We start from the raw sequence: 57,671 nt of genomic DNA on the forward strand, positions 1-57,671 counted from the left end.
GGATTCCTAGACCTAAACGGCTCGCAATCGTACTGGGATCCGAATTATTAGGGTCATAAGTGCCAGATGCAATAGCGATACTAATAGTCGCTACTAAACCGATAAAGGCAAACCAAATCACACCTATCAATGCTCCGGTGAACGGCATAACAGTTGCAGACGTTTTTTTACGCGTGAAACGTGTAAAATCAGCACCGGCAGTTACCCATGCTAAGTTAAAAGCCGCGACAGTATCAATGGCAGTACCTGTGTTCATTTTGAATTTAGCTGGAACGTGCCAAGTCATTATTTCATGCAACGAAACTGTCTGAAAAACAACAATTGATTCCCACAACACAAAAATGAAAACTAGGACAATCCCTATTCGTTCTATCAATTGTACAGACCTTGAGCCACTTGCAATGCTGATAATGTGTAGGACACTCATTACCAGAATTCCACAAATCAACCCCTTATTTCCACCGGGCTGTCCGTAAAGAGGCCATCCCGCAATGTCGTGCATCAGATAACTGACAGATGTCGCAGCAATGTATGTGTTAACCGCTGTCCATCCGATAAACTGTGTGACATTGATTATGGAAGGCAGATAACTTCCACGCAACCCGAATGATGCGCGGCTGATTCCCATCGTTGAAACACCAGTCTTAAACCCAATAAAACCGATTAATGATAAAAATAGATATGAAAGCGCAGACGAGAATAATAAAACACCTAGTGCTGCAGCAAAACCACAAGCCGCTAAGACTCCTCCGATATACCATGTTCCATTATTCGCATTTGCACCGACCCAGGTAGCGAACATATCCCACGAAGAGGTTCTTCGTTGTGCAGGTTTGATGCTTAAATCTTGTTCGTTATCGTGATTCATAAAAAGTTTCCCCCTATGTAATGTATGTAGTATTTCAACAAGTAACATTGGAACACTATAGACTATCATTCTTTCAAATAACTGCACGACACAAAATAAGCTAACAATCATTTACTTTTTAAGTACCGCATTTCTAAAAGAACAATAATCAAGTTTTATATTACCTTATTCACTTCTTAGAATACTAGTTCATCTTGCATATTCTTTATTTAAATAACAAAATTCGAGGATTTAATTTTAAAATCCTCGAATTTCACAAAAATATAGCACTATGTCTATTGCTCACTGTCGCTATTGTTTCTTTCTAAGCATTAAGCTTTGAATGTTTTCTAGCATAAAAGAAATAGATTAACATTCCTACAGCGAACCATAAAATAAAGCGGACCCATGTCTCCCAGTTTAGGCCGGCGATCAAGGTTAAGCAAAAAATAATTGCGATGATTGGTGTAAAAGGAACTCCAGGTGCTTTGAAACCACGGTGAACTTCAGGATTTGTTTTCCGCATCCAAAGAATACCAGCTGAAACCAAAATAAATGCTGTCAAAGTCCCGATATTGACCAGTTCCGATAAAATATTTAAATTGATAAATCCACCTGCAAAGGCTGTTATGATTCCAAAAAACCAAGTTCCCTTGAACGGTGTCTGATACTTCGGATTAACATCACCAAAAAATTTAGGAAACAAACCATCACGCGACATAGAATAGCAGATTCGCGACTGCCCATAAAGTTGAACAAGAATGACAGTTGTCATACCTAGAATAGCTCCAATGCTAACAATAATTGACAACCAAGTCTGTCCCGTTGAATGCAAAACGGCTAAAATCGGAGCATTAAGGTATTTTGTAAAAATAGTATACTTAACAACCCCAGTCATAATTAATGTCATGATGATGTACAAGACTGTAGAAATCAATAGCGATAAAAGTATGCCACGTGGCAAAGTTTTACTAGGGTTAACAGTTTCTTCAGCACTTGATGCGACAGAATCAAAACCAATAAAAGAAAAGAAAACAATCGAAGCGGCAGGTATAATTCCAGCTGCAGTTCCGTGATTGAATGAGTACAAGCCATATGGAGAAAAAGGTGTCCAATTGTGCGGCTTGATAAACCAGACAGTACAAATGATAAACAGGACAATAACAGCCAATTTAATCAAAACCATTGTGTCATTAACACGCTTTGTTTGGTTGATACCGATAGAAATAATCCATGTGATCACTAAAACAATCAAGAATGCCGGTAAATTAAAAATGGTTGTCACACCGGGTGTCGTTCCTGCAGCAGCTGTCAGGACAGTGGGAATATGGATACCGACATTATCTAACAGATTAACAAAATAGCCTGACCATCCAACCGAAACTGTTGCAGCACCTAAGGCATATTCAAGAATAAGATCCCATCCGATTATGAATGCAATTACTTCGCCAAAAGCCACATAAGAATAGGTATAAGCCGAACCTGCAACTGGTGCCATTGATGCAAATTCTGCATAACACAGGCCAGCAAAACCACAACAGATAGCTGCAAGCAAGAAAGATAGTGACAAGGCGGGACCCGCTGTCAAAGCACCTTTCCCTGTGAGAACAAAAATTCCTGTTCCAATAATAGCTCCTATCCCAAGAAACGTCAGATCCAATGTATGCAGTGTTCGTTTCAAAGGTGTGGTTTCCATAAGTAAGTCAGCCACTTGTTTTTTACGAAAGATATTATTCATGTAAACATCCCTTTCATTAAATACGCTCACAATTCTATAATCGTTTTCTAATTTAGTCAAACGGTATTGCACAACATTTGTTATTTTTTGTCACATCAAAGTCTAAATAAAACGTACAAAACTTGTTTTCCTAAGCCAATAGGGACATTAAAAAATTTTTTTTAAGAAAAAGACTTCTGTTTTGCTAAAAAACAAGATAATAGAGTTTTTTAAACTTCTCAAAAAGAAAGGGCTTTATTTACTGTTATACATGAATTAGACGCATGTTATAATGAGTAAATTTCTTCAATGTTTAATTTCTTTGCAGCGTTGTTCGAAAAGCCAAAAAATAAAAGAGCTCATTTAGACGATACTCTGCATTATAAATGTCTCAAACACAAACAAGCGGCACCTCGCCGATCTAGCATCGACTCCGTGTCGCCATGAGAGAAAATATAGGATGCAGTACACCACATTTCATTTTGGTACATCCTTTGTTTTAAGTTTGGCATTTTAGAAATTGTTCTTGTTTCAACAGCCAGTTACTTTACTTAAATATGAATTACTCATATCATATTCCAACTCTGAATGGCATAATCTGTGCTTAACACTCAAAGACTACCTATTGGTAAACTTTATCTTGCCAAACTAATCGAAATTATCTAGGTATTATCTTTTCAGAAAAAGAAAAAATGCTTCTTTTTCTTCTCTATCCTTGAGTAGCCACGAGCCATGACCGGAAGTCCATTCAATAGATCCTCGGCATTTTGTTCAAATTCGTCTACTTTATCTTGCCCCATATTCGTTTGAAGTTCCTTAAAAGCTTCATACAGCGCAAATTTTCGACCTTTTAGCGCATGAGCATCTGAAGCGAATAGTTGAACCAAACCATGCTCAACTAGCTGATCTGAAATTTCTTTCACTTTATCTCCGAAGCCCCCAACATAACTTGTAGCTGTCAGCTGCGACAATGCTCCATCTGAGATAAAATCATATAGGATATTCAAGTCATTTTGAATCTCATGATTACGTTCAGGGTGAACAATAACAGGTGTTGTTCCAGCTTTGCGCAGTTCAAAGAACAAACGTTTAGCATAAGCTGGAACGCTCCCATGTGGAAATTCAATTAACATATACTTTTTTTCCTCGTCTATCCCAAGTAGGTCATCATAACGCTCAACTAAATCACCGTTGATGTGCACTTCTTGCCCAGGAAAAATTGTCAATGGCATTTTTCGAATATCTAATTCATGCTGAAATTCAGTGACATGTTTAATAACATCTGACCTATGATTAACGTAGTCACCATCAAGATGATGAGGAGTTGCTAAAATATGTGTAATTCCTTCCTTAATAGCATCGTTAGCTAGTCCTAATGAATGCTCTAAATCCGGTGAGCCATCATCAATACTGGGTAGCAGATGGCAATGCAGATCAACAATCTTTCCACTTTTAGTTATTTTCCCCATATGTAGATTCCTCCCTATTAACAATAACTATAATAGTTTTTTTACTTAATTGTAGCATACTCAATCATTCTATCATGATCATTTTTTTGATTAAAACAGAACAATACCACTGAATTTCAGTATAGGCTATAATTTTTATTATAGCAATTATGCTTGTTTTAGAAGGAATCATTTAACAAAAAGTGTTTTCTTATCTGCTTAAAATTATTGGAAAGATCAGTTTTTATTGTTTTAAAATCTAACGCTTGATTATTATTTGCTATCTCTTTTTCTTTTAATCCTGAGGAACAGTCCTATACTACTTAAGCTCGTCAGTATTATTCCTAAAATATTCAAAGCTAAAATGTTGCTTTCACCAGTCTGTGGCAAGTGTTTCTGATTTTTTTTGCTTTCACCAGTTTGTATATCAAGCCTTGGTAAAGTGCTTACTTTTTTTGCTACTTTAAAACCTTTAGAATCAGCATTGACCATTGAATAGTCAACTTTTTTATTACTAATCTGCTGCTTACTCAAACCATTTTTCGTTGTTTGATTATTGCGGCTGTTATTCCTTTTATTAGCCTCAATAACAAGCTTTTGTTCCGATCTACTTTTTTTCGTTCTTGTCTCCTTGTTCTTGATTGGGTCAACTACTGTTACCTTAATAGTTTTTAAAATAGTATTTCCTTGAACATCTGTATAGCTATATTTTACTGTGTAAATACCTGGCTTGCTCGGATTCACTGTACCAAGTACTGCAACATCTTTTATTGTCAGTTCTTTTCCTGCAGCATCATTCCCACCAATAAAGTTGTTTTCTGCTTTCCAGCCATTCTGCGTACCTGCAGTAAGAGTAGAATCTTTAACCCATAAATTTGTTTGTACTTTTCGATAAATGTAATTTATAACTTGATTCTGTGCGGTATACAAGTTATCAGCATTCTTATTTTTCATGTTTGTACTGCTCAAAAAATAATTATCGATTTTGACAGGAGCTAACATTGAATAAGAATCACCTATCTTACCTATTTTTTGCTTTGAAGAGACAATTTCGTTACCTTTATCATCAAGATAATTAAAAGTCACTTTTGACTCATTTTTCCAAATGCTAGTAAGCGGATTGATCTTTAAACCAGTTACATGTACTTCTCCATTCTGTGCATAGAGGTAGAGTTGGTTTGTTGGTTGTACCCCCACATATTCAGGACGCATGAAAAAGTTCTGTGTAATTGCTCTTTCCCCATCATTTGCAAAAGCCTCAATACTTGTTTCATCTACATAGATAGTGAGCGTTATTTTCCCTTCCCCTGAATCCACAAATGCATTCATTTTATCCCTTGGATTACCCATTCCAGGCTCTCCCGTATTTAAACGCTGTACAAAAAACTCTTTTGTTTGCAAATCATATCCGACGCGCAGATAGTACCGTCCATCATGCGAAACACGTAGTTTAAAACCAACTGACTCAGGCGGATTTTTTGTATCCCACGAGAAATCCGCTGTTACTTTATATTGGGTTCCAGTATAATTGAGCAAATGCTCACTATTTTTAAGCGTCGTATTGAATTCAGCAGAAGAAAGCACATTTTCCTGTTCATTGTGTGCAATCTCCGAAACGACTGTGTTTCTCAACAAATACCCGTCCGTTGCACGTGTGTCTTTAACTAACTTTAGTTCTCTTGGAAGCGTCATGTGACCATACCAAGGTGATGTCTTGGCCTCACCAGTATAGGACCAATTTGATTGCCATGCTATAAGTACATTACGCTTATCTTTCATGTTGGCGAAGGGAATTCCCGCATAAAAATCTTCACCATAGTCAAATGTCAACGGTTCCTTCATCGTATGTGTGCTTTCCGGCACCCACTGTCCAGCAGCGGTGATATCGCCGACATAATACTCCATCCCTGACCCAGTCGCATGCGCCCCTTGTTGTACACTGACAGCAAATATCCATTTTGTTGTTTTCGTTCCTGCCACCGTCATCGGGATTAACGTCGGACATTCCCAAACACCAAGTCCTACATTTTTTTCTCGTTGGATACTTGAAGCATACTTCCAATGCAGCAAATCTTTAGAACTGTAAATCAACGCCTGCTGATTGGAAACAACTGTCAGCAAAAATTGTTTATTTAAATCATCATAAACAACATTCGGATCTCTAAAATTAGCTGCATCGCCGCCTTTTGAGTCTGTGACTGGAATCAGTGGTTTAGGAACTGCGGCATTTTTATCTGGAGAATATTGAATAAATGTTTTTCCGCCATCCTGGCTATATGCTAAATGCTGTTCTTGAATTTCATTCAAGCCTAGCCATGTACCCCAACCATCCTCTTTACCATCATTAATTCTCGTGGCAATCTGATAATCAGCAGTATAAAATGCTAAAACTGTGCCCACTCCCAATCCACTGACGTTATTTTTATCTACGTAAACTGATCCGCTAAAAATAGCTTTTTTCCCATTTGAATCGCCCCAATTGGTTGTAGGAACACCTACATAGCGAACTTCTCCAGCTTCCACCAAATTGCCTGTTGTATTGGTATACGTGAAATCCTCCCATCCTTGATCGGTTAGCATTGGAATCGCAAGCTGTTCTTGCTTCCAGTTGATCATGTCCTTACTTGTTGCATGTCCCCATGACATATTGCCCCATTCATTGCCTTCTGGATTATATTGATAATACAGATGATATATGCCTGTTTTATCATCATAAAACAATCCATTGGGATCATTCATCCAATTCTTATCAGGTGAGTAGTGAATTTGATTACGATATTGCTCACTATAAGATTTTTTCTCCAAATCCCTTGAACTCACCTTCTGTATGTTATTTGTTTCTGTTGCAGTGTCAGCAACAACGTTGTTACTTTTGTCATCTGTAAAAGAAGAATTATTAGTATCCTGTTTAATTTCATTTGAACTGCTAAGAGTCGCTGTCTTCTCTTTCTCACTTGAAGCCGTAGAAATATCTTCTGACTGTGTGACAGCACTTGAAGTTGCCTTACTCTCTTCACTAGAAGATGCAGCCTTAACTACCGAGATTTCTTCTTCAGAACCAGTGCTTTTTTGTCCTTGATTTAACTCATCTGTTTCGCTTCTACTAGCATTATCCGAAACTTCACTTGAAACTTGCGCAGCAGAACTTTTTGATGCGCTTTGATTTTCTGACTCACTACTTTTCGAAGTTGCATCTTCATTATTCTTAAGTGAAGAATTATTAGCTGTTGCCTTCTTTTCGCTTGCTTCCTGATTACTTGAATCAATTTTACTTACCACGGTTGAAGATTGCGTCTCTTTCTGCAATATCATTGAGCTGTTGTTTATTTCAGACTGTGTTGCAGCCTGAATAGTATCCATTTGTGACATTAATAGCGTCCCACTACCTAATGAAACCATAGCTACTATCCACACTTTGCCTTTCTTGTACATTTTGTGATGTTCCTTCACTTCACTCATTCGTTGACAACACATACAAAAACCTCCTTGAATATGCTTACTTGTTATTTCATAAGAACATTAGCAAGTTATGTGCCAACGATAAATCTTTTTTGAAAACAGCTATTAAAGGCAAAAAAAGAGACCCCTTTGCAAATAAAACAAAACAGGTCTCTCTTTTATTTGAAACATTTTACAACTTAGTTAAAACACTTGAAAAATTTTTAAAACACCTAGTCTTGCACACCATAGATATCATTGTTTAAGAAAACAGGTTAACATTTTAATTCATTATTTCCAGTAAACATAGCGATAAAGAACATCGCGCAACATGGAAGGCTGGACACCACCAACCTTACTGCTGATCAAGTTTGCTTGTGTATTCTGGTAAAGCGGAGTTATACCTTGTTTAGCCGCAAGCACCCTAGCCGCTTTTTGCATAGTTGAATAACGGGCAGTTTCACTCTGATCGGTATTTTCAATATCTTTAATAAGTTTCTCGTACTCTGCATCGTTAAATCTGCCGAAATTTATGCTATTAGTAATCGCTGCTTTGTTTAGGAAATCAATGGGATCCTTGAAATCACTTGTCCATCCTAGAACGCCGAAATCAAAATCACCCTTTGTGAACGTCGCCACTTCGTTGTTGAGCGGCACTGATTTCAGCGAAACTTTAAGTCCCTTCAGGTTTTCTTCAACTGTACTTTGAATATACTCTCCAACGGTTCGACTTGTATCTACATCTGTTGTCAACAATTCAAGAGTTATATTTTTTTGCCCCAATTCTCTTTGAGCTTGTTTCCAGTATTTTTTTGCTTTAGCAATATCGTGTGGATAAAGATCACCAGTATCATCTGTAAAATCTTTTCCTGTTTTAGGGTTGCTGAAGTTTCCTTCTGTTACAGCTGCTTTAGCCGGCAATGATTCATCTCTTAAAATATTTCTTACAAGAGACTTCCGATCAATTGCGTAACTTATCGCTTTCCTTAGACTTGTGTTTTCTGTATTTTTCCGTCTCGAATTCCAGACAATAAAAGTTAGATGATTAGATTTTGTAATTTTTAAATTTTTTGCCAATGCACCTTTGGCATTACTTTGTACTTTATTCCCAGTTATTGTTGTCACCTGAACAGCATTTGATGCGAATAAATTTTCTGCAGTATTAGCATCTTTAACAGTTTGAACGTTAATCGTTCTCAAACGAACTGATTTTGCCGCATAATACTTATTGTTTTTACGATAAGTCCATGAATCATTACTACCGGACCATTTTTGCAAAATATATGGTCCGTTGCCCAGCATCTTGTCTGAACTAGTTCCGTACTTATCCCCGTACTTCTTAACAATTTCCTGCTTTAACGGATAAATTTCAGTTGCAAGACGATAATTAAACCAAGGCGTCTTTTTTTGCAACGTAATCTGCAATTTATGCTTATTTAAAGCTTTTACGCCTAGTGCTGAAAGAGGTTTCTTTCCTTCATTGACTTCCTTTGCATTCTTTATTTCCTCTATGTGACCAACCTCTTGCGATTTGGTCTTAGGATCTGCCTGACGCCGTATTGCATACACAAAGTCATGTGCTGTAACATGTGATCCATCTGCCCATTTAGCATTCGAACGTAACGTAAATGTATAGATTTTACCATTTTCAGTTGGAGTGACGATTTTTGTTGCAACTCCGGGAATAACTTGCCCTTTTTTGTCAGTTGTATACAATCCTTCATATACTTGTGCGATAGCGGCCTGACTGCCAATGTCAGCAGCAATTGTTGGGTCTGTACTTGCAATTGCCTGAGTCGCTGTAACTTTCAAAGGTTTTGTCTCCGTACCATTCTTATCGGTTGCGGCGATCGAATTTGCCTGTCCACAAGCAGTCAATATCAAACTCAAGCCCAAGAAACTAAGACTTAATACGCTTTTCAAACCAAACTTCATTCAATACTCCTCCTTTTAAAGTGTGTTTCCAAGTTTCTTATGCTTTATGTATAACTTAAATAAAAATGCGTGCCCTTTAAATTATCTCAAATTAGTAGATAATCAAGAAGCCAACGCATTATTTATTGTTTTATTAATAAAAATGTTTCCAAATTAAGGTTACACACTCTATTGCTTTTAAATTAGAAAGCACTCATAATGCTATTATTCTAGAACCAAGCCGCTGCAGTGTCAACAAACTTTTTTAAGTAGGCGCCTCTCCTATTCAAAAAGTTCTGTCGACAGATATCGTTCGCCATTATCCGGTGCAATGGTGACAACAGATTTACCACGACCTAATTCCTTTGCAATCTGTAATGCCCCATATATATTAGCTCCTGTTGAAATACCAGGCAAGAATCCCTCTGTGCGACCTACCTCGCGTGCGGTTTTAATAGCATCATCACTAGGAACTTCAATTAGACCATCGAAAATATCATTGTCCAAAACGGAGGGAACAAATCCCGCACCTATCCCTTGAATTTTATGTTTACCGCCAACTCCTGTTTTTAAAATCGGAGATTCTGCTGGCTCTAAAGCGTATATTTTAATGTCCTGCGCTGCTGCTTTCAATACGTGCCCAGTTCCCGTTAAAGTACCACCAGTTCCGACGCCTGCAACAAAAGCTGCAGGTAATTTGTCTTTAAATGCAGCTATGATCTCTTTTCCGGTCGTTTCTTCATGGATTCTGGGATTGGCAGGGTTATCAAACTGCATTGGTAAAAAATAATTATTTTTAAGAGCTAATTCTTTAGCTTTTTGTATGGCACCCTTCATCCCATCGGCACCCGGAGTTAAAACTAATTCAGCTCCATATGCCTGCATTAACTTGCGCCGCTCTACGCTCATCGTTTCAGGCATAGTAATAATTAAGTGATATCCCTTAATTGCCGCTACAGAAGCCAATCCAATCCCAGTATTACCAGAAGTAGGTTCAACAATTGTTCCACCGGCAGTAAGTTCGCCGTTACTTTCTGCTGCTTCAATCATTGCCAGTGCAATTCTGTCTTTAACAGAGCCAGCAGGATTAAAGAATTCAAGTTTAACGTACACATCAGCCGAGTCAGCAGGAACCACACGTCTTAATTTGACAATTGGGGTATTACCGATGAGATCAGCAACGGAGTTAAATAATTTGTTCATGATGTTAGCTCCCCTTTTTTAAAAGAATTTTTGATGAGAAAATCCAACTTATGCTTAGTATAGCTTAACAAATTAAAATATCCAATTAAAAAAGTTTTCAAGCGCATACAAAAAGCAGTGTGACATAAGTGAAGTGCCTTACAAAACTTGATTTACATGTCCAAGTTCTGTAAGGCACTTCATAAAATTTGAATGCTAATAACTAAAAACGTCAAATAATTCATAACGAAGACTTTTACTTATGTGAACACGTCCACATGAAGTAAAAAGAAGAGCTAGGTTAAAATTTAATTTTTGCCCAGGCCCAGCTTCCTTTTGATTACAACTTAATGCCGTTTCTAAAAAAGGTCACTTTAAATAAGTTTTCATTAACCTCGACTGTAACAAATAGTGAACATCATACTTTAGCGCCAGTTTTGCCAAAAAAGGCCCTAGTCTATCACTTTCAGGCGCTAAGACCGCCAGTTCATGCATATAGAAATTCTTTTCATCCGTTGTTGCTATTTTTTTAAAATAACCCCAAACATGTTGATAAGCGGTTGTCAGAGTTTGAACAGTTGGCACCAATCTATCGGCCTCAAGGAGCAACTTTTGATAGGTCGTCTCCTTCTCCTTTGTCCAGTCATTTCCAGATGCTAATTTTCGAATTTCATTATAAATCCGCTGTGAACGAGCCATCACCCAGTATTTATTGACCGCCCAAGAATGCTGCCATTTTATCAAATTAAATCTCTCCCACACTGCCGTCAAAGCTTAATTATTACTCTTCTCAAGCTGAACGACTGCTTTTTGCGCAGCAACATTAATAATATTCCAAGGTCTGTCAAACCCTGGTTGGAAGAAGAAGTCAGCATAAGCAAGATCCGAAACTTTTAATTTTTGCTGAATGGCCAGCGAGATAACGTTGATATTAGCAGTAACATCGCGTTTAGATAATATCTGCGCCCCAAGTATTCGTCCATCAGAAGGTGCATAAGTCAACTTAAACCAAACCTTAGCATTTCCGTTCTCCATTGCGACAAACTTCGGTTGAACAGTGTCCTGGACCAAAACTGATTTTGTTTCGATCCCTAGCTTATCACTTGTCCCAGCTTTAACTCCTGTCGATGCAAAATGATATTGGAATACTGACAATGCTGATGAACCCGAGACAGGAGGCATCGGCTTCTCAGCTCCAAAAATATTTTTAGCAGCTACTCGCCCTTGTCGACGCGCATTAGTGGCCAAAGCAACACGATTATTTTGACCAGTCGGTGCAAAAGGAACTAAGGTCGCATCTCCCACCGCGTAAATATCCTTATCACTTGTTTGCAGGTAATCATCAACTTTAATCAATCCATGGTCGTCTAACTCAATTGCATTTTTAAGAAAGGCTGTATTTGCACTTATCCCAGCAGCTTGAATTACTAGGTCAGCAGGATACTCACCTTGATCAGTGACAACACTCTTCACCTTGCCAGACTGACCTTCAAAACGTTTAACGGTTTGTCCAGTAGCTGGATAAATGTCATGGCTCAACATTTCATCTGTTATAATCTCGGTAAATTCTTCGTCTAAGTACAGATTAAGCAGCCGTGGCAAAACATCAATTATTGTGACATGTTTACCTGCCTTGGCAAACACCTCAGCAGCTTCAATGCCGATGTATCCTGCGCCGATAACGACAACATTCTTAATATCGGGATCAACTGTCCTTGCTTTAAGCTTTATCGCCCAGTCGCGCCCTCTCATACCGTAGATATTTTTCAAGCTGTGCCCCTCTACCGGTAAAACTGTAGGAACTGCTCCGACACTCAAGACAAGTTTGTCGTAGTCCTCGTCGCGTTCTGCGCCAGTCGCATGATTTACGACATGGACTTTATGGGTCGACGGATCTACTTTTGTAATTTCCTGTTCAACAAAAACGTGAACTCCAGCAGCTCGCATACCTTTCTGTGTCGCATAACTTACTGAATTAACATCTTTCACGACACCCTCAAGATAAAGCTGCATACCACAGGAAAGAAAAGATAGAAAATCTCCCTTTTCGTACCACTGAATTTCAGTTTCTGGGTGCTCAGTCAAAATACCACGCACAGTTTCAAAGCCGCCATGAGAAGATCCAACTACAATTACTTTCATAACAAATAACCTCCTGCCCTTCAAATTCATCGTTCCAAGTTGATATTACCATTTTAGAATATATGTTAAAAGCATTTAGAACTGGAGGCATATTGAATAAAAAAGAACACATTTTATACTTATCAACCATTATTTCTTAACTTAATAACCCTAATGACTTTCTTGAAGCCTTAATCTTTAATAGAAAAATGGAGGAATACTTGACAGATTACCGCGATGCATTTGTGGGGCTTTTCTTTGTTTTTAACTGACATTCCCTGCAGATTCCATAAATTACAATATCATGTGCTAAAGGTTCAAATTCTGTTTTTCCTATTGCTATTGGAATTATTTCCTCAATAACATGGTTAATGGGCAGCATTTTAAAGCAACTAGTACATATCATAAAATGCTGATGCTTTTCTTTCTTAGCGTAGTAATATGCTGTACTTTCCATCAAATTTTTAGCCAGTACTCCTAATTCCGTTAGACGATCGACATTGCGATAAACTGTCGATAAATTCATTTTGCCATTGCCAATCCTGTTGTAGATCATCTCGACACTGAATGCACGACCGGGATTGCTCTTAAACAGATCAATAATTGCTTTTCGCTGTTTAGTTAGACGCATTTTCAACCTCTTTTTTCGTTCATTATAATTTAAATGCAAATTATTTGCAATTAACGATTGACAAGTGATGCCTATTAAATTATACTGATCCCATCTTATTGCAAACCATTTGCATTAATTAGAATATCGTGTATTTTTCATTATGAATAAACAATGATCCGTACTCTTACTCTTAATTTTGAGCGCAGCAGTTTTGTGGCCTATCTAATGACAATATAGAAGTCAATGCACATAAAATATCTGAAATGAGGTTATTAACATGAAGGTTATTTATCCCCCCTTAGTTGAACAAGGTTTTAATTTTTTTAAACAGGAAAACCCCTCCGTTACAAAAGCTGAAGTTTATAAATCACTTGTTGAAAACAACATTTTAGACGAAACTGGAGCACCAACAGATTTCGCACTGGAGCTGGGTTGGGTCAAAGAATTTACCGAAGAACAGAATCTGACCTTTAATGATTTTTTAAATATCTACCCTATTTTTAAGCATTATGGTGAACATCACTTTAAAATAATTGACGGTTTCTGGGAAATAGATCGAAAATTAAGAGAAAAAATCAACCAGCAACTAGCTACAGACTCTTTTGATGATGAAGAAGAAGAGCAGCTCGAAGCCTTTTTTAGCGCCCGCAAAGAGATATACTAATACGCGAACCAAAAAAAGATTACTGTTTTGCCTAATCCAAAGTGAATGCCATGAGGGCGGTTCTCCAATCTTGAGGATTCACTTCAAATCTGGCTAGACAGTGATCTTTTTTGTAGTTAATTACCTACTTATACCGATTTTAATCTTAGGCTAAGTTACCAATTTTTTCAGAGGAATGTTGATGAATAAGGCTTTCCTTTGAAAATAGCTCATTAATTTTACTGTTGTCTAATAATCCCTCTTGTTTGAGAAGCTTTTTGACTGATGTATTTTCAGCAATGGCCCTTTTAACTAAACTAGTCGTTTTTTCATATCCAAGGTACGGCGTGAGGATGGTTGCTGTCACAACTGATTTCTCAACATCAGCAGCGCATTTGTCTTCATTTGCTTTTATCTCGCTAATACAATTTGTACACAAAGTTTTGATAGCCTGTGTCAGATGTTCTTCACTTTCCAAGATTCGTTTAAACATAATTGGTTCAAACGCATTAAGTTCCAACTGCCCTGCCTCAGCTGCCATGGTAACCGTCACATCATTGCCGACCACCTCAAATGCAACTTGATTGACAACTTCTGGAATTACTGGATTGACCTTACCAGGCATAATCGAAGAACCTGCTTGTTTTCGAGGGAGTCTGAGTTCATTAAACCCTGCTTGCGGTCCACTAGCGAGCAGCCGCAAATCATTACTAACCTTAGATAGATCGACTGCAAGACTTTTTAAAGCCCCAGAAAATTCAACAAACACATCACAATTTTGTGTTGCGTCAATCAAGTCACTTGCAAGACTAAGATCTAAATCTGTTTCATGTTTCAAAAATGGTATGACTTCTTGCTGATAAATATCACTTGCATTTATTCCTGTGCCAATTGCTGTCCCACCAAGATTTACCTCTTTCAAGCTTTCCGCCGCATATTCCAGCCGTCTAAGATCACGCTTAAACAATGAATGGTATGCATGGAATGATCTCCCTAGTGTTGTTGGAACTGCATCCTGTAGCTGAGTCCGGGCAACCTTGATAACTGTATTAAATTCAAAAGCTTTTTTGAGCATTGTCTGTATTAGAGTGCGGAGTGCTCCTGTCAATTCAGGCAAGGACTTTAACATAGCCATTTTACCAGCTGTCGGAAAAGTGTCATTGGTTGATTGTGATTGATTAACGTCATCATTAGGATGGACAATATTTCTCTTTGCTTTACGATTAGCGAAATGTGCGATTACTTCGTTAACACTCATGTTAGAAGAGGTGCCTGCACCCCCCTGAATAGCAGGAACAATAAAAGCATTTTCATAGTGTCCTTGTACTAATTCCGCACAAGCATCACTAATCGCTGCAAATTTTACTTCAGTCAAAGTTCCAGCCTCATAATTAGCTTGTGCAGCTGCCTTCTTTATTTGAATTAAACTTTCTATGATCAAAGGGTGCACTCTTTCCTTTGAAATCGGGAAATTTTCTGCAGCTCTTTTACTATGGATACCATATAAAGCATTGTCCTCAATTTTTAATTTACCAATACAGTCTTCTTCAATTCTCATAAACTCATACCTCTCCTTGATTGCTTACTAAATCTTGCCCTTAACAACTTACGTATCAATATAGCTTAAATGCATTATAAGTCAATAGAGGTAGACCATTTACAATTAATCCATAGCTCTGATATTTTAAAACTTGCTATATCCAAAGAATCAGAGCTTGAATTTTTATCAAAAAAAAGAAGCGTTTTTTATTGAATATTGTTTTAATACAACCTGAAACCATTTTTTGCTTGTTGTTCGAAGACCTTGCGCCAATATTTGCATTCATTTATTTAAGCAATGTTAATTAGCAGTCGTTATGATAATGACCTATACCTCTTTGTAATAAATAAAAAATAACTTGCTATAAAAAATGTTATGTTTCAATTTGACTTTCCATATAAATCAAAAAAGCACCTCCAAAACTTGATTTGCATATCCAAGTTTTGTAAAGCACTTCAAAGTCGGAAAAATTTGAGTACTAACTCGAAATCACGAACATAGCGAGTACTTTGCTATGAGTAATTCGAAGATAGACGGATAATTTTGACTTATGGAACACGCTTATACGGAATAAAAAGAAGGGCTGTGCCAAAAGTTAACTTTTGACACAGCTCCAGAACTGATTTCAGATTAATCTCTAAAATTTAGGCATACAACGTAAAGGAAACTAGGTACACAAATCAAAGCCTAAATTACCCCATTTTAATGAACAAATAACACTCAAATTCGCGCCATTATTTTACTCAGAATAGTCCAAGAATTGTTTTGATGCTGGCATAAGCCATAAATAAAACAACGAGCCAGCCTGAATATGTCAGCCACTTGGGATGCTTATAACTGCCAATTATTTTCCTTCTTCCACTCGCTAACAATAAAATAGTCAATGAGATTGGCAGGACAAAGCCGTTAGCTGCACCGACAAACACAAGGACTTTAGCAGGATTACCGACAAAATAAAAAATCAAGGTCGAAATCAAGATAAAACCAATAACTAAGTACTTGCGGTATTTTTCATAAGAACTATTTCCATTACCTTTCACCGCGTAATCAAGAAATGATGTTGAAGTAAAGGTTGAGCCTAATATAGATGTCATTCCTGCTGCAAAAAGCAGAATACCAAAAAATTTGTAACCAAAATTACCTGCTGCAAACTGAAAAATTGAGACCGCTGGATTAGATGGATCTAATTTATAACCCGCTACTACAACTGACAATCCGGCCAAAAATAAAAGAACACGGATCACAGAAGCAATTCCTATGCCTGTCAGAGCACCCTCGTTAACGTATTTAATATTTTTTTCTCCACGTACACCACCCTCAATTAAACGATGACCACCTGAAAATGAAATATAACCGCCAACCGTGCCACCGACGATGGTAACGATCGAATAAAAATCAATTTTTGTTGGGACAAATGTATGCTGAATTGCTGTTTCATAGGGAACAGCCATAACAAAAATGATATAAACCAAAATCGCAACTTTTACAAAAGCTAAAACTTGCACAGTGCGGTCCATAACGACTAATGCATTTTTGACCACAAAGATAATTAAAGCTAAAGCAGCAGCAATAACTGCACCATTCTCGGGCGAAATTCCAAAAAGAACATTTAAACCCAAACCAGCTCCTCCGACATTACCAATATTGAAGAACAGACCGCCGATTGCAACTAAAGCGGATAAAATATATCCTAAACCGGGAAATACTTCATTAGCAATAGTTTGTGCCTTGCGTCCGCTAACGACGATGATCCGCCAAACATTCATTTGGACAACTACATCAAATATAATACAAATCAAGATGGCAAAACCAAAATTTGCACCCATTTGACCTGTGAAAGTTGCTGTTTGGGTTAAAAATCCTGGTCCTACTGCTGCCATTGCCATCAAAAAAGCGGCACCCATCGCAGTGCTTCGAGGAGAACGACTGGGTCTTAAATCTAAAGGAGTGCTATTTTTCTTTGCTTGATTGTCCATATTAAATTCCTTCTTCCGTTAAGATTACCAAGTTTCAGTTTTTATTCCATCTTCTTTCAGAGCTGTTCGTAACGTCTTAACAATTGCTAGTGCAGCTTGGTTATCCCCGTGTACACAGACCGAGTCAGGCTTAAGTGCAACTTTTTGACCGCTGACTGCAGTCACAGTTTGGTCTTCGATCATCTTAACTACACGCTGTGCAATTGTTGTAGGATCAGTAATTACCGCATTGGGTCTAGCACGCGACACCAATGTCCCATCTGCTTCATAATTACGGTCACCAAAAACTTCTTGTACATATGGTATTCCTACTTCTTTTGCAGCATTTATCAATTCGCTATTAGCTAGTCCGTAAAGCGGCAATTCTGAATCAACAGCTTGGATGCCACGGCAGACCGCTAAAGCCAATTCGTGATCCTGTGCAGCTGCGTTATACAAGGCACCGTGAGGCTTAACGTGATGCAGTTTTTTCGTTTTGGTAAATGCCTCTAAAGCCCCCACCTGATAAGTAATCATGTGCTGAACTTCAATTAAAGACATATTCATACGCCGTCTACCGAATCCCTGCAAATCAGAATACCCGGGATGTGCTCCAATACCAATTCCCGCAGTTTCAGCTTTCTTCACAGTCTGTGCCATTACATCAGGATCGCCCGCATGAAAACCGCAGGCAATATTTACTGACGTCACTAAGTTAATAATTTCTGCGTCATTGCCAATGCTATAGTGCCCAAAGCTCTCACCAAGATCACTATTTAAATCAACTTTTAACATTTCTATCCACTCCCACTCTGATTCAATATTTAAGTTCCACATTTTTTATATCTGTGACAAGCATGTGCCCTGGTGAATGTGTAATCACAAAATCTGGTTTGACCTGCATGATTGCGTTTTGCGGAGTAACACCACAAGGCCAAAAAATTGGAACCTCACCGCTTTTAATTTCTACCGCATCACCATAATCTGGTTCCTGAAGATTGCTAATCCCAATTTGTTCTGGATTACCGATTTGAATAGGCGCTCCATGAACCTTTGGCATTGCAGCAGTGACTTTGATTGCTTTAATAACCTGCTCTTCTGGAATTGGTCTCATGCTGACTACCATATTTCCATGAAATTTTCCTGCTTTTTTGAGCGGAATATTTGTATTGAACATAGGAACATTTACATGTTGAGTGATATTGCGAACCTCAATTCCGGCTGCAATCAATTCTGACTCAAATGAAAAACTGCATCCGATAAGAAAACTGACTAAATCTCTACGCCAAAATGATTCAATACTAGTTACCTCTTCTGCCAATTTTCCGTGGCGATAAATACGATATTTAGGAAAATCATTTGCCAAATCAACATCTGTTGCAAAATCGCTAAGAGTTCTGTTCCCAACATCACTAATTTCTAAAATAGGACATGGTGCCGGATTGCGCTGTGCAAACAATAAAAAATCGTACGCAAGTTCTTTCGGTAAAATAACTAAATTAGCCTGTGTATAACCTGCTGCAAGACCGCTTGTTTGTTTAGTGTATTTTCCTTCACGAATTAAATGTCTTAATTCAACTGGACCTAACTCTTTTAATGGTTTCAATCTCATCCAGCTCCTTTACTTTCTTATTTTGCATCAGTCAATTTTTCCAACCAATTAACATCCGTTTCATTGTGAAGATATTCTGGTTCTTCTAAAAGCTGCGCCAGGAAGTCGAGGTTAGTCTGTATTCCACTAATCACAGTCTCGTCCAACGCTGTTTTCATCAAAGCAATTGCATTTTCACGATTGTGCCCGTGCACAATTATTTTCGCTATCATTGCATCATAATTCGGTGGTACACGATACCCTTGATATATGGCTGTATCGACTCGAACTCCATAACCACTTGGAAGATGCAATGCGGTTATCTTTCCAGCACCTCTTGCATTGATTCTACATTCCAGAGCAAAGCCTTGATTTTCCAAGTGCATTTTCGGTGGAATGACTTTTTTACCTAAAGCTACCCTTAACTGCATTTCTACCAAGTCGGTATTGGTTATCAATTCAGTTACTGGATGCTCGACCTGAATTCTTGTATTCATTTCCATGAAATAAAAATTTTTCGGTCCGTCTAAGAGAAACTCCATTGTCCCTGCACCCTCATAATTAAGCTTTTTCGCTGCCCTAATAGAAACCTCCAGCATTTTTTGGAGAGTATTATTACTTACCATCAGTGCAGGCGCTTCTTCCAAAATCTTTTGATGATTAAGTTGCAATGTGCAATCGCGCTCACGCAATCCCAGAACGTTGCCAAATTGATCTGCCATGAGCTGGACTTCAATATGACGTGGATGCGGTAAATATTTTTCAAGGTACATTTCTGAATTACTGAAAGCATGCTGTGCTTCTTGTTGAGCGACAGTAAACTCTTTAGCAAAATCTTCTTTTCTTTGAATAACACGCATACCTTTTCCTCCGCCACCAGCACTTGCCTTCAGCATCACTGGGAATTCAATCATGCTTGCATAGCGTAGCCCTTCAGCTACAGTCAGAAAACCTTGGGGGCTACCTGGGATAACCGGTACACCAGCATTTTTCATTGTTTGCCTAGCAGTAGCTTTTTCGCCCATTAAAGCTATTACTTGGGCACTCGGACCAACAAATTTTAGTTTATTGTCTTCACATTTTTGTGCAAACTCTGCGTTTTCGGATAAGAACCCATAACCAGGGTGAATAAGATCAGCGCCTGTCATTTTAGCTGCTTCAATTATATTATTTTGCTTTAAATAACTTTTAGCCGGTTCTGGTGGCCCGATGCAAACAGCCTCATCTGCTAGTCGGACGTGAAGGGCCTCTTTGTCGGCTGTAGAATAAACAGCGACCGCAGCTAAACCAAGTGTATGGCACGCACGGATAATGCGGACAGCGATTTCACCTCGATTGGCAATCAAAACTTTTTTCACCTTTTTCACCTCAATTTTCTATTTTAAAAAGTACTTGATCATATTCAACGACCGTCGCATTTTCAACTAGAACAGCAGCAATCGTCCCATCAGCAGGGGCCTTGACCTCATTCATCATTTTCATGGCTTCAATAATGGCGATAGTCTGGCCTTTCTTTACACGGTCCTTGACTTTGACGAAAGACGGTTTATCGGGTTCGGGTGAAAGGTACAACGTGCCAACTAATGGCGCTGTTACACGTATTTTTGTTTCGTCAATTTTTTTTGCTGTTTCTTCTTGAGAGGTTACATGTTTTTTTCTTGCACTATGTTCTATTCCAAGTGCTGTTGTACTTTTTTGTCTCTCCAGAACGACCTTTACATCTTTTTCTTCGAGTTCTAATCGATAAAGATCCGAGCCACTAAATAGCTTGATGAGACTTTCAATTTTTTTTATTTCCATTATGCAAACTCCCTTCCACTAGCTCTTTGAAACTAGCAGTTGTTCTATCTTCTGTGCCGTTTTACGCGCTGGACCAATCGGATAACGATATCGTTGCTTATTTAAGAATATTTTGAACTTTTTTAGTTCAGTTCGTTGTGCAAGAAATGCTGCTGTTGCTTCCTTAAAAGACACAACTTTGAAGCGTAACTGATGTTTATTATCCAACTGAACAAGTTTTCTAAGATCAGCCAAGACAACTGTAGCTATAACAGGATAGCCCCCCGTTGTTTGTCTATCTGTCAAAAGAACGATTGGAAGACCATCACGTGTAATCTGAATGTTCCCTAAGATTGTTCCCTCTGAAAGCATATTATTATCTGGAACGGGCAACCTTGTTCCGCTTAAGCGATACCCCATTCTGTCAGCTTGCTGAGAAATAACATATAGGTTTTCTCTAAACCTCTCTTGCGCCACAGCTGTAAAATTATTCCACTGTGGCCCCTTAACAACTCGTATTTCAACATCTTTTTTATTTTTAAGCATTTTTTCAGTCGAGAATTCACGGAATTGATAACTTGGCATTTTGAAACACTCATTTAAAGGAAGCCGATCTCCCCTTTGTAAAACACGACCTTTTAAACCACCCAATCTGAGCCTGACTGTCGTGGAGCGACTGTTCAAAATAGGTTTTGTGAAAAAACCGCCATTTGCAACGGCAACATACCCGTAGCGTCCAGAAGTCAGCGGTTTAAACATAAGAATCGAACCTGTCTCCACTCTATAAACCCTATTTAAAAATATTTGCTGACCATCTAATGTTGGGCATGATTCACCGCCCGTTATGGCAATAAAAGTTGTGCAGTAGAATCTGATTTTAGGCCCTAGCATGCAAAACTCTAATGTCGCTGCATTTTCCTCATTATCAACCAACACATTGGCTAGACGTTGTGCCATATTGTCGACCGCTCCTGAAACTGGGATGCCCTCTGCCTGATAGTTAGGACGTCCAAGATCTTGAATAGTAGTCGCTAAACCCCCATCTAATATTTCAACTGTTTTCAAAAAAATTCCCCCTGATCAAGCTCATTCAACTGATATTCACCGTCTAAATCAAGCTTTTGAATATAGTAAAAGTCTTTTTTGGAGATAGCCTTAAATCTGATATAATCTCCAGCAAAGTAACGAGGTTCAGGATGATTATAATCATACAGTTTAACCGGTGTACGCCCTATAAGTCTCCACCCGCCTGGTGCTTCTACGGGATACATACCTGTCTGTTTGCCTGCAATGGCAACACTACCGGCTGGAACCTTAGCACGTGGATTTCTCAGCCGTGGCATCGCAATTTTGCTTGGAACAGATCCCATATAGGCAAAACCTGGCATAAACCCCATCATGTAAATGAGATATGGCTCTTCTGTGTGAGTCCTAATCAACTCATCAAAAGTTGTTTTCCCATATTTAGATACAGCATCAAGATCCGGGCCAAACTCTTCGTCATAACAAACTGGAATCTCAATTACATGTTTTTTCCCCTCATTTTCTAAAAACGAGTGTTTTTCAATTATTGAAGTTATTTGCTTCGTTAATTCCGCATAATTAGTCTGAAAAATATCAAAGTTAACTGTTAAAGTATGGTAAGCAGGTATAATTCCTGTAATTCCTCCATCTTTTCCAATACTTTTCAATAAAGTGTGTGCTAATGAATGAATCAACCGATTTTCTTCTGCGTTGATTGTTGCTTCAAAAACAACGTTTAGTGCCTGTTCACCTACGGGTACAAATCGATACTCATACACCATACTTATTTCTCCCTTCTCTTAAAATTAAAATAAGGTTAGAAGTCAATGTTCACATTTTACACACACAAATAAATTACTGTCTACACTGTGAAAAAGATAATTTATCCTTTTTAAATAAAAATCAAGCGTTTACAAAGCTGTGATATACAATTATTCTTTGTTTTAATTATTTTAATATCCATATTTGTTTTCTTTCGAATCAAATATCCCTTATTTTTTTATTTTTTGATGATTCAATAAATGTTACAATATCACTAATCTTTTTCTAATAAAAAAAGATTTACGGTACCTACTCAGTGTTCGCTACAAAGGAGGAGATTATTTACCTTGAAAGTTATCTACATTACAGAGCCTATTGATCAAAGTGGTCTTGATTTTCTAAAAAAAGCTGGTTTTTCAACTTATGTTCGCCCACAAAATTTATCGATCTCAGAAAGTCAGACGCAAATAAATTTTCAGCAAGTTGTTGGTATGGTAATTCGTGCGCACAGACTCAGCATATCAGAATTAAAGCTGTTTCCAAATCTTGTGATCGTTGCCCGGCACGGTGTTGGTGTTGATAACCTGCCCTTAAAGTCATTAAAAGAACGCGGTATACGGCTCACCTATATCCCTGGACTGAATGCTAGTTCTGTTGCTGAACTAACATTGCTTCTCATTTTAAATTTGCTTAGAAAAATACCTGTCAACAAGAAATCGAATTCTTTTCCTGCGGGTTCATTGCTCGAGCATAAAAAAATCGGTTTAATCGGATATGGTAAAATTGCGCAAAAACTCAGTTCATATTTAAAACCTTTCGATATTGAATTGCTTGTTTATAACCACCGACCTAAAAGATTGGCTTATGGAACACAGGTCTCTCTTGAACATTTATTAACCGAGTCTGATGTCATCAGCATTCATATACCAGCTGTAAAAAACACAATTGATTTAATCAATGAAACAGCATTTAAAAGAATGAAAAAAAACGCTATTTTAATTAATACCGCACGTGGTTCAATTATTAATAGTGATGCTCTATACAAGGCATTACTTGATAAAAAAATAGCTGGAGCAGCAGTTGATGTATTCGAGCCAGGTCAAATATATACCTTGCAAGACTTTTCAAAATTTGCTAATTTTATTATCACCCCGCATATCGGTGCGGATACAAACGAAACATTACGTGTTTCTTCAATGCGATGCGCGAAAGAAATTCAGCTTTTTTTTGAAGGCCAAAAACCGATTAAGTCTTATTTTTAATACGTGTCTGCAAACCTCTATTTTGAAATTACCAACACATTAATTCGTATATTTTAACTAAAAAGGAGCTGGGGTCAAAAAAACACCTCCAGAGTTAAAGTTGTTACTTTAACTTGGGGGCCTCATTTAACCTAGCTCCTTCATTTTTTGTATAACCGTGACCATATACGTAAGTCAGTCAAAATTCTTCGTCTAACTCGAATTTTACTGGCTTCGCACAGCTTTTTGAATCCTGCATTATGCAGTCCATATGTTCCAACCATTAAGTCTTTTCAAATACTTATCCTGTTACTTATCTTTTCGTCAATTATTAACGATATGAATGTAACATCAGTGCAAGTAACCTATACGTATAAGTTCTTTTTGAATGATACTTTTCTATTATTTTATTAAGTTTAGCACCATTATCTGTGATAATACCGTTGACCCCCATACTTAGATCACCATACATCGAAAGGCTGCGATTAACAGTCCAAGTGTAAACACCCTTATGCTGCCTTTGTGCATCCCTTATGAAATCATCATTTAAGGTGCTGTACTCAACTGAGTAAAAATTTGCGGCTGATTTGGGAACACCAAGGACATTAAAAGGCAGAATGTATCCAACTTTCAGTTGCGGCATCCTTCGTTTGAGCTCATAAACTGTCCTATAATCAAGGGAGTGAACAGCGTCATGATGATGCAGCAATTTTTCCCCATACTTATTTACAAAAACATCCAACATGTTTTTCGAATCATACTTACTTACCTTGATCTCTACAATCAGCGGCTGGTGTATTTTATGCGCTATATCCAGATATTTATCAAAACTAACAAGTTTGGCTGTATGGTTTCCTTCACGTGCAGTCAACCTCGTCGCCTGTTTCAAGGTAAGCTTTTGCGCTACCAGTTTTTTACCGGTTAAGTTTTTTTAAATCTGAATCATGGCTCACTACAAATCTATGATCCTTTGTTTCTTGAATATCCATTTCTGTGTAATAAGGTTTAGCACTTTGATGTGTTTTCTTCAATGCACTTATAGAATTTTGTAATGCATTATCCCCATCTACTCCTCTATGCGCAATAACAAGCGGTTCATTACGATTTGGCTGCCGCATAAGCTTATAGTTAGTTTGTATCCGAATAACTAAGAGAATTATAAAGCCGCTCAAAAGAAGAGTTTCCAGCATTCGATACTTTCTTTGATGTACAGCTTGAACTAGTTTTAAATCTTTCCCTTTTAACTTTAACTGCTGCTCCCTTTTTAGAAATAGTAGAATAATTTGCATCGATCCGCTAATAACAATTGCTGATGTTGTTAATCGTACAAACCATGCAATAGTTGAAAGAAGTGTTGCAGAGTATAGCGCCAATCCGCTCCAAACTTGTTCAATCCCCCATTGAACGGTCAATAGAACCGAATAAAGCAGCACATTAAAAGCTAATGCCGTTAAAAATAACGTTACAAAAGATGCAACTAATCTCCAGAAGTGTTTCTTACTCAAACTAAGTGACTGCTGGATAGCTTGTTTCAGGGGTAACTGCTGTAAGATCATCAAGGGCAATGCAAATAATAATCTCACTCCGAGATAAATTAAAATTGTATATAGCAACACCAGTAGTGTAACAAAAATACGTCGCTCCTTAAAAATATAATCTAAAATAAAAATTGGGATCTTGATTTTGGAAAGTAATTCAGAAGTATAACCCGTTCCGCTAAATGGCAGAATTAGTAAAAAATAAAATAGAAAGAAAAATATTTTTGTTGAAAAAACCGCCGTTGCTTCTTTAAAACTATGGCGCAGCATAGCATAAGTTGAAAAATTCTTTTGCTCAGTATAACTGTAACTGCTGAGCAAAAGAAATGTATATTCAAAATACGCCGCATATAGCAGCAAAACGATAAATAAAGTCCCACCTGCCAGAGTCAAGTACGAGAACTGAGACATAAAATAACTGTACTCATCAGCATCAAATAACCAATTACCGCATACGACCAATGCAGGTATTACGATAAAAAGGATAAACATATTCGCCACTAAAATATTGCTTAAATATGTCTTTCTTCCCTTATTGCCGCCTTTTCGTCCAAGATTCACCTTGTCACATCCCTTTTTCCTCTACGACTCAATTCCATTACATATTCTACTAGAAAAAAAACAGTCTTCAAGTTGAACTTGTATAATGTCAAAGAATTCTGAGGGAAAAGTCAATTTGAACTACTTTTGGTACTAAAAAAGTTTTAGTTTTCAAGGAGTAGTGCCTGGTAAGGCAATAACGTAAGTCCATTTTTACTTATTTGCACATGTTGTTGGTTATTCAATACTATGTTTTGCCCAAAATTTCGCAACGATTGTTTTTCATTACTTAAATTAACTAAAACTGTAATTTTACTATCAGTGAGAACCCGTTCGTAAGCAATTACGGTCGACGGTACATCCTTAACTTCTAGAAGTTCACCATCAGCAAAAACACTTTGGAATTCTTCCTTCTTTCTTAACTGACTCATTTTACGATAGTAGTTTAAAACAGAATCAGAGTTCTGATTTTCTACTTTTACATTGATTCCTTTTCTATCATTTCCCATTTTCAACCATGGTATAGCTTGTGAAAATCCACCGAACTTTTCATCAGTCCATTGCATCGGAGTACGCGCATTATCCCTTGATTTAGAATTTACTATTTTCAAAGCTTCCGCTTGCGAATAACCTTCACTAAGAGCCATTTTGTAATTGTTGATTGAAGAAACATCATTGAACTCATTAATGCTTTTGCGTTCAAAATTTTTCATTCCTAGTTCTTGACCTTGATAAATAAACGGTGTCCCTGGTAGGAAATAATACATTGTTGCTAAAGCCTTAGCAGCTGTAGGAGTTTGGTCAGCAGAATTTTTGATTAATTTCGATAATACCCTAGGCTGATCATGGTTTTCCAAAACATTGGCAGACCATCCATTAACTCTTTTAACTGCACGCTGACTATTAAAAAGTGTAGTTTTCAAGGTTTTAATATTCCAATCTGTCTTTCCGCGATACCATTCATCAGCGCTTTTAACTTCGATATTCATATAGCTAAAATCAAAAATCATTGAGAAGTAACCATCTGGACCAATGTACTTTTCTAAATCCTTCTCTGGAACACCATATGCTTCTCCAACAGTTAGTGCATTATACTTATCAAAAGTCTCACGTTTTAATTCATCCAAAAACAAATCTAGCCCTGGACGATTTTGGCCCTTTTTAACTACAGCTGCTAGTCCATCATTCCCATCTGCTGGTATACTTGCCCAATCAAGATCTTTCTTAAGGTGCGTGATTGCATCAATTCTGAAACCAGCTATCCCTTTTTCAAGCCACCAGTTAATCATCTTATAAATTTGTTTCCGCAAAATCGGGTTTTCCCAATTCAAATCTGGTTGTTGAGGTGCAAAAGTATGGAAGTAATACGTTCCCGGTTCGTTTTTGACTTCGGTCCACGTTGATCCTCCGAAAATTGAGCGCCAATTATTCGGCTTTTTTCCATCTTTTGTAGTTTTAAAAATATAGTAATCGCGGTAAGGACTGGTTGGGGATTCAAGTGCTTTTTTAAACCACTCATGCTGATCTGAAGTGTGATTTACCACAAGATCCATAATAATCTTGAGGTTTCTCTTTTTAGCTTCTCGCAAAAGTTTATCAAAATCTTCCATTGTCCCGAATTGCGGATCAATGTCCTGATAATCTGAAATATCATACCCCATATCGACCATTGGCGACTTGTAAACAGGTGAGATCCAGATCGTGGTTGCACCCAGAGTTTTGATATAATCAAGGTGTGCAATAATTCCCTGTAGATCACCAATGCCGTCATTGTTCGTATCCTGAAAAGACCTTGGATATATTTGATAGATTACGTCTTTGTTCCACCAGTGTTTATTATTCGTGTTTTCCATATTAAAAAGCCTCCATTACTATTCTTAGCAGTATCTATGTGTTAAGATACGCTTTCCACAATCGTTTACAGTTACAGTGTAACTTTTTTTAGCTCTTTTGTAAACGATTGCAAAAAAATGTTAGTTAGTCATAACTGAGTCCGATTAAAAACATCTCCAAAGTCAACACAGCAGTTAACTTTAGAGATGTTTTTATGATTAGAATATTTGCTGCCTCGCGTAGTAACTAAAAATATTTTACACAGTCATAAATTCGCAAGAACTGTACATTGCCTGTTTACTTGATAAAGTACGCAAGAAAAATGCATAGAGTTCCAGCGAAATATCATTCTAAATTAAATAAACTTTTTTAAATGGATGCCACCATTATTTCAACTGGTTTCAAATAAAAACTAAGGTAGAGAACCAAATGCTATGTGTCCAGGTGAGAATTCTTGGTTGTTTCTGTCATTTTGAAGTAAACAAGTAAGCTAACTAAGATTGCCGCCGAAACGTAGTAGAAAAACCATGATTCGTGCTGAATACTCTTTAACCATAGCGCAATATATTCGACAGTTCCACCAAAAATAGCAACCGTCAATCCATAAGGGAATCCAACACCTAGGGCTCGTATCTCAGTTGGAAACAGTTCTGCTTTTACGATTGCATTAATCGATGTATACCCACTAACAATCAATAATCCTGCCAACATTAATAAAAAAGCAGCTATAGGATTATCAAAAGCTTTCAAACCCTTAAAAATTGGTACCGTCAATAATGTTCCCATAACACCAAACCAATACAACAACGGTTTGCGGCCAACTTTGTCAGAAATATATCCAAATAGAGGCTGCAAAAGCATGAAAATAAACAGTGCCCCAAAATTTATCAAGGCAACTGTATGCGGTGATAAATCTAGTGTGTTGACCATGTACTTTTGCATATAAGTTGTATAAGTGTAAAAAGCGATTGTTCCACCAAAAGTCAAACCGATAACTGTCAATACCTGTTTAGGGTATTTGGCTAACAAGCTTAAAGTTCCTTTAGGACTTGATTTCCTCGCTGTTTTTCTATATTGAATTGTTTCATCCATTGATAAGCGCAAATACAAAACGATTATTGCACCTATTGCACCCAAAATAAATGGAATACGCCATCCCCATGACCTTAGCTGCGCATCTGCTAAGTAAGTTTGCAAAATTATTTGAATTAAAAGTGCCAGCAACTGTCCGCTGATTAAAGTAACATATTGAAAAGATGCATAGAATCCACGCCTTTTTGGCCCAGCCATCTCTGACAGATAAGTCGCAGAAATACCGTACTCCCCTCCCAGTGAAAGACCTTGGATCATTCTGATTAAAACTAGAATAACAGGAGACATGATGCCAATTGTCTGATAAGTTGGAACAAGCGCGATCAGTAATGAACCAACTGCCATAATACTGACAGAAAGTGTCAAAGCTGAGCGACGTCCATGCTGATCGGCATATTTTCCCATTACAAAACTACCGAAAGGTCTCATTAAGAAACCAATAGCAAAAACTGCTGCTGTACTTAAAAGTTCGGCGGTCTGATTATTGCTAGGAAAAAATGCTCCTGCAAAGTAAATTGAAAAAGATGCATATATGTACCAATCAAACCACTCCACCATGTTTCCAAGAGAACCCTTTACGATATTACTAGTTATACGGTGTTTATTATTCAATCTATCGCCTTCAATTACCATTTTTTAATCATTATCTAATTTATATTTAATAATACATCAGATATGTCTCTCTGTAAACAGATTACTGGTAACAACATAAAAATAGCGTGATTTCGTTAGCTACTGTCCTAATTTTTTTAAGATACTAAACTCTCCAACGAGTACTTTCCTTGTTTATTGTTATTGTCTTTCCGAAATATTCATTTTTTGCCATGTTGTCCTTTCCTCACATGTCAGCATTTCATCTTTAAAAGTTAATTTTTTAGCTATTTTCTGCAATTGCTCTCCTTCGTTTTCTTTTCCATTTTCTAGATACAGATTGCCTAACTCTGCTAACGCATCAATATCAGTATTCTCCCTTACTGCATTAGTAAACCACTGTACAGCTACTTCAAAGTTCATTAATTCATGGTACAGACACCCCATATAATAAGCAGCCTTTTGGTTTCCGGACCTATAAGCTTGTATAAAAAACTTTTCCGCTTTTTCATATTCGCATATATTTTTGTGCAGCAAACCCATGCCGTTGAATCCGCTTGTAATCCCTTGATCGATTTGAAATTGATAAATACTCTCCGCCATCTCATAGTCTGAACAATAAAGGCAAATATTTCCAAACTCTTGTAAATACAAAGAACCATTTTCCCTGTTCGAAATAAACATCTTTTTTAATTTTTCCATTGTCCTCAAATTATCATTTCTGACATTATTTACGACTTTGGCTAAATACATAAACTCCTTAGTTTCGTTTTTTAGTGAACTATTCAGATAAACTTTGACAGCTTCTTCAAAGTTAAACATTTCAAAATAATACTCTGGACAAAGATCAGCAATTATTTCACGTATGTTATCGAAACCTACATGCTTGATTTTTTCTTTTTCTTTGAATGCATATTTAATATTCATTTGTTGCTGAAATTGACAATTTAGTTTTTTAAAAATCTTTCTTCTATTCATTTTTTTCATCCTTTCACAAATCAGCCTTCTTTTAGTAAATACGCATTTTAAAATATTTTTTTCTTGAACTATAAAATTATTTTTCAGTTTGGCAGACAAGTTCAATTCTTAAGCTATTTTTTACTTTTATATGTTGAATTTCATGTATAATCAAAGCACAACCTAAAATTGAGAGGTGATTATGTGAAACCCTTTAGGTTTGTAAAACTAATATTTTTAGGTGTGTTTATTTTTTATTGTTTCCAAAGTCCCCCAGATATTGAGTATGGGAAAAAATGGCTGGGCAATAAAGTTGAACAAGTTACATCGCTTTTAGAAGCACCACAAAAGGTCCCTCTGCAGGAACCATCCTCATCTGGAGAAGATCCTCATTCTACGGACAGTTCCGGCGATTCGACCAGCCCAGCAGATGGGCAAACCGATTCATATGGTTCCTCTTCCTCCACATCCTCGAGCACCACTTCTGATTCAGCAACCGTACATGGAGCCGTTTGGGCTAAAAATAACGCTAGTGTTTATTTTGATATTCTTGAAAACGTATCTTCTGAATATCGTCATGTATGGGAAAAAGCCCTTAATAACTGGAATAGTTTCAAAATATTCACGTTGACCCCAACTAATGATAAAACTCAAGCAGATATTATTTTGACCACCGAAAATCAAAATAATACTGCCCAGGCTGGTGTGGCTGAGACAAAAATGCTGATCAATCCTTTAACTGGCAAAAAGGTGATAACACATGCGTTGCTAAACTGAATCTCTATTACCTTGATCATTACTCAACCGAACGTAAAATCAATACCGCTGAACATGAATTAGGCCATGCGATGGGATTGGATCACGTTACTGATCATGCCTCAGTAATGCAACCCCAAGGCTCCGAATACGGTATTCAACAGTTTGATGTTGATCGTCTTAAACAGTTGTACAAGTAAACTCAAGACTTGTATTTCAACAAAAACTATCAATAATTGCAGCAATGCTGTTTTGTTGATAGTTTTTTTGTGTCATTTATTCACAAATACCCTAAGAATTCAACAATTCATTACTGAAAACGCTATCTATCATTCTAGAGCTTAGTAATATGTTTAAGAGAAAGACAGCTTTCTAGGAATTTAAAGGGGAATATTTTTATGATAAAAGCAATTTATATGCCAAAGTTAAATTCCAAATCAGATCAGTATTTCTTTGGAAACTGCTCCAAAAACTCTGGAGATGATGTGAAAAAAGGTCGTATTTTGCTTGAAGTGGAAACCGATAAAGTAGTTAGGTAAGTTGCGAGTCAGGAAAATGGCATCTTAAAAGAACAAAGAGTTAAGACTGGTCAAACTGTTACTGTTGGAGAGCTTGTTGCAACAATTGAAGTTACACAAAGTTGAAGTAGCGGCTCCTATAAAGCAAAAGAAGAACTCATGACGGTTACAGAAAATGATTACACTATCTGTAACATCACTTGATGCGCGCTAAATTTTTGCCTTAGAATACTACCTAATGACTGAAAAAAAGTTTGTTGCTCCAATTTTATCCTCTATTCAACTAACCGGTAACAAAACCTCAATAAAAAATTAAACGCTCAACCCAATGATTATTTATGGAAGGATGTGTGGCATAAATGAAGTGCCTTATCTGGAATAATAAAGGCGTTGGATAAAACATTAACTTTTGGGGTATACCATATTTGGACTCAGCTTCTTCTGCGTTTAATTAAGTTCTATGTCCCCAAAACTAATTTTGGGGCATGTTGTCAAATGTCTCACTGAAACTGGTTAGGCTTTTGCCGTGATTAAAATCTTTTCATGTAAACTATCATTGTGACCTTATTTCACTTAGGATAAGACTGAAATACGCAAACTAACGTGCTTCAATAATCAAGGCTTTTTCGCTTAGCTCCAAGACTACTTCCCCGTCAAAGTCAATCAGTTAACTAAATAAGCTCCGTTTAAGCATATTTTATTAATGTTTACAGGTTATTTATTATGTTTTCCCATAATTACTTTAGTGCTTTTTGTCCTTTAAACATGCTATCATTTATATATAATAGAAAAAGATACATATTCTTATTTAAATAAGCGAGGTAAATAGATGAATTTTGATTGGAAATACGGCTTGATTAGTAACATCCCATACTTGTTGCTGCTCATTATCGGTGCAGCAAGTTTTTCTTCTAGCATAATCAATACTTCTCATTCTTACTTTTTACTCATTGGGATTGCAATTGCAATCATCTTACTTTATTACTTTTTTTGGGAGCGCCCTTTCTTTCGTGAGCATCCTGCGTATAAACCCGCCAATCGCCAAATCACACGATTAGGGTGGCTTATCACAGCGATTGGCTGCGGTGCAATCTTACTGTTAATCGGTATTTCAAGTCAAAATAATTTTCTTCTTATTTGGCCAATTTTTACATTGACTATTTTTATCAGAGATTCGCTATCACGTGCCAAATATAAACAATAACATTTTTACCACAATAGAAATTTGACCTCATATACCGTATTAATATTACTAATAAGCCATCTGACTGCAGCAAAATTGACTATTTTGCGCGGTCTTTTTTTGACCGCTCTTTTATAAAGCTCACTGCAAGTTTTTGCGCTAAAACAGAATTATTTGGCTACCCTCATTTTTTTAGGAATGCCTGAAAAAATGTGCTATAATTATAGTGGAATTTATTAACGATGACATTTATTAGAACATCACTGCATGGTAGTACAACTATGAAAGGACTGGTTAAAATCTCAACAAAAACAAAAAGAGTTGTTTCGCTCCTTATTCTAGCCATTGCATTAGTAGGGCTGTTCATTTTTTCAGGCGCGATTCTTGCTAAAATAGTTTTCGTCCTTTCCTTAGCGATTTGCGTTTTGACTATGCCTGAAACTATCTTTCAAAAATCCGCGGGTAAGCGTGCCGCGTTGCGGAAAGTTAGATACCAGAAAAAGTAATCATTGTCATTTGTCTATTATTGCCAACAGTAATAGAAACTCTACTAGCTGGTAGGCTTTGAGCAATTTAAATTAAATAGGAATTTTACCTAAGAGAACTTATTCAGCTACAAAAAATATGGGGACCGGATCAAACTTTGGCTTTGACCCAGTTCCCATATTTTTATTAAGATTTTTTGCTACCCTTTCTTCGACCAGCTTCAGTTACTTAAACTTAGCCATCGCTGACATCATTTCTTCAAGTTTTTCTTCCCAATCTGAAGCCTTAACGATTCCACTGGCACCACCTGTCCCATCTGCTCCCCATGTCAACATCTTTGAAACATCGTCTGCATCATCTACACCCGCAGCTGCAATAACTGCAATCTTAGGGTCAACAGAATGAACGGCTGCAATTGCTTGTTTAACATAACTTTCGTCACTTGTACTACCAGACCCGACCAGATCTGCTGGTTCACAAATCATTATATCTGGATGCATTTCCGCAATCGCACGGCATTGCTCGAAACTATCAGCACACGCAATACTCAACATTCCTAATTTTCGAGCACGCTTTATACTATTATCCAGCTCCGAAACCGTTAAGGGATCTTCAGAATGATTCAGAACTACGGCATCCGTCCCATAATAACTAAGTGCTTCTGGCAAAACTGTTCCCAGCTTGCCTGGAGCAACGTCATCCATGTGTTGAGCCGTAATGATTAAATTGCTAGTGTTCTTCTTAAGGATAGGAATATCAATCTGTTGGCTAGTAAAGAGGCTGTCGAGCCCATACTTATTCGCTATCTTTTCTGTTAATTTGGCTAACTTGAGAACATCATCACCATAAACGTAAGTTTTAGGATTTACCATAAAAAGCGGTTTTCTAAATTTTTTCATCAAGTCACTCCTCATTTTTTCACTTCAAAGCTCTAATAGGTCTTTCTACCTACATCTTCAATTGTAACGGGTTCTCATTGTATTGCAAGCGATCACAATCAAAGGCAACGTGTTAGCTTAAATGACTGCCACAAAAACAAAGTGAACCTCTAAGGTTGGATTGGATGCCAACTTAGCAGGTTCACTTCAGAAACAGCCACTGCTGTATTTTTTAATTGAGCTTGTAGCGATAGTTAGATACTTTCCACAAATCTATCATTTTCACCGTTATAATACTTTTTGCTCTTACTATTACTATCAACTATGGTTTGCTCTTTCAACATCTGCAAATCTGTCACAACGCTACCAGCGTTATCAATATAAATCCAATTACCGGAAGAAAGTTGAACAAATCTATTTGTCAGCATTTCACCACTATCTGCATCATAATAGTGCAGGATGCCGTTTCCATCTCTGACGACTTGACCTTTAACCTGAAAACCATTGTCATCAAAGTAAAGTTGCTGCCCATTGATAGTTTGTACTCCTGTTACGGTAGAACCAGTAGTATCCAAATAGATCCATGTGTTATCAGCTATTCTCTCAAAACGGTTAGTTATCATTTCACCGCTGTCCGCATCATAATAACGTAGATTACCAGCTTGGTCCTTGACAGACTGTCCCTTTACCTGGATACCATTGACGTCAAAATAAAGTTGTTGTCCATTGATGGTTTGTGCTCCTGTCACAGCAGAACCAGTAGTATCCAAATAGATCCATGTGTTATCAGCTATTCTCTCAAAACGGTTAGTTATCATTTCACCGCTGTCTGCATCATAATAATGTAGATTACCAGCTTGATCTTTAACTGACTGTCCCTTTATCTGGTAACCATCGTCATCAAAATACAGCTGCTGACCCTTAATTGTTTGTGCTCCTGTCACAGCGATCCCGCCAGCTCCCAAGTAGACCCACATATTGGGGGCTACTTCTGCAAAAGTGTCTGTCTCCATATCACCAGAATCACTTGCAAAGTATCTCAAATTACCAGCTTGGTCTCTAATCGCTTGGCCTTTAAGCTGATAACCATCGTCATCAAAGAATTGAGTTGCTGTTCTTCCCTTAAAGTTGACTTTTACAAGCCCACGCGCCATGATTCCATTTTGATCGAAATATTGCCATTTTTCATCAGCATTCATGAAATAGTCATTAACATAGGCTTTACCTTGTGTTCCAAAGTAGTACATATTATTTTTTTCATCTTCAAAAAAGGCATTTTGCAATTCAACTCCATTCGGGAGAAAGTAATAGAAACTTCCATCAATATTCTGAAGTCCATATTGCATGTGACCATTTTCGTCAAAATAATACCAATTAGACTTAACATCCTCTATAAAAGTTTTCTTAGCTTGATAACCACTTGTCGAGTAATAGGTCATTCCTATCCCATCCGATGCAAAGCCTGTCTTTGCAGGCAAGTTCAACAACTGCTTTGGCAAAAATGTGTCTTTGCCATTGATCTTGAAGTATTTGTTAGAGCCTGAATCCTTAAGAACGTAGAATGCCCCCCGTCCTTGAATGTTGCTTCCATTAAAATATTTTGCCGACCATTGAGTTATTCTTTTGCTGCCATCGATTGGCACACCTGTGGAAAGCTGCTTGAAAGTAAATAAATCGGGATATCTTTTTTTGATCCTTTTCAAAAAGGCGCCGCCATATCGTGCTTGGTACTTTCCACCACCAACTGTTTTAGCAACATACAAGGTCTTATTAATTACTGAATCTTTATTTTGCTCACCAAAGTTATTAACCCTTGAAGCAGTTACAACTTCGTCTCCAGGAAGATTATAAATCTGATCTGGAACCCAATCAGCTATTACCTTCATATCCTGCATGTGAAGTGCTTTAATTGCAGCTATAAGTTGATCAGCAGTTCCATACTTAGTTGGCGTTTCAAAGCCAAGATCATAACGGTCTGTGAAAGCATACCCGTTCTGAATAATTGAATCCAAAAAAGTATTATCGGTACTTGAACGATATTGCGGTGGCAGTTCGAAATATGTGACACCCCACTCTTTAAACTGTGCTGCATTTTGGGCAATTTTCACGTTCGCATATTCATCTGCAGTAGTTGGAAAAGCTTGAAAGTTTGAAAAACCTTCATACATAACTTGTGAGTCCAAAGCCGCATTTGAATGCAAGGTTTTGCCATCTACAGTTGCACTTGTACTGCTTGGTGTCCGTGCATCCTGTTCATCGCTCGCTCCAACAGGAACCCAAGCTGCCAGAAAACCAGATACTTGCGGATTACTCTGCCCTACTATTTCTGCAGAATCAAAGATAAGTTGCCCTTCACCGTTTGTATATCTAATATAACTCACAGGAGCGGCTGCATCCGTTTGATAGGTTGACAAGCCAGCAGCAGTTGTCAAAACCAATGGGCGGTATGCTTGATTAGCATGAGCTTTCCCCATATTGATAACAATCCGGTCAGAAGCACTAAGGCGCAAGTTAGGTTCATTGCTTTCAATTACAGCTATGCCTTGTGTCCGTGTTTCTGCATCGCCCTTATCATTAGACGTCAACGCTCCTTTACCATAGCGAACAGAAGTCAACACTCCATGGTAAGTATTGGCTGCCATCTCAGGTGCTCCTGTCACGTAAGATATTTTCATGTTCTGACCACCTGCAACATATTTCTTGCGTGCACGTAGCAAAGTTTCGATCGCCGAGTAATATGGTGATTTTTTTGCCATATATTGACCATCATCCGTGTACATATCACCATAATAAACCCGCGGTATCGTATCTTTATTAGTTAAAAGCAATGCATAGGTACTTGGGATGTTATATTGAGTAAACTCTTTATTCGTCTTCAACTGATCAGCGTTATAAATTGTAAAAGCCTGCCGCAACTGATCCATTGTAAAAGTCAAACCATCTGAACTGGGATCAATTCTTTGCTTGATAATTTCCGCAATAACAGTTTGAACCTCACTATCATGCGCGCGAACAAAAGAATAGTTTGGGATAGCTTCGTTTTCTGTTTCATCACTTGCACGATTTACTAAACTGTTGGAGATCAGTGGTTCCAGACCGCTTCGTCTATTTTCATTTGCATCAGTATAAGGCATTGTTAGTGCGTACTTTAATGATAAACGAAATTTGTTGTCCATTGTAGCTTGGTCTGCACCCTGATCTTTGACATACTGCGCATCATTGTCACTCCAATCTTCTAAAATGGAGATATGCTGATTAGCATTTTTGTCATTCTTATTGACCTTATATGCGTCCTTAAAATAACTTGCTGCAATTTGCAATAAGTCTGCATCTACATTATCAACAGCATCTACGCGGATACTGTCAAAATTTCCGTTCGCATCATGGTTTACTATTGAGCCAAAGTTCAATAAATAATACATCCAATTCAACTGTTCAGCTTGAACAACAGGATTTGAATTATCAACATCATTGGCTAAAAGAAATTCATACCCGCCTAAACTAGAATCAATTGTGTAAGATGGATACCCTAATTGGTTAGTTGGAGTGCGATTGAGTAACCGATAATCTGAATTGGCGCTAGGAGTTAAATCGCTACTATTGTAAAGCAGCGCGCCGCCTTGGAGATGATCCTTACTATTACCGCTTGTTTCAGATTCACTTGCAATGCTCCAATTAGGTTGTGTTTTAACAAAATTCGTAATAAGATCTTGAAGCCATTCTGTATTTCCAGTTTGGCTGATTTTTTTCTCAATATTTGCCTGAACTCGTTGAGCTGAGTTATTTAAATTGATTTGTGCGTCATCAACTGTATAGTTTTTGCCATCGCCCAAATTTTGCTGCTGCATAAAATTAAGATAGTTGACCTGCGTTCTTTTATCAGGCCACCAGTTCATTAGAAGCGGCCGATAATCAGTTGCAGACGACTTTTTCCAGTAAACACCATCTTGCAAAATTTTTTTTGGTCGATACCAGCTATTTGCTGTGAGATACCCATCAGTTGTTTTAAAGCTTTTATTTGTAGTATTGTATGCTGCATTATTTCCAGTATAGGCATCATCCAAACTTGACAAGCCTTCCTTGTATAGCTTAGAAGTGTTTGTTAGTTCCCCCGTATCTTTAGCAAAGTACAGAATGTGTCCGTCAAGTTCAATGGCAAAATTTTTCTTGATTTGACCATTATCATCGACATAATAATTTTTAGCGTTAATCATTTTGATATTTTTTGAATTTGCGATAATTTCGTCCAGATTATCAGCTGCGCTACCCTGATTCTTATCAGTCTCGTTTTGGTCGCTGTTTTTGGGAGCATCTGCTAGACCATCTTTTTGAGTATCCTTTGTAAAATTATCTTGCTGAGCACTTTGCTGACCATTATTTTGATCTTCTGGATCCGATTGCTGATTATTAGCAGACCGTGAATTCTTTTGATCGTCAGTTTGCCTATCACTTGAATTGTTTGTGCTAGTTTGATCATCATTTTGATCTGTTGTTTTCGTCTGTTGCTCATTAACAGGCCGTGAAGCCGACCGATCATCATTTGGGGCTACTAAATTTGGCTGTTTTTTACTAGTGGTTTTCGCTCCATTTTTATTTTCTACCAAGTCACCATGTTGATTGCTTTGACCATTACCTTTATCATTGTCTAAATTTGACTGCTGCTCATTCACAACTGTTGTGTTTGCTTGGTCGCTATCCTCTTTCTGCTGCTTTTGTTGCCCACTATCCTTTTCAGCTATTTTTGCTTGTTGCTCATTGACAACTGTCGTAGCAGTTTGACCCTGATTTTTAGCGGAAACGACTTTTTGCTGAGTAGTATCTAAAACCGCATTTGGTGAGGAACTATGTAAATTATTTTTTCCAGCTTGAACGTCCGGGATCGTATCGGCACTTACTGCTGAGGTAATCGTCGCAACCCCTAATGCTAATGAAAAAACTGTTATTGCGGCAAAGACCCATTTTTGGCCTTTCTTATACATCTTGTAGTGTAACTTATTATTCACCATATCAATTCTCTCCAAACTAATAAAAATAAATTTTCAAAATTCTAAATTCAATAACTATCACACGCTTTACTTCTCTTAAAAACAGTATTTATAAAAAGTCATCGCACCCTTCCCGCTAACCATATTTCCGGCTTAATGACCTATTAGCACTTTTTATTTAGCTTTAGAATATTTTATTATTCTTTTTGTTTATTATTGTCTGATATATCTACAAAAAGAATAATAAAAGAAACTCAGCATTAAAAATATTAACATATTTTTTATGAGTTATTTTTTAAATTAAAATTAATTAATTTTAAAAAAATTTAAAAGCGTAAATCATCTTGCAATATATATATAATTCAATCTACTGTGTCTAAAATAATTTTTTTATATTTCTGGTTGACAAAGCTTTTTTTAATCAATATTCTTTCTATAAGAAACATTTTTCTTTTATTGTTTGCATAACATTTTTATTTATCTCGAATTGATATCGGTTGCACTACTGATTTCAAAATAAGAATTACTCAGCAGAGTATTACTCTAAAAAAGACGATATTAGAGAGCTCCCCTTCAAAAAAAGTCTATATATATTGATGTTTATTATTTTCGAATATTAAATTAGACTAATTCTTTTTTAATTATTTTATAATTTATATTTTATTTTTATCATTTAAAATTGCTGAATACTTACTTTTTATAGAAAATCAGTTGGAAATATGGCAAGTATTTTCTTAAAATAGCCAAAAACCCCCTTAAGTTGAGATTAATTTCAACTTAAGGGGGTTTTTGGAAATTTATACCTATTTTTAAAGCAAATCAGTATAGATTGCAGCAACATCATCTTCTGTTAATTCGATAGGTGAATTAACCATCAACGCTGCTGGTTGGCAATAACCGACTTGGCAAATCTTTTGCACATTTTCTCATCCATTCCGATTTGACGCAATCGTTGATTAGGCAGAATAAGGTCAACAATACTCTCCAACCGTGACCACACCTGCTCAGGATGGACGGATAACTCACTTGCTAAAATCGTTTCTAGCTCGCTTAAATCGGCACCCAATTCTTGGTATTTTCTGAAAGTTCCACTGAATACAAGATAATTAGATTGACCATGTGCAATATGAAACTCTGCACCAATGGGGTAAGCAAGTGCATGAACCGGTCCGCATCCAGCATTACCAAAAGCTATTCCTGCCTGAGTACTTGCCTCAAGAAACTCCTGCAAATCTTTTCCTTTTGGTGTTTGACCTGTAGTTTGCTCAAAAATCATCTTGCGGTAACCACGTAAAAAAGTGGTCATCGCGCTTAAAGAAAAGCTTTTACTGAATGATGTTGCTTTCGGAGATATATAGGATTCAATTGAATGAACCAATGCATCTATTGAACTCGTTGCAAAAACCTTATATGGCATTGTCGTCGCTAGTTGGCCGATTAAGTACACCTGATCTGCATACATTTGATCATAGGCCAAACCAATTTTAGTTTTCTTAGAAACAAAATTAAAGACAGCAACATTGGTGACTTCGCTTCCTGTACCTGTTGTTGTCGGAACAATGATTAATTCACGCTTTTTCGGAAGTTCTTTCCCTTTTTCAACGAGTTCTTTAAGCGTTAGGCCTTCACCGTAAACTGAAAGTTTAGCATTATCAATCACAGAGCCGCCACCAATTGCGATAACTCGTTTGTAATGTTTTTCGCCAAGTTTATTTAAAATTTTATCAGCTGCGACATCGGTTGGTTCTCCCTTTAAGTAATCCTCTAAAAAAATAGTATCTATTGGAATTGAATCTACGGATAAATGTGGTTCAATGATATAGCGGTTTGTCAATATTACATCATTGACCCCAACATCAACAGTATTGAATAAATCCTGTAAGTTGGCACTTGAATGAACAACTGGCTTAACTAGAAAAGATGACATTCTAACACCCCATTATTTATTTTGAACAATCTATTTGAAGGACTGTTCTTTAAGATAATACTAGTCAAAAATAATACATTTAGCAATAAAAAATACATACTCTTTCACAAGGCGTTTCTTACCTCAACAAAAAATATGCACTCTTTTTTACTAAATTTTTAAAGAACCGCTCCGACCTCAGTTGCAGCGATTGCCTCTCGAATACTCATAGCCAATCTTGTAATTCCTACCTTAATCTGTGCTTCATTTACACCTGAGAAATTCAAACGCATTCCGTTTTCGTGATCTCTGTGCGCATAAAACACTTTTCCTGGAACAAAACTGATTTTGTCTTTTGGAATACATATTTCACGCAATAATGTTTGTGCATTCACCACCTTAGGCAGAGTCAGCCAAATGAAGAACCCTCCCTCCGGACGTGTGTAATGAACATCAGTCGGCATTGTGTTATCAAGAACATCAAGCATAACATCCAAACGCTTACGATATGTTGGCAGCATACTTGAAATGTGTCTGTCCAAATCACTGTTCTCTAGATATTGATTTAGAGCCGCCAGCATAATTCCTGATGTCTCCAAGTCACTGCTCGTCTTTAGCGTGCGCAAGTGAGCAATTACTTCTTCGTCAGCAGCAACCCAGCCAATGCGTAGTCCCGGCATTAAAATTTTAGAGAAACTGCTCACAAAAAGAACATGTCCATGCTTATCAAAAGACTTGATGGCAGGCAGTTTTTCGCCCTTATATCGCAAATCACGATATGGTGTGTCTTCAAGAATAAAGAAATCATACTTTTCTGCTAATTCAACCAATTTTTTTCGCTTAGTTAATGACATTGTCACACCTGTTGGATTGTGGAAATCAGGAACGGTATATAAGAGTTTGATGTCTGAATGGTTCTGAAGTACTGTCTCTAATTCCTCTAGATTTAAACCATCATCATCCATCGCAACATCATAATAACACGGATCATACTGATCAAAAGCTGATAACGCGCCAACATAAGTCGGAGCTTCAACCACAATTTTATCTCCAGCGTCCAGTAGAAGCTTGCCAATTAAATCTAAAGCTTGCTGACCACCTTGCGTTATTAAGATGTTATTTGCAGCCGCTTTGATTTTAGCTGTTTTAGCAGCCCATTGTGCCAACCGACTTCGTAATTGTGTAAATCCGCTGACTGTTTGATACTCAAAGATTTGACTGCCATACTTGTCGATGGCGTCATTAAGTGCCACCTTGATTTGAGCTGTCGGAAAAAGATCAGCATTAGGATTACCGGCGGAAAACTTGATCCCATCTTTCCCTAAACTGCCGCCAAACATTTCAGCCAAACGATCTTCTGAACCGATCACAACCCGATCTGCAAATACATCGCTCATATCTACCGTCCTCCTTAAAGTTCGTTTTCTATATTTGATATTGTTAGTATATCCCACTTTTAATGATAAATAAAATTCAACTTTTTCATTAAAACATGAATTATGTTCATCTATAATTAAAAAGTGTCTTCAATAATCTCTCATGCTCTAGGATAGTAAGTGCTATAAATCAGTAAAATTTGATCTAGGCAATATTCTCACACGACAAAAAGCAAGAAGGAGCTAGGTTAAAAATTAACTTTTAACCTAGCTCCATCTTGCTTTTAAGTTCTATGCTTGCTGCATTACATATTTCACTAACCTGTTTTTTACAATTAAGCATGCGATTTTTGACTATGTTTTTTCTCCATAGTTAGCATTCAAGCTTAGTAACTATCGGCCCGCCCTGTACTTATTTTTGCTTTTCATTTGCTTCCTGTTTTTCTTCCATTCGATCAGTTAACGGATATGTTAATCTTATCAGACTTGGAATAACTACTGGAATTGCGAAAACTAAAATCATTAGCCCAATAATTACAACTAGCGCCACCTGAATCAGTGTTAATACACCAGAAGGAATCAAAGCAGCAAATGTACCGCTCAAAATTAGTGCGGCTGAGAGAACGACAGAACCGATGACAGCAGAAGCTCGAATAATTCTCGTGCTTGGAGTTGCAGTTGCATTATCAAACTCACGATACTTCATCATTAAGAAGATACTGTAATCGACCCCTAACGCAATCAACATGATAAAACCAAAGAACGGTGTGTTCCACGTAAGCATATCCTGTCCTAAGAAGATATGACTCAATAAGCGCGTAATACTTAGTGACATAATATATGCCAACAGTAATGTTCCTAAAATATAGAATGGTTGCAGAACTGAACGCGTAATAATCATCAAAGCAAGTAATATACCAATCAACATAATTGAAGCAGTCCGCACAAAATCATTTGATGCAATTTTTTGAATATCGTTGATCAATGATGTTTCCCCGCCTGCCGCAACAGTTGCATTAGATAAAGACGTCCCCTTAAGCGACTTTTGAGCCTGTGTTTGGATTTCCGTAATTTTTTTCATTGCTTTTTTAGAACTTGGATTTTCATTCAAAACAATGGTGATTGAGGCTGCATGTTTGTCCTCAGACATATATGCTTTCACTGCCTCATTGTAAGTCTTACCTTTCAAAACCTTATCTGGAACATAATAGGTATTGGCAGCATCAGAATCTTTAAGATCTTTTAAATAGCCATTAGCCGTTCCAACACCCTTGTTGATTGTTTTTGTCCCAGCGCTTGCTGATTTCAAACCATTTTGCAAAGCGTTCATTTGTGGAACAAGCCCTTGCAATGAATTATACATTGCTTGCTGCCCATTATTGACAGTTCCCAGTCCTGAAGTTAACTCGCTCTGTTTGCTTGCTAACTCCTTGTTTCCAGCGGCAACTTGTCCTGCACCATTGGTTAGTTTGGAAGAATTAGCGGCTAGCTTGCCGGTACCAGCGTTTAATGCTCCAATTGCTCCTGTCAACTGCGGTACTTGGCCCTGAAGTGTTGTCATCCCTGTCGCTAATTGACCTGAACCATCATTTAAACGGCTGATTCCATTAACAAGTGCAGGTGTTTTAGAACTCAGCTGGCTAACTCCACTGTTTAAAGTAGATGCACCATTATTTAGCTTATTAGCACCCGTTGCTGCACTGGCAACGCCATTCGTATATTCATTCAACTTGTTCTTCATCTCATCGGTACCAGCACTTAACTGACTGAGACCTGATGAAACTTGCTGCGATCCATTCAGCAAGCCAACTTGACTCGATGTTCCAGCCAATGCTGTTTGAATCTGCTGCATTCCAGAAACAGCCTGATTAAGCTTATCCAAGGCTTGTATTGAGGCATTGTTAGCCTTAATTGAATTAGAAGCTAATGTGCCAAGGCCTGAGAGCTTATTCATTTGCGAGCTCAAGGATTTCAACTGATTTAATTCAGTATTCAAGCTCTCCCCAGTCGCTGAGAGAGAAGCCAAGTCAGTCTGCAATTTTTTCGCACTGTTAGTTGCATTACCGAGATTGTCCTGTGCTGTTTTTTTCTGTTGAGCCATTTTTTGTGAAACTACTGAATTTAGTACTGCTTTCAATGCTGCTGTTTGTTGTTCGTTTAGCGCTTGGCCCCCACTATTTTGTGAGTTTTGGTTGACAGCCTGAACGATTCCTTCGATATCTGCTGCCGTTAGTCCAGCAGATGTTGAAGAAGAATTCAGCAAACCTTGAAGTTCCTGCTGGAGTGCTGCTGCATCATTTTTTACTGTATCGCTCGAAGCAGCTAAAGCTTGGGTTGTTGTTTGAAACTTATTGATATCCGGCTGCTGAGTTGTGCCTGAGCTCCGTTCTAGCTCAGCCATAGCGCTATTTAATTGCTGCAAGCTTGACTTCAATTGCTCAACCTGTCCGGTATTGCCTGAGGCAGCAGCTGAGCTGACTTTATTTTCAAGCTTTTGCAGACCATCTGATACTTGTGACGAACCTTGTTGCAATTTTGCGACACTCGCATTTAACGTACTAGTACCAGCCAATACTTGTTCTTTTTTGCTATCTAATGTGTTGAGCCCGCTAGAAAGCGACTGTGTACCTGCAAATAAAGAACCAGTTCCATTTGCTAATTGACCAACACCGGCACTCAACTGTCCGGTTTGACTATTCAACTGGCCTAAACCGCTGCTTAAAGATGTAGCACCATTAGCTAATTTGTTGACACCATTCGTCAGTGCACCAGTTTTACCATTCAACTGGTTTAAACCATTGTTGACAGTAAATACACCGTTCGCGTAGGTAGCCACTCCTTGTTGAAGTGTTGTCGCCCCATTGGCCAATTGACCGGCTCCGTTTCCTAATTGTTGGCTTCCATTTTGCAATTTACTTGTTCCATCAGCCAATTTTTTAGCTCCATCTACACCTTGTTGGACATTTGCATTGCCCAACTTGCCATCGGCACTATCAAGCCCATTACTGATCTTGCCAAGTCCTTTACGTGCCGATTGCATCCCACCAGTGACCGATTTCAATTGTTTATTCACATATAAATCATTGATTGGTGAACCGCCCGGCTGTGTGACCGAGGCTACTGTTTTAACACCATCAATTTTTTGCAGACGTTTAGTCAGAGCATCTATCTCCTTCAGATCCTTCTCATTATTCAATGGATGATCACTTTTAAGATAAAGAGTTGATGGCTCAGCTGTTCCCTTTGAAAAATGATTTTGCACAACTTTGAAGCCCTTCTTAGCAGGGATCGTATCGTTTAATTCTGCAAGAGTGTCATAGTTCAACTCATTATTGTAGACCAGTAGAAATGGCAAAGATACTCCCAGTACAATTGCCAAGTAAACTAATGGCAATCGGACAGCTCTAGTTGCTAGTCCGTGCCACATCTTACTACTGCTGCCACCGTTAAACGTTTTTACTGGCCAAAATAAACGTGATCCCAGCATTGCCATGAAGAATGGATTCAATGTCAGTAATACTAAGAGTAAAACTGCAACGGCTACCGCGACACCGACTGCCGAGCGATAAACAGAAAATTTTGCTAACCCCAGTGTGGCAAAGCCTATTAGAACTGAGGATCCACTGTAAAGGATCGTCCGGCCAGCCGTTTTTAATGCCTTTTGGGTTGCTTCAATTTTATCGCCACCCCGGCTGAGTTCTTCCTTAAATTGATCGAATAACAAAATATTATAATCTGTTCCAATTCCAAAAAGAACCACAACCATGAAAACTTGTGTGAAATTAGATAGTGGAAAATCAAACTTATCAACTAAGTTCATCACAATGCTCAACGAAATTATAAACGAAACACCCACTGAAAGCAGCGAGACTAAAGGTGTGATTGGTGACTTGAATACAAGCATCAAAACAACGAAAATAAAAATCACTGTAATCAGTTCTGTTTTTTTAATTCCAGTTTCTGTTTCCTGTGTGAAATCATCGTTCAGGATATCACTACCAGTCACATATGTTTTAACGCCGCTCGTTTTGGCAGCATTTGTGATATCTTTGTTCATCTCAGCAACTGTTTGTTTTTTCCCGACCATGAGCTGCAGCAACTGAGTCGACTTATCTTTTGAAACTAATTGCTTTCTTGCTGCTGCACTGTCACTAGCAGCAGTCAGACTTTTAACATGGTACTTTTTCTTGTTGTTTTTAAACTTTTGAATGGTTTGGTCAATATCTGCTTTTTGTTTTGCAGTTAATGGAGCATTGCCATTATTAAAAACAACAATTACTTGCCTTGTTCCTCCTTGATTTCGCCCCCAGTCATCCTGAATAGTCTGAGCTATTTGACTCTTCGCAGTACTTGGTAATTTAGTTTGTCCCTTCTCACGAAGAAGACTGCCAACATTTGGAAGCATTACAACTGCTGCAATCATGACAACTAGCCAAATAATCGCCTGTACAATAAAAACTCTTCTTTTTCCTCTCACGCTCTACCCCTTCTTCACTAAATAATTAAAACTACATAGTGACATTTAATGTATAATGTGTTTAAATAATAACAACATGTTAGTTTAAATTAGTGTAAATTTCAATCATCAATTTTAATCAGATTGTTATTAAATAAACAGTTAAGCTGATATTATCTATTTAATGAGGTGCAAATAATGGTAGGGGTAAAAAATAACCGTCGTGCACAGATGACCAAACGAATAATTCAAGAAAGTCTGATCGAACTGCTGCACAGCAATGATAATTCATTAAATGAAATTACAGTCACAGCAGTCTGTAAAGCGGCTGATGTTAATCGAGGAACTTTTTATGCACATTACAAAGATGTGCAAGACTGCATGCATGCAATGGAAAAAAGTGTAACTGATGAGCTTGCAGGTGCCATCACTTTTAACAAGCGCAAAAACTCATGGGAAATAGTTTTAACAGGAATTTTAGAAGTTGTTAAAGAAAATCATGCAGTCGCTGCATATATCCTAAGTAACGATCATGATTTTCTCACGCACTTTTTGTCTTCAATAAAAAGTAAGGTCCTTGAGCAAGACAAAAAAGCAAATCCCACTATTGGAATTTACGAGAGTCAATATATGTACGAATTTTATCTCAATGGAATCGTTGGTGTTATCCGTTATTGGTTAAAAACTGGAATGCGCGAGTCCCCAGAGGAACTTGGTAAGATCATCAATGATTGTTAAACTTGAAAGCAACACCAAAAAAGCATTAAACGGTAAAGTTTGAGTACTAACGCGAAAGAACATAGCAAGTGCTGTGAGTAATTCAAGTTAAACGAAGAATTTTAACTTATGGAGCACATTCATACAAAATAAATAGAGGAGCTAGGTTAAAATATAATTTTTGACCCTGCTTCTCTGTTTTTAGTCGAAGTATATTAATTTAATTAGTATCTCTCAAGGCAATCTTTTCTGCTTAATCGTAAAATTGCTTATAGTCAGACTAAGACTATCCTCATGATTGGCTTATTGCCGTACGCCACCATTTCTAAAGCTACTAAGCTACTCTAATGAAACCAAAATTTTTTTCATTTTTTCTGCCGATAACTTCATCTTGGCATACTCCGTTGGCACTAACGGTAACTCAATAATCCTTTTGAGACCGCCAGCCCCGATCACAGCCGGTGTTCCTAAATAGATATTATTTTGCTCGTACTCTCCCGTCAATGGTGCTGAAACAGGAAGTATTATTTCTTCATCTGTCAAAATCGCTTTGCAAATTTTCATCAGACAAACAGCTACTCCATAGTGCGTTGCTCCCTTTAAAGAAATTATTCTGCTTCCCCTGTTCTTAACTGACTCTTCCAGCTCATGCAGACTCTCATCGTCCAATGCAGCAATTTTAGAAAGCTTTTTCCCCAGAACAGTGGTTTCGGCGAATGTTGCAAATAAACTATCTCCATGTTCACCTAGAACATATGCGTTCTTTATCTTGTCTACTGGTACGTTCAGCTTTAAGCCAAGTTCAACTGATAAACGCGCACTATCCAATGAAGTTCCTGTACCGATTACTCTTTCTTTTGGAAAACCCGACAATTGCTGCGTAATAGTTGTTAAAACATCAACTGGGTTGCTTGAAACAACAAAACATCCTTTAAAGCCGCTGTTCACAATAGGAATAACAATTGACTTCAAAATACTAGCATTTCGCTTAAATAAATCTAAACGTGTTTCACCTGGTTGCCGAGGAACACCTGCTGTAATCACAGCAATATCCGCATCTACTGCATCATCATAGCTACCCGCGCGAACAATATTAGCGCCGTCGCTTAACGGTATTAGGTCTTGCAGATCCAGCACATCTCCCTGGGTTCTTTCCTTATTTATATCAACCACTATCAGTTCGGTCGAAGTTACGTTTTGCAGCAGTGAAAATGCAAAAGATGAACCAACTGCTCCACTTCCAACCAAAATAATTTTATGCAGTTTTTTCATGGAATCAACCTCCCATCCTATAATTAATCGTGCAAACAAATTTGGGACGTTTTCGGCAACAGAACAACTACTTATACAGTAATTATACTTCATTTTAAAAAAATACTTTATCTTACTGCCTTGTTTAAAACTAATCCTTCAAGGTTGCAAATTTCTTTTCGAATTCTGTTTGGTAGACCACAAGCTTTTTATAAACACGCTCAACATCTGCGGTAGTTCCCCGCAACTCGTAAAGGTCGAGCAAAGGAAAACTAAATTTACTAGCATAGTGTTTTGCTGTCAGTCCATATTGCGCGTTGAAATTCTTATTTCCGCTTCCAACAACGCCATAGCATTTTTTATAGTTATCATCATCTTCTAAAGTTAAACGTAGCTCTTCTGTCATAATTTCAGTGTATCCATTATGAATTCCATTTCCCCCACTGAGGTAAGTCGGAACAAATGTCGCAAATGGTTCCTTCATTTCCAATTCGCCACTTGCATCTGAAACTTCAGTCGCTTCAATAAGCCTAACATTCTTATCTTGTTTGTGTTCTTCTTGCGCATATGCTGCAAGTTTGCGAACGAATGAACGAGTGTTTCCTTCGATGCTAATAAATAAAATTCTGATTGGATCGTTCTGTTTGTTGTCAACCATAAAAAAACCCCTTCTCATGAATCAAAACAATATAAGTCGTTTGCACTTGTCTGCTAGTTGCTGTTCATTACTTATTTTTTAGGTTTAGTAGTCGGATCCTCTGCAGGTACAGCCCCAAATTTTTTTGCGATCTTGAATTTCCCATTATCATCTGAACCTAACACTTTATTTTCACTTTGTTTGAATTTCCGACTCTTATCCGATAAGCTATCATACTTATTATCTAAACCAATTAAGTAATCATCATCTTTCATTGCCTCTACTTTACCCATCAAATAGCCATTACCTACTTGCGAGAAAAAATCATGATTGACAGTGGTCGTTGAGATTCCATTGATTACAATCGGATTTACATCATCGGCTGTTTCTGGGAACAATGGCTCCTCCCCTAGGTTCATCAGAGCTTTATTAGCATTATAACGAACAAAAGTCATTACCTCATCAGTCCACCCGACAGTATCATACAACAGTGCAGCATATTTTTCCTCATTCTCGTATAGTTTGTATAGGAAGTTATAAAGCCAGTCGCGCTGTTTTTGCTGCGCTCCTTCTGAGAGTTCCTTCTTGCCTAACTGAAATTTATAACCAATATATGTTCCGTGCACAGACTCATCACGCAGAATCAATTTTATGATTTCAGCGACATTATTTAGTTTATTGTTACCTGCATAGTATAATGGTGTATAAAAACCTGAATAAAAAAGACAGGTTTCTAAAAAGACATTAGCAACTTTTTTGTGCAATGGATCAGGATCGTTTTGATAAATATCAATAATCCACTGGGCTTTATTTTGCAGTAATTGATTGGTGTCGCTCCAATTAAAAATTTCATCTATTTCTGGTATTGTGTTCAGTGTAGAAAAAATTGTTGAATAACTTTTGGCATGTACAGATTCCATGAATTGAATATTATTTAAAACTGCTCTTTCATGTTGCGTCCGCACATCCTTGCTCAGAGCAGCCATCCCATCTTCAGATTGGACAGTGTCGAGCATTGTCAAACCTCCAAAAATGTGACCAACTAACCATTGCTCATTAGAGCTCAATTCCACCCAGTCATGCAAATCATTTGAGACTGGAATACGAGTATCAAGCCAAAACTGTTCTGTCAATTTCTCCCACGTTGCCTTGTCAATTTGGTCAGCTATGTTATTCCAATTGATAGCTTTTTTGTTCTCCATCATATCCGCTCCTTCTATGTATTTAAACAATCCTTATTTATTTTTATAGTTCTGCACTACATATAGTAATATATTTTCAATAAAGATACAATATATAGTTAGTATTACATTTTTTATCTTAGCGTTAAACAAACTCAAAAAACAATGATTTGGCATAGATACTTACTTAACATACACGAGTACATTAAATAAGATCATTATCGCTTAACACCCTTTTTAATTTAATCAAAGCTTTTTCCAATAATTCGATATTCTGAGTTGCGGATAAAGAAATGCGCAGAAATTCTTTTCCAATCTTAGGCCCAACGAGAAAACGATCTGAATGAAACACTCTTATTCCGTTTGCCAGCAAAAGTTTCTCAATCGATTCAGCACCCAGCTCATTATTTTTCAAGGGTACCCATTTAATAAAGGTTGGGACATTTTTTCTTACTTCACATTTTTGAGGAAAGACTTTATAAAAAATCTCATTAGCCTTCAGTCCCAACTGAATCTTTTTGTGCATAATAGTATATGCTGTCCCTGATAACAACGCTTGTGTAATAATTTCAGCATCTAATGATGATGTTTTAATATTAATACTACACAATGCTTGCAGTAGATCTTGCTGATAAACTTTCGGGAAAACCAAATAGCCAACTCGCAGTCCCGCTGCAATTGATTTAGACATGCTACAAATGTAAATACTTTGTTCAGGCAATAGAGTACTTAATTTGACTGGAATGTGTTCTTTTTCCATGTCAATAAAACCTAGGTAGTCATCCTCAATAACGATTAGTGCATTCTTCGCAATCACCTCTGCAAGCATCCTGCGACGCTTTTCTGACATTCTAATTCCAGTCGGATTAGAATAGTTAGGCATTAAGTATACCCCACGCAACTCATTACTTCTGCAAGCTCTTTCGAGGTTTTCAGGAAGCATTCCATCAGCATCAAAATCAATCGGAATTAATTTGATATTTATCATCTTAGCCAATTCAATAAGATTTGCATATGTAAAGTGATCAACCGCAATCTTATCATTCGAATTAAACAGCCCCAGCAATATAATAGTTAAAGCATTTTGCCCTCCCGAAGTAACTGCAATATTGTCAATGCTAGTTTTAACTCCCAACTTAGCTAAATAATTGACAGCAACCTGTCTTTGAAAAGTAGTCCCAGTTGCATTTTTATAGTCAAGCAAGTTTTCTAAACCATTCTGTACGGCAACATCTGCAATAGTAGTATTTAAAAACCGACTGCACTGTTCAAATGAAGAATTCAAGCCTAACTCAAACAAGGATTCTTCGTGTGGGGATGAGATAACACCAGACTTATTAGCCGTCTGTGCTATATATGTTCCCTTTCCAACTACTCCGTATGTTAAACCCAGACTTTCACTTAATTTATATGAACGCGTAACCGTTGTAAAATTAATATCTAGAAAATCCGCTAGTTCTCTTTGGGAAGGCAGTCTTGTTCCAGGAAGTAGAGTGCCCTTTTTGACATCGCTTTTCATTTTATCGACTAGCGCTTTGTAAATCGGTCGCTTAAGCTCTTCTCTCTTAGGCATCCAGGTTAAAGAATTCTGTTCAAAAATATTGATTGGCATGAGGATACCACCTCTAAAAATTAATTGTATAGCAAGTTGTTTTTTCGTAGAACATTGTAATGCATACATTTATAGTATTGATTGTACCATTTTAAATGCTACAATTTTATTATTGTAAACTTAAGGAGGCATACTGTGAAAACTGTAAAACTTGCTGCTTTTAAAATAGCACTAAAAAGCACTTTACCAATTATGACTGGCTTTTTATTTATTGGTATTACATACGGCATTTACATGCGGCAAGAGGGCTTTAATTTTCTGTATCCGACATTCATGGCTTTCATCATATACGCAGGATCTTTAGAGTTCGTCATTGCTAACTTGTTGATTCACTCTTTTGACCCGTTAGAAGTACTGCTTTTAACGTTAATTGTTAATTCACGCCACTTGTTTTATGGCATTTCAATGCTTGAGAAGTATAATACTGCCGACTGGAGAAAATACTATTTAATTTTTGGAATGTGTGACGAATCGTTTTCCATCAACTATGCCACACATGTTCCTAAAAATATTGATCGTGGTTGGTTCATGTTCTATGTGACTTGTTTAAATCATTTTTATTGGGTTTTTGCTGCGATGCTAGGTGGAATACTCGGGGGCTTCATCAACTTTAAGGTAAATGGTTTATCTTTTGTCATGACTGCCTTATTTATCGTACTTTTTCTCGATCAATTGCTCCGTGAAAAAAATCACTACAGTTCATTTTGCGGTACACTTATTTCTGCAGTTTTTTTATTGCTTTTAGGTAAAGAGTTATTCATGCCCTTCAGCTTACTGGCAATTACTGGCATTTTCTTCATCAAAGAGAATAGGAGGTAAAAATATGAACCTGCTTGAAGAAATTCTGACAATTGGTATTGCTGCCGGCGGGACGATGCTGACTCGTTTTCTCCCCTTTATCTTGTTTCCGAGCAGTAAACCTATCCCAGTTTTTATTCGTCGCCTGGGCAACTTTTTGCCTCCAGCAATCCTAGGGATGCTTGTTATTTATTGTTATAAAGATTTGCCTGCTAATTTCACTTTGGATTCACTTATTGAGATTATTGCTGGTATGATCACCGTGTTTGTTCATCTTTGGAAGAAAAACATGTTCTTATCAATCAGTTTGGGGACACTTAGCTATATTTTGCTCCTAAATTTTTTTTAAATCGAGGAATCTACGTTATATGCGGACAGCAAATACAACAGCTGACTATATACAGGGGCGTGTCGCTAGACTTTAAGGAACCTCGTGGTTAATTGAAAAGTTTGCTTGTTGATGCATATTAAATTCTTATATTTAGCTTAAAACAAATCAGCCAAGTCAAAAGATAACTTTGACCTGGCCTGCTAAAGTTTTACTAACTGGTAGAAACCGTTAACTAAACAAAAGTCTTCTCGCCTTTTTTGACAACCAGCCCGCTAAGCTTGCGACCATGTCGCACACTCCTCCTACAAATACCATAAGAGTAAGCATTCCACTTACTAACCAGCCCAAATTAGTCCACAAGAGACCACTCAATATAACTAATAATATTAAAATAAATAAAGTCGTCATCATAATTCATCGCTACCCTATTAATTTGCTCTAACTATCACTCTAATCGTAACACTTAAACAAGTTTGATGTTAGTTTCGTAAATTACTGCCTGTTATTTTATTAAATTTCACTCGCTACCAAAAGAATAAGAGCTATTATCGCGGGGAGTCCCTGCGTTAAAATGATTTTCTTAGTGGCAGTCAATGCTCCAAAAACTGCTGCTACAACCACAAAACCAATAAAGAGCAATAATCCGGGATAAATAGCTTCCGCTGGAAAGACAAATCTTATCAGTAAGATGCCAACACCAATAAAACCGTTATACAACCCTTGGTTTGCCATACTGACCTGAGCCTCTTTTTGCTTTAAATATGCTGGAGACAATTCAAAAGCCCTTTGAGCTGCTTTTGTTTGAGTCCCCCACATTTCTAAGCACATAATGCCCAAAGCTTCAACAGCCACAATGACTGTTGCGATATCTGCAAGTATCTGTATCATAAATTCTAACTTCCTTTCAACTATTGCTTAAGCGAACATGCTCCAAAATTTATACTTAAAACATGCCACGTTCTTCCGTTCTCCATTGCTGACTGAAATAGAGATAAACAAACCTTCTTATTCTTAGCTCAACTAATTTTAGCACTTTTCCTTTAAGTCACTACCATTCGTCAATTAACTTAGCAATTTGCTGATCAGCTTGTTTTATCATCAACAGTCCGATTTTTTCCCTGTCTGTAGCAACATATAGTTCACCCAGTTCGCGTAGTGAATGAGGATACTTATCTCTTTTGACCGATATTTCAAACCATTTCTCCGCCAAAAGTAAATCTTGTGGCTCCATATATCTATATGTGAACGCCAAATTATATGCCGCCGCTTCGTCACCTTCTTGAAAAGCCAAACGATAGCAGTGTGCTGCTTGCATATGATCTTCTAAAAGTTCATCGTAAACCATGCCAATTTTAACTCTTGCTCCAGCGATCCCATGTTCCAATTCGAAGCGATAAACTTCCAATGCCTTCGCAGCATCCTGTTCGTCCCAGCAGCATTCTCCAAAATATTGGAGAAAATCTTTTCCTAATGGACTTCCTGCACCCACAGCTGTCTCAAGCATTTCTAAGATGCCTCTATTATCGTTCTCTATCTTTTGTACCATTTTAATTAAAAGCTGGTATGCATGTGGTAGCTTCAACTTGCAAGCTTTATACAGTTCTTCCGCTACATCGTACTCACTTAAAATGCCAAAGTCTTTTTCTTTTTTTATGACTGTCATTAGAGTATCCATGTAACTTGTATCCGAATAAGACGTTTCATTCTCAAGGAGTATCACTTTAGTATGAATATTATATCTATACTTAATGTTTAACTGATGGTCTAGGCGAGTACACAATCTCTCAAACTTATCTTCATAACTACGCTTTTTTTTCATTTTTCAACTCCGTTCTTGAAAAATAACTTTGTGTCTAACGTAAAAGTAATTATACCACATCCATCGGTCGAAAAATTATAACTAGAAAAACATCTAAGGCTCCAAACACAAGGTGCAGCTTATTTGAATTGCCCAAGCAGCCAAAAATAAGGTGCAGCACTGAAATTAAAGCCAATTCACTCTAACTCGGCAACACCCTTCATATTCTCTTAAAACTTAGTGTTTCTCAAACAGCAATTATTGGATTTTATAAATTGCCATATTCTTAGTAATTCGAAATCTGATTGACATTATTGACATTTATGGTTGATGCACCAGGTTTCAGGGTACTTAGTAATTGAATCATCATATTAAGAGGAACACGCATCCTGCTGGCCCATTAGTCACACGCAAGAAGAACTCTGATTCCGCGCCCTTGATATGTTGCGCCGTATTATAATTGATGACAGTTGTATACTCTTAAGTATTGTTTTTTACTAATTCATTCTATTTTTAACTTTATCAAGAAAACCAGAGTTTTCCTAAAAATATCATGCAAGTATTCAGTTGTTGCAAACAAAAACCCTCTATTCATAAAGGAAGATAGGGCGAATAGAGGGCGGAGTGCAAACACCGGATGATTAGTTCCTTGTGGAGAAATAATGTTTTGAGTAAGTTTGCGCTCTCTTTCCAACATAGTATGCCTAATGCAAAACTATTTCAATGTGCTAGCACATAAAACTAATTTTCATAAGATGCAAGCGTATTCTTCGTGAAGAATACAATTTACAGAGAAACTTTAACTAACGAAAACATCTTGTTCAGATTCCAGACGTTCTGATGTTACCTGATTTTTTAATGTCTAGCAGTTTTGTATTAGGCATTTATTTTCTCTATCTCTTAGTTCATCAAAGCATCTGGAACCACGTGAGTGTTAAAATGCATCGTTCTACGCTGGATTTTAAGTTACTCACTTGTCTCCTTCTTGAAAGGATTTTCGGTAGCAATGCATTACACATATTGATTGCGCTAAGATTTTTTTGTAGACTTGAGCCAAACGGCTATCTGATCCCTCAATATTCATTTCGACTTCAAAAAGACACACTTCTAAAGCTTTTTCTAGATCACTTTGTTCCAAGCACAGTTCACCAAAAAATTGTAAATTATTCATAGCATCTTCAGACCCAGCAAGAACTTCTTTTTTTAAGTTATTTAGAATGCCTATATTGTCTTGTTCTATTTTTTTAACCATTCTGACTAATGTTAGCGTGGCTGCAGGAATCCTCATCTGACAAGCCGCATATAATTTTTCTACGGCATCAAGCTCTTTCCCATTCCATGCAGCTTTATTTCTAGCTTCCATTTTATTTGTATATCCTCCATAATCGCTATCAGTTCCGGGAAATGATGTCTCCGCCTCAATATATTTTTTATACTTGCAATTAATTACCAACTGAGGTATTAACTGCACATACAGTCTTCTGATTTTTCCTTTGTAGCTAGATATTTGCTCCATTTCTTCTGCTCCATTCACATAAAATTTCATATACCGGCACGGGATATTGCCTTGAAAACTCTTTTCTTCATAAAAAATATGTATTAAAAATAGTTCTATTTATCCGCTATTAGATAAATACGCGATTAAAGCAAAAAACTCTTTTTTAAGTCACTTTTAAGTAACTGTGACAGGACATGCACCATATTCATATTTATCTTTACAAAAAATGAAGGACTATGAGCGAATAATCAACTCTCAGTTGTCCTTCATTTTTAGAACAGATCTTTTAACTTAGAAATGGTGTTTAAAAAGAATCTAGCTCCTCAGTCCTCTATTTCTCGGTTAGTTCTGCCAGATTCCTCCAAAAACGTATCTGAAATTTCCAAACTATCGCTCCACTTAGTGCTAGCATGACGAGAGTAAATAGCCCATTGACAAGTAAGGGCATATTAGCGTACTTAATCAAGGCATAGTATCCTAAAATAAAAATTGCTGATACTATCAGTCCTCCAAATAAAAACAGCATGAACATAGTTGTTCCACCACCACGATTAAATAATTGTGTAATGTTGCTCCATGATAAATCGCGTAAACGCCAGTCACGAGCATAGTAAATTAAGCTGAACAAATATGACCCCCACGTCACGCCAATCAACACGACAACGAGATTTAAAATGGCCATATGCAACAATATCCCGATAGCTGCAGTTAACACAAGGAGATAAATCGTCTGTAAAAACCACATTGTAAGAAATTTCAAGCGCAAATATGCTTTAAATGACAAAGGGAGTGTTTGAACAAAGAATAGATTGCCCCGATCCAATGAAATTCCTAGTGCAGTTAGTGAGTATGGGCCAAGCGACATCATACTGATGGCAAAACCAACGGCAAAGAACACCCCGCAATACGTTAGTGCTGTCTTCTCAAAAACACCGCCTG

The 57,671-nt window shown here is 37.3% G+C and carries 45 protein-coding genes (2 of these 45 only partly in view); 10 read left to right on the plus strand and 35 right to left on the minus strand.

From position 1 onward, the window contains the following. The 9 genes from JCM15457_RS02915 to JCM15457_RS11605 form a co-directional block, all read right to left on the minus strand. A protein-coding gene (locus tag JCM15457_RS02915) for a cytosine permease (protein ID WP_051993254.1) crosses the window boundary here: on the minus strand, nt 1-868 show its 5' portion. Its footprint begins 506 nt before the window's first position; the window shows 868 of its 1,374 coding nt (coding positions 1-868); it begins with the start codon at nt 866-868; its stop codon lies off the left edge, out of view. Between the two features lie 304 nt (nt 869-1,172). Then, nucleotides 1,173-2,585, minus strand: coding sequence for an amino acid permease (locus JCM15457_RS02920; RefSeq protein ID WP_034987285.1), 1,413 nt, complete (start codon nt 2,583-2,585; stop codon nt 1,173-1,175). Between the two features lie 656 nt (nt 2,586-3,241). Next, nucleotides 3,242-4,033: a tyrosine-protein phosphatase gene (locus JCM15457_RS02925; RefSeq protein WP_034987287.1), complete on the minus strand. Its 792-nt coding sequence runs from the start codon at nt 4,031-4,033 to the stop codon at nt 3,242-3,244. A 252-nt stretch (nt 4,034-4,285) separates the two neighbouring features. Continuing rightward, entirely contained in the window at nt 4,286-7,486 is a 3,201-nt protein-coding gene (locus JCM15457_RS02930; protein ID WP_152537258.1) for a GH32 C-terminal domain-containing protein, read from the minus strand. 255 nt (nt 7,487-7,741) lie between these two features. Continuing rightward, entirely contained in the window at nt 7,742-9,385 is a 1,644-nt protein-coding gene (locus JCM15457_RS02935) for a peptide ABC transporter substrate-binding protein (RefSeq protein WP_034987291.1), read from the minus strand. A 261-nt stretch (nt 9,386-9,646) separates the two neighbouring features. Beyond that, entirely contained in the window at nt 9,647-10,567 is a 921-nt protein-coding gene (gene cysK, locus JCM15457_RS02940) for a cysteine synthase A (protein ID WP_034987295.1), read from the minus strand. 348 nt (nt 10,568-10,915) lie between these two features. Continuing rightward, nucleotides 10,916-11,290: a YbgA family protein gene (locus tag JCM15457_RS02945; protein WP_034987297.1), complete on the minus strand. Its 375-nt coding sequence runs from the start codon at nt 11,288-11,290 to the stop codon at nt 10,916-10,918. A gap of 30 nt (nt 11,291-11,320) precedes the next feature. Then, complete coding sequence (locus tag JCM15457_RS02950; RefSeq protein WP_034987300.1) at nt 11,321-12,688, minus strand: FAD-dependent oxidoreductase; 1,368 nt, start codon at nt 12,686-12,688, stop codon at nt 11,321-11,323. Between the two features lie 208 nt (nt 12,689-12,896). Then, the gene (locus tag JCM15457_RS11605) at nt 12,897-13,298 is read right to left on the minus strand and encodes a Fur family transcriptional regulator (protein WP_051993255.1); all 402 of its coding nucleotides are present in this window, start codon (nt 13,296-13,298) and stop codon (nt 12,897-12,899) included. Nucleotides 13,299-13,557: 259 nt separating this feature from the next. On the opposite strand from JCM15457_RS11605, the gene JCM15457_RS02960 reads away from it, so the two are divergent. Next, nucleotides 13,558-13,944: a hypothetical protein gene (locus JCM15457_RS02960; protein WP_034987302.1), complete on the plus strand. Its 387-nt coding sequence runs from the start codon at nt 13,558-13,560 to the stop codon at nt 13,942-13,944. A gap of 145 nt (nt 13,945-14,089) precedes the next feature. On the opposite strand, the gene JCM15457_RS02965 is transcribed toward JCM15457_RS02960, so the two are convergent. The 8 genes from JCM15457_RS02965 to pxpB all read right to left on the minus strand — a co-directional run bounded on the left by JCM15457_RS02965 (nt 14,090) and on the right by pxpB (nt 22,593). After that, a complete protein-coding gene (locus JCM15457_RS02965; RefSeq protein WP_034987306.1) occupies nt 14,090-15,481 on the minus strand; it encodes an aspartate ammonia-lyase in 1,392 nt (463 codons plus the stop codon). 725 nt (nt 15,482-16,206) lie between these two features. Then, the gene (locus JCM15457_RS02970; protein ID WP_034987309.1) at nt 16,207-17,439 is read right to left on the minus strand and encodes an NRAMP family divalent metal transporter; all 1,233 of its coding nucleotides are present in this window, start codon (nt 17,437-17,439) and stop codon (nt 16,207-16,209) included. A gap of 24 nt (nt 17,440-17,463) precedes the next feature. Next, the gene (locus tag JCM15457_RS02975) at nt 17,464-18,213 is read right to left on the minus strand and encodes a LamB/YcsF family protein (protein ID WP_034987312.1); all 750 of its coding nucleotides are present in this window, start codon (nt 18,211-18,213) and stop codon (nt 17,464-17,466) included. Nucleotides 18,214-18,235: 22 nt separating this feature from the next. Then, complete coding sequence (locus JCM15457_RS02980) at nt 18,236-19,030, minus strand: putative hydro-lyase (RefSeq protein ID WP_034987314.1); 795 nt, start codon at nt 19,028-19,030, stop codon at nt 18,236-18,238. 17 nt (nt 19,031-19,047) lie between these two features. Next, nucleotides 19,048-20,367, minus strand: coding sequence for an acetyl-CoA carboxylase biotin carboxylase subunit (locus JCM15457_RS02985; protein WP_034987316.1), 1,320 nt, complete (start codon nt 20,365-20,367; stop codon nt 19,048-19,050). Between the two features lie 10 nt (nt 20,368-20,377). Further along, nucleotides 20,378-20,809, minus strand: coding sequence for an acetyl-CoA carboxylase biotin carboxyl carrier protein (gene accB / locus JCM15457_RS02990; RefSeq protein WP_034987318.1), 432 nt, complete (start codon nt 20,807-20,809; stop codon nt 20,378-20,380). Nucleotides 20,810-20,827: 18 nt separating this feature from the next. Next, nucleotides 20,828-21,853: a 5-oxoprolinase subunit C family protein gene (locus JCM15457_RS02995; protein ID WP_034987319.1), complete on the minus strand. Its 1,026-nt coding sequence runs from the start codon at nt 21,851-21,853 to the stop codon at nt 20,828-20,830. Further along, a complete protein-coding gene (pxpB, locus tag JCM15457_RS03000) occupies nt 21,850-22,593 on the minus strand; it encodes a 5-oxoprolinase subunit PxpB (protein ID WP_034987320.1) in 744 nt (247 codons plus the stop codon). The genes JCM15457_RS02995 and pxpB overlap by 4 nt, the downstream gene beginning before the upstream one ends. A 327-nt stretch (nt 22,594-22,920) precedes the next feature. Between pxpB and JCM15457_RS03005 the strand changes: the two genes are divergently transcribed. Further along, on the plus strand, nt 22,921-23,835 hold the full coding sequence (locus JCM15457_RS03005; RefSeq protein WP_034987322.1) for an NAD(P)-dependent oxidoreductase: 915 nt from the start codon (nt 22,921-22,923) through the stop codon (nt 23,833-23,835). A gap of 310 nt (nt 23,836-24,145) precedes the next feature. Here the strand turns inward: JCM15457_RS03005 and JCM15457_RS03010 are convergent, their stop codons facing one another. From JCM15457_RS03010 to JCM15457_RS03030, 5 genes are all read right to left on the minus strand, one after another. Beyond that, nucleotides 24,146-24,685, minus strand: a complete 540-nt coding sequence (locus tag JCM15457_RS03010) for a glycerophosphodiester phosphodiesterase family protein (protein WP_034987324.1) — start codon at nt 24,683-24,685, stop codon at nt 24,146-24,148. 43 nt (nt 24,686-24,728) lie between these two features. Continuing rightward, entirely contained in the window at nt 24,729-25,913 is a 1,185-nt protein-coding gene (locus JCM15457_RS03015) for a glycerophosphoryl diester phosphodiesterase membrane domain-containing protein (RefSeq protein WP_034987325.1), read from the minus strand. A gap of 143 nt (nt 25,914-26,056) precedes the next feature. After that, nucleotides 26,057-27,745 carry an alpha-glucosidase gene (locus JCM15457_RS03020; RefSeq protein WP_034987326.1) on the minus strand — a complete coding sequence of 563 codons (1,689 nt, stop codon included), beginning with the start codon at nt 27,743-27,745 and terminating at the stop codon, nt 26,057-26,059. Nucleotides 27,746-28,157: 412 nt separating this feature from the next. Next, complete coding sequence (locus JCM15457_RS03025; protein WP_420836014.1) at nt 28,158-29,429, minus strand: MFS transporter; 1,272 nt, start codon at nt 29,427-29,429, stop codon at nt 28,158-28,160. 180 nt (nt 29,430-29,609) lie between these two features. Next, nucleotides 29,610-30,485 carry a tetratricopeptide repeat protein gene (locus tag JCM15457_RS03030; RefSeq protein ID WP_152537259.1) on the minus strand — a complete coding sequence of 292 codons (876 nt, stop codon included), beginning with the start codon at nt 30,483-30,485 and terminating at the stop codon, nt 29,610-29,612. 84 nt (nt 30,486-30,569) lie between these two features. On the opposite strand from JCM15457_RS03030, the gene JCM15457_RS12310 reads away from it, so the two are divergent. The 5 genes from JCM15457_RS12310 (at nt 30,570) to JCM15457_RS03050 (ending at nt 33,328) form a co-directional block, all read left to right on the plus strand. Then, nucleotides 30,570-31,142 carry a zinc metalloprotease gene (locus JCM15457_RS12310; protein WP_051993256.1) on the plus strand — a complete coding sequence of 191 codons (573 nt, stop codon included), beginning with the start codon at nt 30,570-30,572 and terminating at the stop codon, nt 31,140-31,142. Next, nucleotides 31,139-31,321 (plus strand): matrixin family metalloprotease, encoded by a 183-nt coding sequence (locus JCM15457_RS12580; RefSeq protein ID WP_369384602.1) that lies wholly within the window; start codon nt 31,139-31,141, stop codon nt 31,319-31,321. Before JCM15457_RS12310 ends, JCM15457_RS12580 begins: the two co-directional genes overlap by 4 nt. A gap of 198 nt (nt 31,322-31,519) precedes the next feature. Then, complete coding sequence (locus JCM15457_RS12320; protein ID WP_235725529.1) at nt 31,520-31,660, plus strand: biotin/lipoyl-containing protein; 141 nt, start codon at nt 31,520-31,522, stop codon at nt 31,658-31,660. Nucleotides 31,661-32,468: 808 nt separating this feature from the next. Beyond that, a complete protein-coding gene (locus JCM15457_RS03045) occupies nt 32,469-32,843 on the plus strand; it encodes a hypothetical protein (protein ID WP_034987332.1) in 375 nt (124 codons plus the stop codon). A gap of 221 nt (nt 32,844-33,064) precedes the next feature. Further along, nucleotides 33,065-33,328, plus strand: coding sequence for a hypothetical protein (locus JCM15457_RS03050; protein ID WP_034987333.1), 264 nt, complete (start codon nt 33,065-33,067; stop codon nt 33,326-33,328). Nucleotides 33,329-33,532: 204 nt separating this feature from the next. Here the strand turns inward: JCM15457_RS03050 and JCM15457_RS03055 are convergent, their stop codons facing one another. The 5 genes from JCM15457_RS03055 to JCM15457_RS03075 all read right to left on the minus strand — a co-directional run bounded on the left by JCM15457_RS03055 (nt 33,533) and on the right by JCM15457_RS03075 (nt 46,930). After that, on the minus strand, nt 33,533-34,207 hold the full coding sequence (locus tag JCM15457_RS03055) for a triose-phosphate isomerase (RefSeq protein WP_034987336.1): 675 nt from the start codon (nt 34,205-34,207) through the stop codon (nt 33,533-33,535). A gap of 233 nt (nt 34,208-34,440) precedes the next feature. Continuing rightward, nucleotides 34,441-39,192, minus strand: a complete 4,752-nt coding sequence (locus tag JCM15457_RS03060) for a glycoside hydrolase family 70 protein (protein ID WP_081778173.1) — start codon at nt 39,190-39,192, stop codon at nt 34,441-34,443. Nucleotides 39,193-40,045: 853 nt separating this feature from the next. Further along, entirely contained in the window at nt 40,046-41,098 is a 1,053-nt protein-coding gene (locus JCM15457_RS03065) for an iron-containing alcohol dehydrogenase (RefSeq protein ID WP_051993257.1), read from the minus strand. 158 nt (nt 41,099-41,256) lie between these two features. Continuing rightward, the gene (locus tag JCM15457_RS03070) at nt 41,257-42,474 is read right to left on the minus strand and encodes an aminotransferase-like domain-containing protein (RefSeq protein ID WP_034987338.1); all 1,218 of its coding nucleotides are present in this window, start codon (nt 42,472-42,474) and stop codon (nt 41,257-41,259) included. Nucleotides 42,475-42,865: 391 nt separating this feature from the next. Next, nucleotides 42,866-46,930 (minus strand): MMPL family transporter, encoded by a 4,065-nt coding sequence (locus JCM15457_RS03075; protein WP_034987341.1) that lies wholly within the window; start codon nt 46,928-46,930, stop codon nt 42,866-42,868. Between the two features lie 177 nt (nt 46,931-47,107). Between JCM15457_RS03075 and JCM15457_RS03080 the strand changes: the two genes are divergently transcribed. Further along, nucleotides 47,108-47,647, plus strand: coding sequence for a TetR/AcrR family transcriptional regulator (locus tag JCM15457_RS03080; protein ID WP_034987342.1), 540 nt, complete (start codon nt 47,108-47,110; stop codon nt 47,645-47,647). Between the two features lie 318 nt (nt 47,648-47,965). Here JCM15457_RS03080 and JCM15457_RS03085 read toward each other — a convergent pair whose 3' ends face one another. From JCM15457_RS03085 to JCM15457_RS03100, 4 genes are all read right to left on the minus strand, one after another. Further along, nucleotides 47,966-48,898 carry an L-lactate dehydrogenase gene (locus JCM15457_RS03085; protein ID WP_152537260.1) on the minus strand — a complete coding sequence of 311 codons (933 nt, stop codon included), beginning with the start codon at nt 48,896-48,898 and terminating at the stop codon, nt 47,966-47,968. Nucleotides 48,899-49,028: 130 nt separating this feature from the next. Next, entirely contained in the window at nt 49,029-49,508 is a 480-nt protein-coding gene (locus JCM15457_RS03090; protein ID WP_051993272.1) for a class Ib ribonucleoside-diphosphate reductase assembly flavoprotein NrdI, read from the minus strand. A gap of 98 nt (nt 49,509-49,606) precedes the next feature. Next, nucleotides 49,607-50,716 (minus strand): class 1b ribonucleoside-diphosphate reductase subunit beta, encoded by a 1,110-nt coding sequence (nrdF, locus tag JCM15457_RS03095; RefSeq protein ID WP_081778174.1) that lies wholly within the window; start codon nt 50,714-50,716, stop codon nt 49,607-49,609. Nucleotides 50,717-50,900: 184 nt separating this feature from the next. Then, complete coding sequence (locus tag JCM15457_RS03100; RefSeq protein ID WP_034987346.1) at nt 50,901-52,307, minus strand: aminotransferase-like domain-containing protein; 1,407 nt, start codon at nt 52,305-52,307, stop codon at nt 50,901-50,903. A gap of 135 nt (nt 52,308-52,442) precedes the next feature. On the opposite strand from JCM15457_RS03100, the gene JCM15457_RS03105 reads away from it, so the two are divergent. Together JCM15457_RS03105 and JCM15457_RS03110 are read left to right on the plus strand one after the other, a co-directional pair. Next, the gene (locus JCM15457_RS03105) at nt 52,443-53,126 is read left to right on the plus strand and encodes an AzlC family ABC transporter permease (protein ID WP_034987348.1); all 684 of its coding nucleotides are present in this window, start codon (nt 52,443-52,445) and stop codon (nt 53,124-53,126) included. 4 nt (nt 53,127-53,130) lie between these two features. Beyond that, nucleotides 53,131-53,454, plus strand: a complete 324-nt coding sequence (locus JCM15457_RS03110; RefSeq protein WP_034987351.1) for a branched-chain amino acid transporter permease — start codon at nt 53,131-53,133, stop codon at nt 53,452-53,454. Nucleotides 53,455-53,946: 492 nt separating this feature from the next. Here the strand turns inward: JCM15457_RS03110 and JCM15457_RS03115 are convergent, their stop codons facing one another. From JCM15457_RS03115 to JCM15457_RS03130, 4 genes are all read right to left on the minus strand, one after another. Next, nucleotides 53,947-54,321 (minus strand): DUF1304 domain-containing protein, encoded by a 375-nt coding sequence (locus JCM15457_RS03115; RefSeq protein WP_034987581.1) that lies wholly within the window; start codon nt 54,319-54,321, stop codon nt 53,947-53,949. 163 nt (nt 54,322-54,484) lie between these two features. Further along, a complete protein-coding gene (locus JCM15457_RS03120; protein ID WP_034987353.1) occupies nt 54,485-55,255 on the minus strand; it encodes a tetratricopeptide repeat protein in 771 nt (256 codons plus the stop codon). Between the two features lie 949 nt (nt 55,256-56,204). After that, on the minus strand, nt 56,205-56,750 hold the full coding sequence (locus tag JCM15457_RS03125) for a hypothetical protein (protein ID WP_034987355.1): 546 nt from the start codon (nt 56,748-56,750) through the stop codon (nt 56,205-56,207). A 313-nt stretch (nt 56,751-57,063) separates the two neighbouring features. After that, on the minus strand, nt 57,064-57,671 hold the end of the coding sequence (locus JCM15457_RS03130) for a hypothetical protein (protein WP_034987358.1). Its footprint extends 982 nt past the window's final position; only the last 608 of its 1,590 coding nucleotides appear in the window; its start codon lies off the right edge, out of view; it ends in the stop codon at nt 57,064-57,066.

The organism is Liquorilactobacillus sucicola DSM 21376 = JCM 15457, assembly GCF_000612445.1.
GTDB classification, from domain to species: domain Bacteria; phylum Bacillota; class Bacilli; order Lactobacillales; family Lactobacillaceae; genus Liquorilactobacillus; species Liquorilactobacillus sucicola.

Coding starts and splice junctions, on each gene's coding strand:
- JCM15457_RS02920 (WP_034987285.1), bottom strand. CDS start 2,585: ATGAATAATATCTTTCGTAAAAAACAAGTGGCTGACTTACTTATGGAA.
- JCM15457_RS02925 (WP_034987287.1), bottom strand. CDS start 4,033: ATGGGGAAAATAACTAAAAGTGGAAAGATTGTTGATCTGCATTGCCAT.
- JCM15457_RS02930 (WP_152537258.1), bottom strand. CDS start 7,486: ATGTGTTGTCAACGAATGAGTGAAGTGAAGGAACATCACAAAATGTAC.
- JCM15457_RS02935 (WP_034987291.1), bottom strand. CDS start 9,385: ATGAAGTTTGGTTTGAAAAGCGTATTAAGTCTTAGTTTCTTGGGCTTG.
- cysK (WP_034987295.1), bottom strand. CDS start 10,567: ATGAACAAATTATTTAACTCCGTTGCTGATCTCATCGGTAATACCCCA.
- JCM15457_RS02950 (WP_034987300.1), bottom strand. CDS start 12,688: ATGAAAGTAATTGTAGTTGGATCTTCTCATGGCGGCTTTGAAACTGTG.
- JCM15457_RS11605 (WP_051993255.1), bottom strand. CDS start 13,298: ATGCGTCTAACTAAACAGCGAAAAGCAATTATTGATCTGTTTAAGAGC.
- JCM15457_RS02960 (WP_034987302.1), top strand. CDS start 13,558: ATGAAGGTTATTTATCCCCCCTTAGTTGAACAAGGTTTTAATTTTTTT.
- JCM15457_RS02965 (WP_034987306.1), bottom strand. CDS start 15,481: ATGAGAATTGAAGAAGACTGTATTGGTAAATTAAAAATTGAGGACAAT.
- JCM15457_RS02970 (WP_034987309.1), bottom strand. CDS start 17,439: ATGGACAATCAAGCAAAGAAAAATAGCACTCCTTTAGATTTAAGACCC.
- JCM15457_RS02975 (WP_034987312.1), bottom strand. CDS start 18,213: ATGTTAAAAGTTGATTTAAATAGTGATCTTGGTGAGAGCTTTGGGCAC.
- JCM15457_RS02980 (WP_034987314.1), bottom strand. CDS start 19,030: ATGAGATTGAAACCATTAAAAGAGTTAGGTCCAGTTGAATTAAGACAT.
- accB (WP_034987318.1), bottom strand. CDS start 20,809: ATGGAAATAAAAAAAATTGAAAGTCTCATCAAGCTATTTAGTGGCTCG.
- pxpB (WP_034987320.1), bottom strand. CDS start 22,593: ATGGTGTATGAGTATCGATTTGTACCCGTAGGTGAACAGGCACTAAAC.
- JCM15457_RS03020 (WP_034987326.1), bottom strand. CDS start 27,745: ATGGAAAACACGAATAATAAACACTGGTGGAACAAAGACGTAATCTAT.
- JCM15457_RS12320 (WP_235725529.1), top strand. CDS start 31,520: ATGATAAAAGCAATTTATATGCCAAAGTTAAATTCCAAATCAGATCAG.
- JCM15457_RS03045 (WP_034987332.1), top strand. CDS start 32,469: ATGAATTTTGATTGGAAATACGGCTTGATTAGTAACATCCCATACTTG.
- JCM15457_RS03050 (WP_034987333.1), top strand. CDS start 33,065: ATGACATTTATTAGAACATCACTGCATGGTAGTACAACTATGAAAGGA.
- JCM15457_RS03055 (WP_034987336.1), bottom strand. CDS start 34,207: ATGAAAAAATTTAGAAAACCGCTTTTTATGGTAAATCCTAAAACTTAC.
- JCM15457_RS03060 (WP_081778173.1), bottom strand. CDS start 39,192: ATGGTGAATAATAAGTTACACTACAAGATGTATAAGAAAGGCCAAAAA.
- JCM15457_RS03065 (WP_051993257.1), bottom strand. CDS start 41,098: ATGTCATCTTTTCTAGTTAAGCCAGTTGTTCATTCAAGTGCCAACTTA.
- JCM15457_RS03070 (WP_034987338.1), bottom strand. CDS start 42,474: ATGAGCGATGTATTTGCAGATCGGGTTGTGATCGGTTCAGAAGATCGT.
- JCM15457_RS03080 (WP_034987342.1), top strand. CDS start 47,108: ATGGTAGGGGTAAAAAATAACCGTCGTGCACAGATGACCAAACGAATA.
- JCM15457_RS03085 (WP_152537260.1), bottom strand. CDS start 48,898: ATGAAAAAACTGCATAAAATTATTTTGGTTGGAAGTGGAGCAGTTGGT.
- nrdF (WP_081778174.1), bottom strand. CDS start 50,716: ATGGAGAACAAAAAAGCTATCAATTGGAATAACATAGCTGACCAAATT.
- JCM15457_RS03100 (WP_034987346.1), bottom strand. CDS start 52,307: ATGCCAATCAATATTTTTGAACAGAATTCTTTAACCTGGATGCCTAAG.
- JCM15457_RS03110 (WP_034987351.1), top strand. CDS start 53,131: ATGAACCTGCTTGAAGAAATTCTGACAATTGGTATTGCTGCCGGCGGG.
- JCM15457_RS03120 (WP_034987353.1), bottom strand. CDS start 55,255: ATGAAAAAAAAGCGTAGTTATGAAGATAAGTTTGAGAGATTGTGTACT.
- JCM15457_RS03125 (WP_034987355.1), bottom strand. CDS start 56,750: ATGGAGCAAATATCTAGCTACAAAGGAAAAATCAGAAGACTGTATGTG.